Source organism: Staphylococcus warneri, from assembly GCF_900636385.1.
Classification (GTDB): domain Bacteria; phylum Bacillota; class Bacilli; order Staphylococcales; family Staphylococcaceae; genus Staphylococcus; species Staphylococcus warneri.
Genome location: NZ_LR134269.1, coordinates 2249184 through 2306854, shown reverse-complemented (window position 1 = coordinate 2306854; position 57671 = coordinate 2249184). Strand labels below are relative to the sequence as shown.

Annotated in this window: 44 protein-coding genes, 1 tRNA gene, 3 rRNA genes, 1 other RNA gene and 3 pseudogenes (2 of these 52 cut by a window edge); 42 read left to right on the top strand and 10 right to left on the bottom strand. The window is 35.1% G+C overall.

Annotated features, from left to right (window positions below; genetic code table 11):
* The 3 genes from EL082_RS11275 to EL082_RS11265 all read left to right on the top strand — a co-directional run.
* Positions 1-539: the 3' portion of an alpha/beta hydrolase gene (locus tag EL082_RS11275; protein WP_049416739.1), read on the top strand. The gene continues 193 nt to the left of window position 1, outside the view; only the last 539 of its 732 coding nucleotides appear in the window; the start codon falls outside the window, past its left edge; it ends in the stop codon at positions 537-539.
* 27 nt (positions 540-566) lie between these two features.
* Positions 567-815, top strand: a complete 249-nt coding sequence (locus EL082_RS11270; protein ID WP_049416719.1) for a hypothetical protein — start codon at positions 567-569, stop codon at positions 813-815.
* Between the two features lie 178 nt (positions 816-993).
* Complete coding sequence (locus tag EL082_RS11265; protein WP_049416720.1) at positions 994-2322, top strand: sodium-dependent transporter; 1329 nt, start codon at positions 994-996, stop codon at positions 2320-2322.
* 76 nt (positions 2323-2398) lie between these two features.
* Here EL082_RS11265 and EL082_RS11260 read toward each other — a convergent pair whose 3' ends face one another.
* The 3 genes from EL082_RS11260 to EL082_RS11250 all read right to left on the bottom strand — a co-directional run bounded on the left by EL082_RS11260 (position 2399) and on the right by EL082_RS11250 (position 4746).
* Positions 2399-3016, bottom strand: coding sequence for a LysE/ArgO family amino acid transporter (locus tag EL082_RS11260; protein WP_049416722.1), 618 nt, complete (start codon positions 3014-3016; stop codon positions 2399-2401).
* A gap of 174 nt (positions 3017-3190) precedes the next feature.
* A complete protein-coding gene (gene hchA / locus EL082_RS11255; RefSeq protein WP_002466449.1) occupies positions 3191-4069 on the bottom strand; it encodes a glyoxalase III HchA in 879 nt (292 codons plus the stop codon).
* A 146-nt stretch (positions 4070-4215) separates the two neighbouring features.
* On the bottom strand, positions 4216-4746 hold the full coding sequence (locus EL082_RS11250) for a pentapeptide repeat-containing protein (RefSeq protein ID WP_002466428.1): 531 nt from the start codon (positions 4744-4746) through the stop codon (positions 4216-4218).
* A 266-nt stretch (positions 4747-5012) separates the two neighbouring features.
* Here EL082_RS11250 and EL082_RS11245 point away from each other — a divergent pair, with 266 nt between their 5' ends.
* From EL082_RS11245 to EL082_RS11205, 10 genes and pseudogenes are all read left to right on the top strand, one after another.
* A complete protein-coding gene (locus EL082_RS11245) occupies positions 5013-5921 on the top strand; it encodes a PLP-dependent cysteine synthase family protein (RefSeq protein WP_049416724.1) in 909 nt (302 codons plus the stop codon).
* Positions 5914-7059 carry a bifunctional cystathionine gamma-lyase/homocysteine desulfhydrase gene (locus EL082_RS11240; RefSeq protein ID WP_049416726.1) on the top strand — a complete coding sequence of 382 codons (1146 nt, stop codon included), beginning with the start codon at positions 5914-5916 and terminating at the stop codon, positions 7057-7059. Before EL082_RS11245 ends, EL082_RS11240 begins: the two co-directional genes overlap by 8 nt.
* 162 nt (positions 7060-7221) lie before the next feature.
* Positions 7222-7686, top strand: a complete 465-nt coding sequence (locus tag EL082_RS11235) for a MarR family winged helix-turn-helix transcriptional regulator (protein WP_049416728.1) — start codon at positions 7222-7224, stop codon at positions 7684-7686.
* Positions 7687-7710: 24 nt separating this feature from the next.
* A pseudogene (locus EL082_RS11230) lies at positions 7711-8049 on the top strand (VOC family protein); the annotation flags it as partial.
* Positions 8050-8319: 270 nt separating this feature from the next.
* Positions 8320-9387: a Leu/Phe/Val dehydrogenase gene (locus EL082_RS11225; RefSeq protein ID WP_049416731.1), complete on the top strand. Its 1068-nt coding sequence runs from the start codon at positions 8320-8322 to the stop codon at positions 9385-9387.
* Between the two features lie 514 nt (positions 9388-9901).
* Positions 9902-10774 carry a YSIRK-type signal peptide-containing protein gene (locus tag EL082_RS11220; protein ID WP_103286124.1) on the top strand — a complete coding sequence of 291 codons (873 nt, stop codon included), beginning with the start codon at positions 9902-9904 and terminating at the stop codon, positions 10772-10774.
* A gap of 30 nt (positions 10775-10804) precedes the next feature.
* The gene (locus EL082_RS11215; RefSeq protein WP_103286125.1) at positions 10805-12028 is read left to right on the top strand and encodes a hypothetical protein; all 1224 of its coding nucleotides are present in this window, start codon (positions 10805-10807) and stop codon (positions 12026-12028) included.
* 211 nt (positions 12029-12239) lie between these two features.
* On the top strand, positions 12240-16109 hold the full coding sequence (locus EL082_RS11210) for an Ig-like domain-containing protein (protein WP_103286126.1): 3870 nt from the start codon (positions 12240-12242) through the stop codon (positions 16107-16109).
* A gap of 15 nt (positions 16110-16124) precedes the next feature.
* A pseudogene (locus EL082_RS12130) lies at positions 16125-16868 on the top strand (Ig-like domain-containing protein); the annotation flags it as partial.
* A 3-nt stretch (positions 16869-16871) separates the two neighbouring features.
* A complete protein-coding gene (locus EL082_RS11205) occupies positions 16872-18452 on the top strand; it encodes an Ig-like domain-containing protein (RefSeq protein WP_268561210.1) in 1581 nt (526 codons plus the stop codon).
* A 114-nt stretch (positions 18453-18566) separates the two neighbouring features.
* Here EL082_RS11205 and EL082_RS11200 read toward each other — a convergent pair whose 3' ends face one another.
* Complete coding sequence (locus EL082_RS11200; protein ID WP_002466883.1) at positions 18567-18926, bottom strand: DUF1304 domain-containing protein; 360 nt, start codon at positions 18924-18926, stop codon at positions 18567-18569.
* Positions 18927-19065: 139 nt separating this feature from the next.
* The gene (locus EL082_RS11195; protein WP_002450876.1) at positions 19066-19266 is read right to left on the bottom strand and encodes a cold-shock protein; all 201 of its coding nucleotides are present in this window, start codon (positions 19264-19266) and stop codon (positions 19066-19068) included.
* 715 nt (positions 19267-19981) lie between these two features.
* Between EL082_RS11195 and EL082_RS11190 the strand changes: the two genes are divergently transcribed.
* Both EL082_RS11190 and EL082_RS11185 read left to right on the top strand, forming a co-directional pair.
* Positions 19982-20980, top strand: a complete 999-nt coding sequence (locus EL082_RS11190; RefSeq protein ID WP_002466875.1) for a LysM peptidoglycan-binding domain-containing protein — start codon at positions 19982-19984, stop codon at positions 20978-20980.
* Between the two features lie 152 nt (positions 20981-21132).
* Entirely contained in the window at positions 21133-22062 is a 930-nt protein-coding gene (locus EL082_RS11185; protein WP_049415104.1) for an NAD-dependent epimerase/dehydratase family protein, read from the top strand.
* A 46-nt stretch (positions 22063-22108) separates the two neighbouring features.
* On the opposite strand, the pseudogene EL082_RS11180 reads toward EL082_RS11185, so the two are convergent.
* Together EL082_RS11180 and EL082_RS11175 are read right to left on the bottom strand one after the other, a co-directional pair.
* Positions 22109-23606: pseudogene (locus EL082_RS11180) on the bottom strand (glycosyltransferase).
* Positions 23607-23897: 291 nt separating this feature from the next.
* Complete coding sequence (locus EL082_RS11175) at positions 23898-24167, bottom strand: hypothetical protein (RefSeq protein ID WP_002451933.1); 270 nt, start codon at positions 24165-24167, stop codon at positions 23898-23900.
* Positions 24168-24360: 193 nt separating this feature from the next.
* Here EL082_RS11175 and EL082_RS11170 point away from each other — a divergent pair, with 193 nt between their 5' ends.
* Positions 24361-24744, top strand: coding sequence for an NUDIX domain-containing protein (locus EL082_RS11170; protein WP_049415099.1), 384 nt, complete (start codon positions 24361-24363; stop codon positions 24742-24744).
* Between the two features lie 14 nt (positions 24745-24758).
* Positions 24759-25223, top strand: coding sequence for a GNAT family N-acetyltransferase (locus EL082_RS11165; RefSeq protein ID WP_049415097.1), 465 nt, complete (start codon positions 24759-24761; stop codon positions 25221-25223).
* Between the two features lie 50 nt (positions 25224-25273).
* On the opposite strand, the gene EL082_RS11160 is transcribed toward EL082_RS11165, so the two are convergent.
* The 3 genes from EL082_RS11160 to gltC all read right to left on the bottom strand — a co-directional run bounded on the left by EL082_RS11160 (position 25274) and on the right by gltC (position 28163).
* Positions 25274-26038: a YibE/F family protein gene (locus EL082_RS11160; RefSeq protein WP_049415094.1), complete on the bottom strand. Its 765-nt coding sequence runs from the start codon at positions 26036-26038 to the stop codon at positions 25274-25276.
* Positions 26035-27147 carry a YibE/F family protein gene (locus tag EL082_RS11155; RefSeq protein WP_049415091.1) on the bottom strand — a complete coding sequence of 371 codons (1113 nt, stop codon included), beginning with the start codon at positions 27145-27147 and terminating at the stop codon, positions 26035-26037. The genes EL082_RS11160 and EL082_RS11155 overlap by 4 nt, the downstream gene beginning before the upstream one ends.
* Positions 27148-27287: 140 nt before the next feature.
* Positions 27288-28163, bottom strand: a complete 876-nt coding sequence (gltC, locus tag EL082_RS11150; protein WP_019235840.1) for a glutamate biosynthesis transcriptional regulator GltC — start codon at positions 28161-28163, stop codon at positions 27288-27290.
* A 199-nt stretch (positions 28164-28362) separates the two neighbouring features.
* On the opposite strand from gltC, the gene gltB reads away from it, so the two are divergent.
* From gltB to metG, 25 genes are all read left to right on the top strand, one after another.
* Positions 28363-32859, top strand: coding sequence for a glutamate synthase large subunit (gene gltB / locus EL082_RS11145; RefSeq protein ID WP_103286320.1), 4497 nt, complete (start codon positions 28363-28365; stop codon positions 32857-32859).
* 15 nt (positions 32860-32874) lie between these two features.
* Positions 32875-34338, top strand: coding sequence for a glutamate synthase subunit beta (locus EL082_RS11140; RefSeq protein WP_103286321.1), 1464 nt, complete (start codon positions 32875-32877; stop codon positions 34336-34338).
* Positions 34339-34390: 52 nt separating this feature from the next.
* Positions 34391-34483: transfer RNA gene (locus tag EL082_RS11135), tRNA-Ser, on the top strand.
* 294 nt (positions 34484-34777) lie between these two features.
* The gene (treP, locus tag EL082_RS11130) at positions 34778-36214 is read left to right on the top strand and encodes a PTS system trehalose-specific EIIBC component (RefSeq protein ID WP_002466879.1); all 1437 of its coding nucleotides are present in this window, start codon (positions 34778-34780) and stop codon (positions 36212-36214) included.
* A 75-nt stretch (positions 36215-36289) separates the two neighbouring features.
* Positions 36290-37927: an alpha,alpha-phosphotrehalase gene (gene treC / locus EL082_RS11125; protein WP_049415554.1), complete on the top strand. Its 1638-nt coding sequence runs from the start codon at positions 36290-36292 to the stop codon at positions 37925-37927.
* A 25-nt stretch (positions 37928-37952) separates the two neighbouring features.
* A complete protein-coding gene (treR, locus tag EL082_RS11120; protein WP_015365368.1) occupies positions 37953-38687 on the top strand; it encodes a trehalose operon repressor in 735 nt (244 codons plus the stop codon).
* Positions 38688-38778: 91 nt separating this feature from the next.
* An RNA gene (gene ffs, locus EL082_RS11115) (signal recognition particle sRNA large type) lies at positions 38779-39048 on the top strand.
* 155 nt (positions 39049-39203) lie between these two features.
* Positions 39204-39734 (top strand): GNAT family N-acetyltransferase, encoded by a 531-nt coding sequence (locus EL082_RS11110; protein ID WP_002466880.1) that lies wholly within the window; start codon positions 39204-39206, stop codon positions 39732-39734.
* 70 nt (positions 39735-39804) lie between these two features.
* Positions 39805-41505, top strand: coding sequence for a DNA polymerase III subunit gamma/tau (dnaX, locus tag EL082_RS11105; protein WP_049415550.1), 1701 nt, complete (start codon positions 39805-39807; stop codon positions 41503-41505).
* Positions 41506-41594: 89 nt separating this feature from the next.
* A complete protein-coding gene (locus tag EL082_RS11100) occupies positions 41595-41912 on the top strand; it encodes a YbaB/EbfC family nucleoid-associated protein (RefSeq protein WP_103286319.1) in 318 nt (105 codons plus the stop codon).
* 4 nt (positions 41913-41916) lie between these two features.
* Positions 41917-42513: a recombination mediator RecR gene (gene recR, locus EL082_RS11095; protein WP_002466890.1), complete on the top strand. Its 597-nt coding sequence runs from the start codon at positions 41917-41919 to the stop codon at positions 42511-42513.
* Positions 42514-42986: 473 nt separating this feature from the next.
* Positions 42987-44539 (top strand): 16S ribosomal RNA (locus EL082_RS11090).
* Positions 44540-44916: 377 nt separating this feature from the next.
* Positions 44917-47838, top strand: a 23S ribosomal RNA gene (locus EL082_RS11085).
* A 70-nt stretch (positions 47839-47908) separates the two neighbouring features.
* Positions 47909-48030 (top strand): 5S ribosomal RNA (gene rrf, locus EL082_RS11080).
* Together the 16S, 23S and 5S rRNA genes form the textbook arrangement of a ribosomal RNA operon.
* 459 nt (positions 48031-48489) lie before the next feature.
* A complete protein-coding gene (locus EL082_RS11075) occupies positions 48490-49017 on the top strand; it encodes a GNAT family N-acetyltransferase (protein WP_002465699.1) in 528 nt (175 codons plus the stop codon).
* Positions 49018-49061: 44 nt separating this feature from the next.
* Entirely contained in the window at positions 49062-50399 is a 1338-nt protein-coding gene (locus EL082_RS11070) for an Orn/Lys/Arg family decarboxylase (protein ID WP_049416100.1), read from the top strand.
* 2 nt (positions 50400-50401) lie between these two features.
* The gene (gene tmk, locus EL082_RS11065; protein WP_002465698.1) at positions 50402-51013 is read left to right on the top strand and encodes a dTMP kinase; all 612 of its coding nucleotides are present in this window, start codon (positions 50402-50404) and stop codon (positions 51011-51013) included.
* A 34-nt stretch (positions 51014-51047) separates the two neighbouring features.
* Positions 51048-51377 carry a cyclic-di-AMP receptor gene (locus tag EL082_RS11060; RefSeq protein WP_002451717.1) on the top strand — a complete coding sequence of 110 codons (330 nt, stop codon included), beginning with the start codon at positions 51048-51050 and terminating at the stop codon, positions 51375-51377.
* A gap of 125 nt (positions 51378-51502) precedes the next feature.
* The gene (locus tag EL082_RS11055) at positions 51503-52429 is read left to right on the top strand and encodes a DNA polymerase III subunit (RefSeq protein ID WP_049416097.1); all 927 of its coding nucleotides are present in this window, start codon (positions 51503-51505) and stop codon (positions 52427-52429) included.
* Entirely contained in the window at positions 52430-53233 is an 804-nt protein-coding gene (locus tag EL082_RS11050) for a PSP1 domain-containing protein (protein ID WP_002465695.1), read from the top strand.
* Between the two features lie 16 nt (positions 53234-53249).
* The gene (yabA, locus tag EL082_RS11045) at positions 53250-53597 is read left to right on the top strand and encodes a DNA replication initiation control protein YabA (RefSeq protein WP_002465715.1); all 348 of its coding nucleotides are present in this window, start codon (positions 53250-53252) and stop codon (positions 53595-53597) included.
* Positions 53598-53693: 96 nt separating this feature from the next.
* Complete coding sequence (locus EL082_RS11040) at positions 53694-54419, top strand: tRNA1(Val) (adenine(37)-N6)-methyltransferase (RefSeq protein ID WP_049416094.1); 726 nt, start codon at positions 53694-53696, stop codon at positions 54417-54419.
* Complete coding sequence (locus EL082_RS11035; RefSeq protein WP_002465713.1) at positions 54412-54660, top strand: GIY-YIG nuclease family protein; 249 nt, start codon at positions 54412-54414, stop codon at positions 54658-54660. The genes EL082_RS11040 and EL082_RS11035 overlap by 8 nt, the downstream gene beginning before the upstream one ends.
* Before the next feature lies 1 nt (position 54661).
* Positions 54662-55501, top strand: coding sequence for a 16S rRNA (cytidine(1402)-2'-O)-methyltransferase (gene rsmI, locus EL082_RS11030; RefSeq protein WP_002465700.1), 840 nt, complete (start codon positions 54662-54664; stop codon positions 55499-55501).
* A 228-nt stretch (positions 55502-55729) separates the two neighbouring features.
* Positions 55730-57671 carry the 5' portion of a methionine--tRNA ligase gene (gene metG / locus EL082_RS11025; protein WP_002465697.1) on the top strand. The gene runs 29 nt beyond the window's last position, so the window shows 1942 of its 1971 coding nt (coding positions 1-1942); its start codon is at positions 55730-55732; its stop codon lies beyond the right edge, outside the window.

Below are 57671 nucleotides of genomic sequence, written 5' to 3'. Positions count from 1 at the left end.
ATGTTAACGATTGGTGGGCATGTGTGAAAGAAGCGTATCAGTTTTTAAAGGAAGAAGGGTACGAAGTCATTAATGCAGCCGGTGTATCGTTAGGTGGATTATTTACATTACGATTAGCTGAAAATGTTGAATTAAATCGTATCGTAGTGATGTCTGCACCTAGCGAGAAAACAGAAGCTGGTATTGCTTGGCGCTTAGAAAAATATGGCAAACGCATGAATCAGATAATGAGACTGTCTGAGGATGAGAGTGTTGAATCATTAGCCCAAATCAATCAATATCAAGATGAAATTAAAGTATTTCAAGGTGTTATTAATGATATTATGTCAAATTTACATGATATTAAATCGACTGCTAGAATTTTGTATGGTGGACAAGATGAAGCGGCTTATGAGGAAAGTGCGCACTATATTTTTAATCAAATTAGTAGCGATAATAAATCAATTCAAGATTTTCCACTAAATCAACATTTAATGACCCACGGTGAAGGAAGAGATGCATTAGAACAAGATATCGTTGAGTTTTTCACTCAAAAATAAATACTAGCAATAAGGTGGTGTTCAACTGTGACGAGAACATTTTTATTAACCTATATTACGATTTCGGGCCACAGATATACAGAATTTAAGACTTTTGATAAGGGCATCGATAAGGACAAATGTGTTAGAAGAATTATAGATGAGTTTGATGAATTACCTTATCTTTATCTAGAAAAAGGTGATTCAATACATTATATTAATGTCGATCATATTGAAAGTTTAGAAATTGAAGAAGTAAATGATGGCCAAAGGATTACTTATAGTAGCGAAGATTAAAATATAAAGAATAGTCATAACTGATGCTAATCAATGTATTAAATGAAAGGCAACGTTATGAACTATTCTTTTTTTATTATTCTGACAATTTGCATGAATATTGCACTTATCACTAACTAATGATAAAGTATTACTTAAGTACATAAACGCTTTAACGCATTAAAGGAAGTGAGTGAATATGAGTAAGCAATCAGAATGGAAAACCTCTACTGGGTTTATATTAGCAAGTGCCGGTTCCGCAATTGGATTAGGGGCAATGTGGAAATTTCCTTATATGTCTGGTATATATGGTGGTGGTGCTTTTTTATTAATGTTTTTAATTTTTACTATTTTTGTAGGGCTACCATTATTAATTATGGAATTTACAGTAGGAAAAATGGGGAGAACGTATACAACTCAAATCTATAGTAAACTCACAGGTAAAAAATGGCTCAATGTGATTGGGTGGAACGGGAATTTAGCAGTTTTTATATTATTTGGTTTCTATAGTGTCATTGGCGGATGGATTATTATTTACATGGGGAATGTTATTTGGCAAATATTAAGTTTGAATACTTCTCATCTGACACAACTCAATTTTGAAGCAATGATAAGTAATCCATGGCTTACTGTTTTAGGACAGGGTATTTTTATTTTCTTAACGATGATCATTGTTATGTTAGGTGTAGAAAAGGGTTTGGAAAAAGCATCCAAAATCATGATGCCACTGTTATTTATCTTTTTAATTATTGTAGTGGTGAAATCATTAACTTTAGATGGTTCGATAGAAGGTGTACGATACCTGTTACAACCTAGAGTGGAAGATATTTCTATGGAAGGTATCTTGTTTGCGTTAGGACAATCATTCTTTACATTATCTCTAGGAACAACTGGAATGATTACTTACGCAAGTTATGCACCAAAGACAATGACCATTAAATCATCAGCGATTTCCATTGTATTGATGAATATTTTAGTTTCAGTTTTAGCGGGATTAGCTATTTTTCCTGCATTGAAAACATTTGGTTATCAACCACAAGAAGGTCCAGGACTATTATTCAAAGTACTACCGCTTGTATTTGATAAAATGCACTTTGGTATTGCCTTTTATCTAATCTTTTTAATTTTATTCTTGTTTGCAGCGTTGACATCATCCATTTCATTGTTGGAATTAAACGTTTCTAATTTTACAAAAAATGATAATACAAAACGTCAACCAGTCGCATTGATTGCAAGTATACTTGTCTTTTTAATTAGCATTCCAGCTACACTATCATTTGGAAGTTTGAGTGGCGTTAAATTTGGCGCAGGAACAATATTCGATAATATGGATTTTGTTGTTTCGAATATATTAATGCCTCTAGGTGCACTTGGCACAACATTAGTTGTAGGGCAATTATTAGATAAAAAGTTACTACAAGAAAACTTTGGAAGAGACAAATTCAAATTATTTTTACCATGGTACTATTTAATTAAATTTGTAATGCCAGTAGTGATTATTTTAGTGTTTATTGTTCAATTATTTTAATCATTTACAATGATTCTAATGTAATTAAATGAAGCAGGGCTTATTGAAATTTAAATTTCGATAAGCCCTGTTTATATTAATTGGCCAAAATGTGCCAGATATTTTTGATAATAATACAACTTACGATGAGTACGATAACACTTGAAACTTTATTTAGAATAATAATATATTTACCTGTTTTATCGACTGAACCTAACATTTTACCGAGAATCGCTAATAAGATAAACCAAATCCAAGAGACTAAAATAGTAGCGCCAGCAAATAATATCTTTTCTGTGCCATGATACATAGAAGCACTTGTTCCAATGACACCAATTGTATCCATTATCGCATGAGGATTAAGTAATGATACGGATAACGTGAAGCCGATTTGTTTTTTGGGGCTCATGGGTTCCATATGTTCTAAATGACTAGGTTTTTCATTCCATAATGACCATGCCATATATAATAGAAAGGCGAGACCAATGATATAAATGACTAACTGTAAAATAGGTAGAGACATTAAGATTAAGGACACGCCTAAAATAGCTAACACAATTAAAGTAGTATCACATAAGCCAGCTGTGACAATCACTGGTAATGCTTTAGTTAATTTCTTTTGATTTGCACCTTGGTTAAATACAAATACATTTTGAGCACCTAAAGGTAGAATCAGACCTAGTGCTAATAAGAAATCGTGAATGATCGGTTGCATAAAAAATACCTCTCTCACTTTTGACTTGAAGTTATGTAAAAGAACAAATGTCAGAATATTTAAAAATATTATACAAAAACAATATATAAATTTCAACATTGAATGGTTTAGTCATAAAAAAGCCCTAGGTACATCATTACGAATGTATCTAGGGCATGAAAATAAATTAATTACTTATGATTGTTGGACGGCTTCTACTAATGCATCCGCTGCAAGAAGTCCAAGTTTATTAGAAGCGAGTGGGCTATCACCAGTTAATAATTTACGATCTTGGTGAGTTTGGCCACTCATTTCTTTATTTACAACATTAAGTCCTTGTTTAGTCAATAAGTCAGCGACTAACCATTTGAGTTTGCCAGGTAAATAACCGATATCGATATTTGCACCTTCATCTAATGCATCTGGGAAGACACATACAGAATACCCTTCAAATGGAGATTTATCTCTATTTAATCCAGCAGATAATAATGCTGCAGGGCCGTGACATAATGTGATAACAAATTTATCATAATCTAATGCCCAATCTAAAGCTTGTTGAACATCTTCACTTTCAGAAATACCAACAACAGCAGCATGTCCACCAGGGATGAAGAGTGAAATATAATCAGAATCAGGACCAAGTTCATTTTTGATAACTTCAGATAATACTTTAGGTTGTTTTAACTTTTCTTTTAGCTTGTTATATGTTTCTTGTACAGCTTCATCTTCCGTAGGCATTGCCCAGTGCTCTAGTTTGACAGGGTAACCAGTTAATGTAGCAACATCTACATCGAAGCCTGCTTCCATTAAATGATGTAACGGTAATAGCATTTCAACTGGATGATTTCCTGTTGAGAACATTTTACCGTTCTCTAATAATACATAACGTTCTTCAGCGGCAATCATTAATACTTTCCATTTGCCACCAGTATAAGCATTTTTATGATTAACACCATTAAAGTCTGTTTTAGGCGCAGTATATTGACTTAATGAATATGGGGAAGGGAAAAATGCATTATCCTCCGCTTTGTCAGGGGTTGGTGCTTTACTTAATTGACTAGAATCTTGAGTCATTTATATTCCTTCTTTCCTAAGTTTGTATGCTTATATCCATGAAAATAGCTTCTTAAACATTCAATAACGCATTAATCATACTGAATCATCAATAAAAAAGTGTACTTAGACATCATAGTTGAGTCAAAGTACACAGTTATAATGATTTATTGAATATTTTCGAAAACAACATTTTGTTTTTTTAATTCTTCTTCAATGTTTTTAGGCAGGCTACAATTTTTAAATGTTACATGATCAAAGACGCAATGTTTTAATTTGATATTTTCAAATGTTGAATTGCTAATTTCTGTCTTTTTAAAAACAACATTTTTAAATACAGTATCTGTGATTTTAACTTCACTAAAAGTATTTCCATCGAATACAACATCTTGGAATGTCGTATTATTGATCGTTGTTTCATCAAAAGTTGTATTTTCAAAAGAAATTTTTTTGAAGAGGTTTTTATAAAAATTCACTTGTTCAAAAATACAATCATTCATACTGCTATTAACCACTTTACTATTAGAAATAGCATTAATATTTTTGAAAATACCTTCATCAAAATTACAATTTTTAAAACGACCTTTATTAACTTCTAATTCATCGTACATAGAATTTCTAAAATTAGTTGCTGTATGGTTTAAGTTTTTATAGTTTTCTTTAGTAAATACAGATAATGATAAGTCTTTGTTTGACATCTTATTGCGAACTCCTTTACTTGTATTATCCATGAAAATGTATGAACAGTATTACCATTATCATAACAGAATAAAGTCGATGACACATTTGATTGAATTTGAAAATAGTGATGTAAAAAATATAAATATTTATAAACTATAAAATTGCAAATTTGAGCACAATCCTTTATAATTCATACCTGTTAAATAAGAATTAATCACTACATATAAGAAAGAAGGGAATGTTCAATTATCGAATGAATTAAGGATAATTGAATATATAAAATATGATTGCATATGACTTAATAGGAGAGACACCTCTCGTGTTGTTAGAAAGCTTTAGTGATGAAAATGTAAAAATTTATGCTAAACTCGAACAATTCAATCCAGGTGGAAGTGTCAAAGATCGACTTGGAAAGTATTTAGTTGAACAAGCAATTGAAGAGGGGCGTCTACATCGTGGTGATACTATTGTAGAAGCTACAGCTGGTAATACAGGGATTGGTTTAGCAATAGCTGCCAATCGTTATCAACTTAATTGCGTGATATTTGCACCAGAAGGCTTTTCCGAAGAAAAAATATCAATTATGCGTGCATTAGGTGCTGATGTTAAGAGAACTGTAAAAGCTGAAGGTATGATAGGTGCACAACAAGTTGCTCGACAATATGCTGAAGACACACAATCGATTTATATGAATCAATTTGAAACAGCACATAATCCAGGTGCTTATACAAATACATTAGGTAAAGAGTTAACAGATGAATTGAATCATATTGATTACTTTGTTGCTGGTGCTGGTTCAGGTGGTACATTTACAGGCGTTGCGAGACACTTACAGCCATTGGGTGTTAAAAATTATATCGTCGAACCGGAGGGATCGATATTAAATGGTGGTCCAAGTCATGCGCATGCCACAGAAGGTATTGGTTCTGAAAAATGGCCAGATTTTCTAGAGAAATCATTAGTAGAAGGCATTTTTACAATTAGTGATCAACATGCCTTTGACAATGTAAAAGCCATCGCGAAACAAGAGGGGTTATTAGTAGGTAGCTCATCCGGTGCTGCACTACAAGGTGCACTTGAATTAAAAAACCAAATAAATAAGGGTATTATCGTGACGATATTCCCAGATGGTAGCGACCGATACATGTCAAAACAAATATTTAATTATAAGGAGAATGAGAATAATGAATAAAAAAACACAAATGATACATGGTGGACATACAACAGATGATTATACAGGTGCTGTAACCACTCCAATTTACCAAACAAGTACTTATTTACAAGACGATATCGGAGATTTACGCCAAGGATATGAGTATTCACGTACTGCAAATCCAACACGTGCATCTTTAGAAGGTGTTATTGCAGACTTAGAACATGGTAAACATGGTTTCGCATTTGGTTCAGGCATGGCAGCTATTAGTGCAGTGATTATGTTATTAGATAAAGGAGACCACCTTATTTTAAATTCAGATGTATACGGTGGTACGTACCGCGCTTTAACAAAAGTATTTACACGCTTCGGATTAGACGTAGATTTTGTAGATACAACTAATATTGAAAATGTTGAGAAATATATTAAACCAGAAACAAAAATGTTATATATCGAAACGCCTTCTAATCCATTATTACGTGTGACCGATATTAAAGGTGCTGTAGAGATTGCTAAAAAGCATAACCTTATTTCTGTAGTAGATAATACATTTATGACACCTTATTACCAGAATCCATTAGATTTTGGTATTGATATAGTTTTACATTCTGCTACTAAATATATTGGTGGACATAGTGATGTAGTTGCGGGATTAGTAGTGACTGCAGATGATGAATTAGGAGAACGTATAGGCTTTATCTCTAATTCTACAGGTGGTGTGCTTGGACCACAAGATAGCTATTTATTAGTAAGAGGCATCAAGACGTTAGGCTTACGTATGGAACAAATTAATCGTAACGTAGAGGCAGTCATTGATATGTTACAGGCTCACGATAGCGTACAAAAAGTATTCCATCCAAGTATTAAAAGTCACTTAAACTATGATGTTCATGTTGCACAGGCAGATGGACATACAGGCGTTATTGCATTTGAAGTGAAAGACACAGAAGCTGCTAAACAAGTGATTCATGCTACGCAATACTTTACGTTAGCTGAAAGTTTAGGGGCAGTAGAAAGTTTAATCTCAGTTCCTGCATTAATGACACATGCATCTATTCCAGCAGATGTACGAGCTAAAGAAGGTATCACAGATGGATTAATACGTTTATCAATTGGTATTGAAGATACAGATGATTTAGTCAATGATTTAAAACAAGCACTTGATACATTAAACTAATGCTATCACTATTTTTTAAGGTCTAGGGAGTTGTCCCTAGACCTTTTTTTATGAACAACTACATTGATAAAGATAATTATCTTTCATTAGGATGTGAATTGTGTTAAAGTAGTTAGACAATCAAATATCTTGATTATCAAGATAAATTGAGGTGGTTTTAAAATGAATGATGATAACATTCTAAATGATGTTAGTCGTGAGGATATTGTGACTTCATTTAGAGATTTAGGACGGCGAGTTGTTTTATACCAACATAAAATTGCCGAACAATTAGATGTGTATAACCATGATTGGACTACGATTGATATGTTAAGTGAGACGGGGCCAATCACTGCTGGTGAATTAGGTAGAAGAGTTGGACTTACAACGGGAAGTGTTACAGCACTGGTCGATCGATTAGAAAGTGCAGGCTATGTTAAACGTGAGCGTCATCCTAAAGATCGTCGAAGTATTATGATTGTTCCACAATATGAAGATAAATCAGAAGTACAACATGCTTATGAAACATTGAATCAACATATGATTGAAATGACAAATCAATATACGGCAGAACAAATGGAAACCATTCAGTCGTTTCTAAAAGCAACAACAGCTATTTTAGATAATGAAATTGAAAGTAAGAAATAAAATAAAGAAAAAGAAGGTCTTATTATGAAAATTAATCATATTAATATAACGGTCAATGATGTAAAAACAACGCGAGCATTTTTTGAAAAGTATTTTGATTTAGTTTGTATTGGTAGCGCTGGCAATATGTTTGCAGCTATGAATGACGAAGATGGATTTCTATTCAATTTAATAGAAGGGGAAAATATTAACTACCCAGATACATTCCATATTGGTTTCCCGCAAGAAAGTAAAGAAGAAGTGGATCGTATACACCAAATTTTAAAAAATGACGGGTATGAAGTATGGGATCCTGAAATGGCACATGCAACATATACTTTTTACTTTAAGGCACCAGGTAATTTTACAGTAGAAGTTTATTGTGAAGTACAAGAAAAGACAGAAACATATGTACACTCATATTTCGAAGACTACAATAAATAGAATGTAAAATATTTGCATTTTGAAGATATAAAATAGATAGTAACTGAGACATGGTGAATTGTCTCAGTTTTTTTATGTAAAAATATAGACAGAAAATTTTCTTATAATTCATAATTTAGCTAATATTGTGCGTGTTTCAAATCGAGATTATTCCTATATTGTCAGGGTATGCGAATTATGTAGATGAATTTTAAGAGAGGAGTTATGTTAATGATTTTTGAAACTATGGAACAAGAAGATTATGAACAAATGGTATTTTGCCAAGATCAATCAACAGGTTTAAAGGCAATTATTTGTATTCATGATACAACGCTTGGACCAGCATTAGGTGGTTGTCGTGTGCGAAATGATTATGCATCAGAAGAAGAAGCAATTGAGGATGCGATGAATTTAGCACGTGGAATGACATATAAAAATGCTGCAGCTGGCTTAGACCTTGGTGGAGGTAAGACAGTAGTGATGGGCTCACCTAATAAAGAAGATGAAGAAGCATTCTATAGAGCATTAGGACGTTATGTTCATACATTAAATGGACGTTATTATACAGCTGAAGATGTGGGTACATCAGAACATGAAATGAACCTTATCCACAAAGAAACGCCTTATGTTTGTGGTACAAGTAAGTCATTTGGTTCAGCAGGTAATCCAAGTCCTATGACAGCTTATGGCATATATATTGCTATGAAGCGTACGGCTTTAGAACAATTTAACGGTGAATCTCTTGAAGGTAAGACCGTAGCAGTTCAAGGTGTGGGACATGTATCATATGAACTTTGTCGCCTATTACATGAAGATGGTGTTAAGTTGATTGTTACTGATATTAATAAAGATAATGCACAACGTGCAGTAGATGAGTTTAACGCGACATTTGTTGAACCAGATGACATCTTTTCAGTAGAAGCGGAAATCTTCGCGCCATGTGCACTCGGTGGTATATTAAATGACGATACAATTCCTCAATTAAAAGTCAAAGCGATTTGTGGTTCAGCAAACAACCAATTAAAAGATGAAAACAGACATAGTCAAATGCTAGAAGAAAAAGGTATATTATATGCACCAGATTATATTGTGAATAGCGGTGGCGTAATCAACACTGCGGATGAGTTGAATGGATATAATGAAACGCGTGCTAAGGAAAGTATTGAAGGTATAGATAAAATTGTGAAACATATCTTTGATATCGCCAAAGAACAACATAAAACCCCATTAGAAGCGTCACAACATTTTGCAGAAACTCGATTGAAACAAATGTCCCATATTCAAGATATTAGAAAATAAAATGACTGAAAATATTAATACAGAAACCCAGGATTAATGTCCTGGGTTTTTTTAATTGTGAGTCGATCAGTAAAGTGTACAAACAAAAAAATCATGGAATATTATATTAACGAATAATGATATTAAAAAATAAATATGAATATTCGGGTTTATCATTAATGAATTCGGTTAATAGAAATATACTAAAGCACAACTTTATTATTTTATACATGTAACATAATAAAATTAAATATTTTAAAATATGAATCGTTTATTAAATGAATAAGCAAATTGAGTTGAGATCCAAAGAATTTATCGGTATATATTTTATTTGCATCAATTTGATGGAATTTACAATTTTATTTAAGATGAATAATAAATATTTTTTCGTTTTTAAGAGAAAATAATTCTATTCGTCTTTGAATATAAAGTAAGGTTATATATGGTTTTGCAACATTTGTAAAATTTCAATCAATTAAGTATTATATGTATATACAATGTTAAAGTTGTGCAAAATATATGAGGTGATTCATGAATGAAGAATAAACAAGGCTTTTTACCAAACAAATTAAACAAATATGCAATCAGAAAATTTACGGTAGGTATTGCATCGTTATTAATAGGTGCGACATTAGTATTTGGCGTAGGAAATGTAGCGAGAGCAGATGAATTAGATAATGCATCGTCACAAAATAACGACGGAAACAAAGATAAAAGTGAACCTGTCGATATAACCGAACTGACTAATACTAACGAAACAGCTAGTACAGAGGATCAAGCAACTGACAAAGCAACTACAAATGCGTCAGAAGAAGCTAGTAATGCTGATCAAACGACAGCAACAACTCAAGATACTAGTCAAACAGAAAAATCTAATGCGGAAGAGACACAAAGTACCGAACAAGCAAACACAGAAAAAGCTTCTTCAAATCAAACAACAAAAGACTCCTCTAATATAGAACAAGACACAATTAATAAAACAAATGATAAACCATCAACAACTGATAAGACAGCAACGACTCAAGATAAACAAACAACTAATAATAAGACAGTCAATACTAAAGAGAATCAAACTAATTCAGTTTCTCAAGAAAAACAAACTTCAGATAAAACTTCTACAGATAAAACTCCAGTAAAAGCAACTTCTAACAAAACAACACCAACAACTGACAAAACTACTACGAAAAAAGTAACTGACAAAAAATCAGATAAAGAGACTGCTCAAAAAGCAACTGACAAAACATCGACAGACAAGGCGACAACAAAATCAACAGATAAAGCATCGGCTAATAAGAAAGCGATTTCTAACAAAAAGACGACGGCTCAACCAAAAGCAACAACTAAGAAATCAACTAAAGCTGAAACAACAGAACTATCTAAAAAATTAGCTCAATCTAAAAATAAATAACAGGCTGTTCAATCATTCTTAAATGATCAAGTGTCTAAAACAGTAGCGAAAGAAATTTTAAATAATACAGATGTTGATTTCAATAAAGCAACTGATGAAGAAATTAATCAAGCCGTTTTACAAGCAGCCTTAACTGAAATGGCAAACAAACAGAAGAGTACAGAAACATTAGCTACACCACCTAGAACTAGAACGTTTATGCGTGCAATGGCTACACCTAGAATGTTGGCAGCAGCTGTTACGAATACAGATCAAAATGTTCAAAAATCTTTAGCAACATCAGATAACTATACATTTGCGTCATTAGTTTTTGACCCGGAGGCTTTAGATTCAGATGCTGTTAAAAATAGTACATCAATTCCATTTAATATTGATGCTTATATGTCGGGTGCTAACTCAGGAACAAGATATAAAATCGACTTAAACTTAGACTCTAAAATTGCTGATCATGTAACGAAAATATCAGTTAACCCAGCTGGAAGTAATACGCCGGTTCAATTTACAAGATTAAAAAACGATGACGGTACACCTTCTAATATTTGGGAAGTCAATTATATTAGAGCTAGCGGTGGATTATTTGGTGGTGCAGAAATTTTAGCATCTAAAACTGCATCAGGCGGTAAAATTGAATTAGATGATACTGTAGGAAATATTTTAAATAATGCTGGAGATTTATCTAATAATAAATTAAATTATCAAATTTATGTTCGAGATTCTTCTAATAATACAATTATTCGTACGTCTGAAAGTAGTGGTTACTTCCTTACAGATGCTGATAAAGATTTAGTTTCTTTAAACAACAATAAATCAACAGCAAACGCAAATGATTTTAAAGCAAGTAGTGGTACAGCTAGTTTAGACACTAAAGTAGGCAATAATGGCGCAATTATCGTTGACCAACAAGTTATCAAAGATGGTATCTTCGGATATGGTGGCGCTCAAAATAAACAATGGAGTTATAATTACCAAATTGATAAAGATTTAATTCCATTTATTCAAAGTGTTGAATTAGATAAATATGATTATGATGGATTAAAAGGTTTTGATAAAACTTATAATGCTGCTAACAAAGTGGCAGATTTATCTATCGATGCCAACGGTAATGGTACGATTACAGCAAGTGATTTAAATAAATTAATCGAATTTAATAATGGTTTACCTGAAACAGTAGGTATGAGAATCGTTATTAAATTAAATCAAAGTCCAAATAATATTTTAACTAAAGATGCACAATATGATGCAAAGGTAATTTAATTAGTTCTACAACTGACCAAGTTGAAGACTTTACATTTGCTGGATACCTTACTGATAATGCTGGTAAATTAATAATACATTAGGTACATCTTCATTAGAATTACAAGACTATGATAAAGATGGCTTATTAGATCGATATGAAAGAGAAGTATCATTAACTGATCCAAATAATGCAGATACAGATGGCGATACTAAAAATGATGGAGACGAAGTGAAAACATATCATACGTCACCATTAGTAGGTCAGCCGAATGCTGCAGATATTACGATTAATGACACTAAAGTTAGTGGTTCAGTAACGTTAAAACCAAATGCAGGTACACAAACTGCCAAAGTTATTAATTCAACAGGTCAAGTTATTGGTACGTCTACTGTTAATAGTGATGGTACATTTACTGTAACGATTCCAAAATCAGCTGCTGGTCAATACACAATTGCTATTGATGCACCAAATTATGATAATGATGAAACAAATACATTTAATATTGTAGATAATACTATTGTTCCAGCACCATTAGTGGATCCTGTCGATGATAACGACACGACTATTGGCGTACATGGTACTGCTGGTTCAACAGTGACAGTAAAATATAGTAATAATAATGTCATTGGTACAGTTACATTAGGTGCAAACAGTACAACTGGTACGTTAACTTTATCAAAACCTTTAGCTGCAGGAACTCAATTAACATCAACTGCAACTAAAAATGGTAAAACAAGTGCGGTTTCACCAACAGTAACAGTGACAGATGCAACAGCACCAGATGCGCCAGTGATTAACCCGGTAACAAGTGATGATACAACGGTTACAGGTAAAGCAGAACCGAACTCAACAGTAACAGTGACATTCCCAGACGGTACTACGCAAGTTACAACTGCGGATGCATCAGGTAATTATACTGTTAATATTCCAGCTAATGAAGACTTTACTGGTGGAGAAACAATTAAAGCTTCAGCTAAAGATGCTGCAGGCAATAAATCAGTTGATTCAAACGTGACTGTGACAGATACAACAGCACCAAATCAACCAACAGTCAATCAAGTAACAAGTGAAGATAAAACAATCACAGGTAAAGCAGAACCAAACTCAACAGTAACAGTAACATTCCCAGATGGGACTAAAGTTCAAGCAATTACAGCAACAGATGGTAGTTATCGAGTGGCTGTACCTACCAATATTGATTTAGTAGGTGGCGAAACATTAGGCGTTACTTCAACTGATAAAGCTGGAAACACATCGACGGCTGCAAATACAACAGTTGTAGATGTTACAGCACCAAAAGAACCTGTAATTAATGATGTAACAAGTGAAGATAAAACAATTACTGGTACATCAGAACCAAACTCAACAGTAACAGTAACATTCCCAGATGGTACAAAAGCTTCAGCGACAGCAGATGCTTCGGGTAATTACACAATTGGTATTCCAGATTCTGAAGACTTAAAAGGTGATGAAGAATTAAGTGTAGTTGCAACAGATGCAGCAGGTAATGTGTCAGTCGATGCTGGTACAACAGTATTAGATAAAACACCACCTGAAGTACCAACCATCAACCCAGTAACAAGTGAAGACAAAACAATCACAGGTAAAGCAGAGCCAAATTCAACAGTAACAGTAACGTTCCCAGATGGTACAACAGCTAATGCGACAACAGATGGCGACGGTAATTATACAATTGATATCCCTGCCAATGAAGATTTAAGAGGTGGAGAAGCATTACCAGTGACATCAACAGATGGAGCAGGTAACCAATCTGGCGCAGCGACTACGACTGTAACAGATACAACGGGACCGACAGTACCAACAATTAATCCGGTAACAAGTGAAGATACAACAATTACAGGTCATGCGGAACCAGGATCAACAGTGACAGTAACATTCCCAGATGGAAATACAGCTACTGGTACAACGGATGCAGATGGCAATTATGTTATCAATATTCCTACAGATGAGGACTTAAAAGGTGGAGAAGAGTTACCAGTGACTTCTACAGATAAAGCTGGTAATAAATCTGATGTTGCGACAACTGAAGTAACAGATACAACATCACCAGAAGCACCAACAGTCAATCCAGTAACAAGTGAAGATACAACAATCACAGGTAAAGCAGAGCCAAACTCTACAGTAACAGTGACATTCCCGGATGGCACTACAGCAACAGGCAATACAGATGCAGATGGTAATTATGTGATTGATATTCCATCTAACGAAGATCTAAAAGGCGGCGAAACATTACCAGTTACATCTACAGATAAAGCTGGCAATACATCTCAACCTGCGTCAACAGTGGTAACAGATACAACAGCACCAACAGTACCATCAGTGAATCCAGTATCTAGTGAAGATAAAACAGTTACAGGTAAAGCAGAACCAGGTTCAACAGTAACAGTAACATTCCCAGATGGTACGACAGCTAGTGGTACGACAGACGCAGATGGAAACTATACAATAGACATTCCAGCGAATGAAGACTTAAAAGGCGGCGAAACATTACCAGTTACAGCGACAGACAAAGACGGTAATAAATCAGAAGAAGCAACAACAACAGTTTCTGACAAAACGGCACCAGAAGCGCCAACAGTCAATCCAGTAACAAGTGACGATACACAAATCACAGGTAAAGCGGAGCCAAACTCAACAGTAACGGTAACATTCCCGGATGGTCATACAGCTAGTGGCACAACAGATGCAGATGGAAACTATGTTATCAATATCCCTTCAAGCGAAGACTTAAAAGGCGGAGAAACATTACCAGTTACTGCAACAGACAAAGCTGGAAACACATCTGAACAAGCATCAACAGTGGTAACAGATACAACAGCACCAACAGTACCATCAGTGAATCCAGTGACAAGTGATGATACGCAAATTACAGGTAAAGCAGAGCCAGGATCAACAGTGACAGTGACATTCCCGGATGGTACGACAGCTACTGGAACGACGGACGCAGATGGAAACTACACAATAGATATTCCAGCGAATGAAGATCTAAAAGGTGGCGAAACATTACCAGTTACTGCAACAGATAAAGATGGTAATAAATCAGAGCCAGCAACAACAGTAGTAACGGATACAACAGCACCAACAGTACCATCAGTGAATCCAGTGACAAGCGATGATACACAAATTACAGGTAAAGCAGAGCCAGGATCAACAGTGACAGTAACATTCCCAGATGGAAATACAGCTAGTGGTACAACAGATGCAGATGGCAATTACGTGATTAATATTCCGAGTGGTGAAGACTTAAAAGGTGGAGAGACCCTACCGGTTACTGCGACAGATAAAGATGGCAATAAATCAGAGCCAGCAACAACAGTAGTAACAGATACAACAGCACCAACAGTACCGACTGTTAATCCGGTAACAAGCGATGATAAGACAATCACAGGTAAAGCGGAACCAGGCTCAACAGTGACAGTAACATTCCCAGACGGAAATACGGCTAGTGGTACAACAGATGAGGATGGAAATTACACAATTACTATCCCAACTAATGAAGACTTAAAAGGTGGAGAAGCATTACCAGTTACATCAACAGATAAAGCTGGCAACACATCAGCACCGGCAACAACAACAGTAACAGATACAACAGCACCAACAGCACCGTCTGTAAATCCAGTAACAAGTGATGATACGCAAATTACAGGTAAAGCAGAACCAGGCTCAACAGTAACAGTAACGTTCCCAGATGGTACAAAAGCTAGTGGTACAACAGATGCAGATGGCAATTATGTTATCGATATTCCAGCTAACGAAGATCTAAAAGGTGGAGAAACATTACCAGTAACAGCTACAGATAAAGCTGGAAACCAATCTGGAGAAACTACAACAACAGTAACAGATACAACAGCACCAACAGCACCGTCTGTAAACCCAGTAACAAGTGATGATAAGACAATCACAGGTAAAGCAGAACCAGGCTCAACAGTAACAGTAACGTTCCCAGATGGTACAACAACTACTGGTACAGCTGATCAAGATGGTAATTATGTGATTGACATTCCAGCTAACGAAGATCTAAAAGGTGGAGAAACATTACCAGTTACTGCAACAGACAAAGATGGTAATAAATCATAACCAGCACCAACGGTACCATCTGTAAACCCAGTAACAAGTGATGATACACAAATCACAGGTAAAGCAGAGCCAAACTCAACAGTGACAGTAACATTCCCAGATGGCACGAAAGCTAGTGGCACAACAGATGCAGATGGTAATTATGTGATTGACATCCCAGCAAACGAAGATCTAAAAGGTGGCGAAACATTACCTGTAACAGCTACAGATAAAGACGGTAATGAATCACAACCATCAACAACAGTAGTAACAGATACAACAGCACCAACAGTACCATCAGTTAATCCGGTAACAAGTGATGATAAGACAATTACAGGTAAAGCGGAACCAGGTTCAACGGTAACAGTGACGTTCCCAGATGGCACGAAAGCTAGTGGCACAACAGATGCGGACGGTAACTATGTGATTAATATTCCTGCTAACGAAGATCTAAAAGGTGGCGAAACATTACCAGTAACGTCTACTGATAAAGATGGAAATGAATCAGAACCAGCAACAACAGTAGTAACAGATACAACAGCACCATCTGTACCGACTGTTAATCCGGTAACAAGTGATGATACACAAATTACAGGTAAAGCAGAGCCAGGCTCAACAGTGACAGTAACATTCCCAGATGGCACAAAAGCAACTGGTAAAACAGATGCAGATGGCAATTATGTGATTAATATTCCTGCCAACGAAGATCTAAAAGGCGGAGAAACATTACCAGTAACAGCTACAGATAAAGACGGTAATGAATCACAACCGTCAACAACAGTAGTGACAGACACAACAGCACCATCTGTACCAACAGTGAACCCAGTGACAAGTGATGATACACAAATTACAGGTAAAGCGGAACCAGGTTCAACGGTAACAGTAACGTTCCCAGATGGCACAAAAGCAACTGGTACAACTGATGCAGATGGCAATTACGTGATTGATATCCCAGCTAATGAAGACCTAAAAGGTGGCGAAACATTACCAGTAACGTCTACTGATAAAGATGGTAATACGTCAGAACCAGCATCAACAGTAGTAACAGACACAACAGCACCATCTGTACCAACTGTTAATCCGGTAACAAGTGATGATACACAAATCACAGGTAAAGCAGAACCAGGCTCAACAGTAACGGTAACATTCCCAGATGGCACGAAAGCTAGTGGCACAACAGATGCAGATGGTAATTATGTGATTGACATTCCATCTAACGAAGACTTAAAAGGTGGAGAAACATTACCAGTAACGTCTACTGATAAAGATGGTAATCAATCAGAGCCAGCAAAAACCGTAGTGACAGACACAACAGCACCATCTGTACCTACAATCAATCCGGTAACAAGTGAAGATACACAAATTACAGGTAAAGCAGAGCCAGGTTCAACAGTGACAGTAACATTCCCAGATGGCACAACGGCAACAGGTAAAACAGATGAAAACGGTAACTATGTGATCGATATTCCATCTAACGAAGATCTAAAAGGCGGAGAAACATTACCAGTCACAGCGACTGACAAAGATGGCAATACGTCAGAACCAGCAACAACAGTAGTAACAGACACAACAGCACCAGAAGCGCCAACTGTTAATCCAGTTCATAAGGGAGATAAAACAATCACAGGTAAAGCGGAACCAGGCTCAACAGTGACAATAACATTCCCAGATGGTACAACAGCAACAGGTAAAACAGATGAAAACGGTAACTATGTGATTGACATCCCAGCTGGAGAAAATCTAAAAGGTGGAGATCATATTGGCGTTACAGCAACAGATGCTAATGGAAATACGTCTCCATCTACTGATGGAACAGTGATTGATGATGGTAAACCTGTAGATCCAAGTCAACCGACAGACCCAACAGACCCAGGTAAACCAACGGATCCAAGTCACCCAACAGACCCAACAGACCCAGGTAAACCAACGGATCCAAGTCACCCAACAGACCCAACGAATCCAGGTGAACCAACGGATCCAAGTCAACCGACAGAGCCAACAAATCCAGGTGAACCAACGGATCCAAGTCAACCGACAGAGCCAACAAATCCAGGTGAACCAACGGAACCAGGTCAACCGGCAGAGCCAACAAATCCAGGTGAACCAACGGAACCAGGTCAACCAACACAAGGTCATGTATCTGGAAATAATGTAACTTCAAATGATACTGTACAACAAAGTAACCATGAGACAGCATCAACAAATAAAGGTAACAATCATGAAAAAGATCAAAGTGAATTACCTGAAACTGGACAAGATGGTGTAAATAAAGGAACATTATTCGGTACATTATTAGCTGGATTAGGAACGTTATTCTTATTCTTCAAACGTCGTAGAGAAGATGAAGAGGAAGAGGAAAAATAAAGAGTAAGTCAAAAGAACAAATATAGATATAATAAAGGCCCATTCCAATATACTGGAATGGGTCATTTTTTATAAAAAAAACCGTTAAATCGAATATCGACTTAACGGAATGGATTAAAATAATAATGATAAAAGTGCAAGTATTGGTAAAAGCCCTTGTTTAATGATGATGGCTTTTTGACTTGTTAGCGCACCATATATAGCAACAATAATCATATATATAAGAAGACATGTAGTCATTTCTTTAGGATGATTACTCAAAAAATAGGCATAGAGAATGAAGATACCAAGTAAACCATTGTAAAGCCCTTGATTCTTCATTAAAGTATTTAGATTTTTATCTTTTAATGCAGAAGTGCTCATTTTAAAAGTTTGACTCGTTTTGTTAGATGTGGTTAGTAATGTTTGTAACACCATGATTAATAAGAATTCTATTGCCACAAGTATTATTAAAATAGAAGTGAGTATACTCAATTTAAATCATTCCTTTTTTCTTTATATTTATAATCAAATAGTAATGTAAATACATATTCATTACAATACAATATAATTAGATAAAAAAGTAATTTTAGGCATAAAAAAAGCAACCATGACGGTTGCTTTGAAAATGTTATTACATTTTTACGACATTAGCTGCTTGTTCTCCACGATCGCCTTCAACGATGTCGAATTCAACTTTTTGTCCTTCTTCTAATGATTTGTATCCTTCTTCAGCGATTGCTGAGAAATGTACGAATACGTCGCTTCCATCTTCTCTTTCGATGAAACCAAAACCTTTTTCTGAATTAAACCATTTAACTGTACCGTTATTCATATAGAATACCTCCGCGTGCTTTTGCACTAAATATTTGTAACAAATTTCATTAAATCAAAAGAGTATATTCTAAACAAATAAACTTCAATCAAATTCACGACCTTTTATTACGTTAGATTAACTATACACCCTAAAACACAATAAGTAAAGGAAGAATAATTATGATTAAGTAATTATTTATATAATACAATATTTAAAAATAGCTATAAAGACTGTTATGACAGAGTATTATAAAGTTTTAGCCATTCAATATTAGCATAAAATAAATTTTGGTTTTAGTAGTATTAACTTGATAAAACATAGGTGCTAAAAGATTTGGAATAGTCTATATGATTGCTAATCACACTTTAAACATTCATTTTATAAATTAGATTGCAATTATTATTGGTTTAATGAAGGTTCTAGGAATACTCCGGAATAATGTGTTGATCAAGCAAAATTAGGGTTGAGAGATAACAAGATTAGTACTTCTAAATAAAAATAGAAGCTAAAATTATTTATAAATTGATGTTTTTTGCAAATATTAAAAATGAAAAGAAAATATCACATATATATAGTAGAGATGGTTTATATGTATGAATCAATTCGATAAAAATATTATATTTGTAATCATAATGTCATGAAATACAAACACCATATACATATTAAGGGAGTATAATACATATTGTATAAAAAATCCGAGAAATAAATAGAGTATTTGAGGAGGAATAAGTAATTGAATAAAAAAATTATTGCTGCAATCGTTGGGACAAGTGCAGTGAGTGCTATTGCAGCAACACAAGCAGACGCAGCAACGACACACACAGTAAAAAGTGGCGAATCTCTTTGGTCTATATCTAGTAAATATGGAATATCTATTTCGAAATTAAAATCTTTGAATAATTTATCTTCTAATATAATATTTCCAAACCAAGTATTAAAGGTATCAGGTTCAACTAGTACTAGTAAACCAACTAGTTCATCATCTACAGGAACGAGTTCGTCTACATATACAGTAAAAGCAGGGGACTCAGTATCATCAATAGCTGCTAAATATGGCATGAGTTATCAAAAATTAATGAAATTAAATGGTTTAAATAGCTTTTTAATTCATCCAGGCCAAAAATTAAAAGTATCAGGTACAGTTAGTACTAGTAAACCAAGTAGTTCGGCATCAACTACAGGAAGCTCATCAACATATACTGTACAAGCGGGAGACTCTCTATCATCAATAGCTGCTAAATATGGTACAACTTATCAAAAAATTATGAGCCTAAATGGATTATCTAATTTCTTTATTTATCCAGGTCAAAAATTAAAGGTGTCAGGTACTGCTTCTACATCAAACAGTAGTTCAAATACAGCTAACTCAAGTAATAATGGTTACAATACACCAGTATTTAATCACCAAAACTTATATACATGGGGACAATGTACATATCATGTATTCAACCGTCGTGCTCAAATTGGAAAAGGCATTAGCACATATTGGTGGAATGCAAACAATTGGGATAACGCAGCAGCAGCAGATGGTTACACAATTGATGGTAAACCAACAGTAGGTTCAATCGCGCAAAGTGATTCAGGATACTATGGCCATGTCGCTTTTGTAGAGCGAGTTAATAGTGATGGTAGTATTTTAGTTTCAGAAATGAACTGGGCAGCGTCACCAGGTATTGTGACATATAGAACAATTCCTTCATATCAAGTGAATACATATAGATATATTCATTAATATCGTCTTATATGAACACAGAACTACTGATTAAGTTTAATTACTTTTTCGGTAGTTTTTTTATTGATCAAGCAATCATTATTATATTTTAGAAGATAATCACACAGTAATTACATGGTTTATACCGTGCAGGCACCTAGGAGGATAACAACATGAAAGCACTAATTACGGGTGGGGCGGGTTTTATCGGTTCACACATAGCACAAAAATGTATTCAAAATAATATTGAAGTACATGTAATTGATAATTTATCAACTGGTCGTATAGAAAATATAACATTTGTTAAAAAAGAGTATTTCTATCAAGAAGATATCAATAATTTGAAATTTGTCTCGGACTTAATTAAAAAAGAAAGATTTGATTATGTCATTCATTTAGCAGCTATGGTGAGCGTCGTGGAAACAGTTCAACAACCGGGACGATCTAACCAAGTGAATATCGATGCTACGTTGAATATTTTAGAAACACTCAGGTTACAGCATTCTAATATAAAAAAATTCTTGTTTGCATCATCTGCAGCCGTTTACGGACAATTAGAAGGATTGCCTAAAGCAATTCATTCACGTATTGATCCAAGGTCTCCATATGCAGTACAAAAATATGCTGGAGAAAGTTACGCTAAAATTTATCATCAATTGTACCATTTACCTACCGTTTCACTACGATTTTTCAATGTATATGGTCCAAGACAAAATCCATATTCTGATTATTCAGGGGTCATTTCAATTCTTAATCACAAATTTAATCATAAAGAAACATTCACATTTTATGGAGATGGTTTGCAAACGCGCGATTTTATATATATTGATGATTTAGTTGAAGCATGTTGGTTAGTATTGCACAATGACAACGTTAATGGCAATGTTTATAATTTAGGAACTGGGAAACAAACGACTTTAAAGCAGATGGTCAACATATTTGAACAGCATTTTAATTATAGTATTCCATACGTTTATGATGAGGAAAGAGTTGGAGATATTAAACATTCATATGCAGATATTTCACCAATTCAAAGTTTAGGATTTAGCCCTCAATATTCTGTTGAAAAAGGAATCCAATCTTATTTAGAATATCAATCATAAAATATCCTCCTTACTTTGTCTTAATAACAAAGTAAGGAGGATATTTTTAAATTGCCTTTAACTCTTCGAGTAATTGCTTATAATGTTTAACAGCTGTTGAGTAATATAGTTTTTCATTATTTTCAACATTAGTGAGAGGTTGTTCGATGATTTGAGTCATATAGTTGGCTAATTGATTAATATTATTTGCTTCAACTAAGTAACCATTTTTAGCATGATCGATAATTTCATTAGGGCCATACCTAACGTCATATGAAATAACAGGACATCCCATAGAAATACTTTCCATAATTGTGAGTCCAAAACCTTCATAGCTACTTGTTAATAATGATGCTTTTGATTTTTTAAATTCGGCTAATGGACTAGAAGTATATTTATGAATGCTAACTTGATTATTTAAATGATTTGCGTCGATAATGTCTTGTATCATAGCTTTTTGGTTATCTTCATCTCTGCCATATAATGCCAATTTTGTCTGATGACCACTTTTTAAAAATTCTATATACGCTTTTAATAGATGATCTAATTGTTTTTCTTTGCTGAATCTACCTATAAATACAAAACGATCTTCAACATTTTCATTATCAACAGATTTGTTGGTTTCAATAAAGTGAGGAATAACTGCAAATTGCTTATCTGGTATAGGATACATGTCTTGAATATCCACTTTTTGTTGTTGAGTTAAGACTATAAACTTTTCAACATGTTCTTTATGTTCAAATGCATATTTGAAAGATTTTTTTATTTGAGTCCCCGATAAATGAGAACTGTGCAATACTAGTATATTGCGAGTTTGATGTGATTGTGCCAGTAATGGATCGTCTAAGAGTCTTGCATCACTGAAAACAATGTCTCCATCTTTAAATTTATGTTCGAAATAGTATTGTGCGAATGCTTTATCATTGGAGAAAGTTTGATATACATTGCCATCTTTTAAAAGTTTAACTAAATTGACGCTATTTTTTTTGTTGTCTTTAAAATGACGTTCGCAGTACATTTCACCATTTGGATAATACATCATTTCTTGGCTTTTCTTTGTAGAATTTTCAAAATAATAAATAATTCTATGCAAATAGCCATATGAATTATATTCACTTCGTTTTGTCTTCAAACCAGTTTCAGGAGAAATGATATCTTCGTAATGTACGATTGAATTATTATTGAAATATTTTCTATAACGCACTAATTGATTATCTTGATAATAATGTATCTCGTGATTTTGAGTATTCTTTTTAGCTTTAAGCCCAGAAATACGTTTTGGTATTTTATTGTATTTTGGTTTATTAAAGACTTTTGTTTTGGGAACGTCATAAATTTTATAATTTGTTTAACCATTCATAAATATTTTCGAATTCTATGTTTTTAGTGACTTTATGATCTTCTAAAAATGTTTGATAAATATTTGGATAGTTTCTATTATAATTTGTCGTCAAAATTTTAGTGGGTATATTAAATTCTTCATCTATCAATTTAATTCTTCTTAATAAAGCTTGGGTTCTACCGCCATGTGAGGGAGGTAAGGTAGATGTAATCGTGTAAATCATTTGGTAAACTCCTTTCAGTAATACCGCATCGATTCGTTAATTTATACTTTGTGAAATATGAAACATAATAACTTTGAATTATTGTCATGTTAATGTCTATGAATAAGAATTACAAATATTTTGATATTTAAAATTTTGAAGAACGGAAGAGTTCATTTTTTAAAATAAAAACATTATATGAAATAATCAGTGATTTTTAGCATCGTAAGTTAAGGATAAAAGTAAAAAACAAAAGTCTGAATCCTCACATGAGAACTCAGACTAAAACTATCTTATCTATATATCATATTTTTAGTATTCATTTTTAACTTTTCTAAAGCTTGTAAATAAACGTGCTCCATTAATAGCGAATGATACTAATGCACCTAATTTACGGAATTTATAAGGAGATTTAATAGATACATAAAAATCTAATAATGTACCTAATGTACTTAGGCCCAATGATAGGTATACGAGTTGCTTATTTTTAGCATCATATTTAATACCATTATAGCCATCAACAATAAATCCTGCGATTCCGAATAAATTTGATAAGCGTGTTGCGCTTGATTTTTTTGCCATGATTTTACCTCCAATGCGTTTGGGTATTATTTTTATCCCAATTCAAACGTAGTTATTAATATTGATTACCCATATTTTATTGATTATACACTAAAATAGATAAAATAATGTGGATAAAGATTTTGCGGAATTATGATAACATAAAACTAAATATATTTTGATTATAGAAGTATCTGCCGAAAGGAGTTAAGTTATGATTAAATGTGTTTGCTTAGTAGAAGAAACAGAAGACCAAATATTACTTGTACAAGTACGTCATCGTGAAAAGTATTATTTCCCGGGTGGTAAAATTGATGAAGGAGAAACACAATTACAAGCTTTAAAAAGAGAGCTGAAAGAAGAATTAAAGTTAGAACTTTCAGATGAAGAATTGTCTTATATAGGTACAGTCGTTGGAAAAGCATATCCTCAAGAAAATATGTTAACAGAGTTAAATGGCTATCGAGCAACCGTACCAATTTATTGGGATAATATACATACGGATAATGAAATTACTGATATTAAATGGTTTGATAAAAATGATTCAGAACATATTGCACCTGCTGTCTTAACTTGGATAAAAGAAATATCAGGTTAATCAAAGGAGATAATATGGAAATTAAAATATATCACCCACAATTTTTGGAAGCTATTCAATCAATACAACTCTCTGAAGAAGATGCGCGCTTTACAAAAACACCGTTGGAAAACTTGGAATCCGCAAAAACGAATGAAAATAGACATCCAACATTAGTTATGGAAGGGGGAAAGTGTGTCGCGTTCTTCACTTTACATGAAGGAGATGGACCAGCACCATATTCTACTAATCCAAAAGCGATTTTCTTTAGATCATTTACTGTTGATGTACGATACAGGGGCAAAGGTGTAGGGAAACGTGTCATCCATCAACTGAGTACTTATATAAAGGATGCATATCCACATATTAATGAAATTCTATTGACTGTTAACATCGATAATCCAAGAGCTATCCATTTGTATGAACAAGCTGGATATCTCCATATAGGTAAGTCTACGATGATAGGGAAGCCTGTATATGTAATGTCATATCCATTATAAAAAGCAGCACGTAGGAAGTTGGTAGTATGTTTCCTATATGCTGCTTCATTTTATTTGAGAACAGTTGATTTTCTTTTGATTAAAAATGCAGTGACCCAAGCTGTTATTGGGATGCTAATAGCGACAGCAATACCTCCAAATAGAATTGAAATAAATTCTTGGGCAAAGATTTTCGAATTGATAATATGGCCAAATGAATAATTTAATTTGAAGAACCAAAAGAATAATGTCAATTGCCCACCGAAATAAGCTAGATATATAGTATTTGCAGATGTTGCAAGAATTTCTCTACCTACACGCATACCTGATTGAAATAATTGATGTTGACTTAAATTTGGGTTGGTATCATCTAATTCATACATTGGTGAACTGATGGTGATAGCTAAATCAATGACGGCAGCGATAACAGCAAGAACAATAGTAAATATCATGAATTGAACCATATCGATACCGATATTCATTGAGTATACATATGTTTCATCTTGTTGTTCTGTCGCGAAGCCTTGTAAATGACCTACGTTCACCGAAATATATATAGCTAGAATTAATATAAGTGTTGTTATAACTGTTCCTATAAATGCGGCTTGCGTTTTAACATCATAACCATTTAATACGAAAAGATTACAAGCTGCGACAACGATACAGAATATAATAGTTGTAATATATATCGGTACACCAAAAATAATCATTAAAATACTAATGACTAAAATGATGAAGTTTAAAAATAATGTCGCAAATGACACGAGCCCTTTTTTACCTCCAAAAATAATCATTAGCACTAGTAATATCATGCCTAATATTGTTATTGCACTCATCGATTTTCACCTCGCATTTTAAGCCATAATTCCATTAAACCGATAGTGATGGGGATAGTTAAAACAATTCCGATACCACCTATCAATGCTCGAGCAACTTCTAATGACCAATTCATGGAAATGGTATAAGTGATGGTGTTGGCATTTTTTAAATATATGAGAAACATAGGTAAGCTACCAGATAAATATGAGAATAATAAGATGTTTGTCATCGTCCCCATTATATCTTGGCCAATATGTCTACCTGCTAATGCCCATCTTCTCATGCTAATTTGAGGTGTTCGTTGCAATATTTCGTTCATCCCACTTGCAATAGTGATGGCTACATCCATAACAGCACCAAGTGACCCAATTAATACCGAAGCTAAAAACACATCTTTTGGGGGTAGGGTTAAAAAACTCATTGTTTCATATTTAATACCATTGCCATGAGTGAATCGTATAACTAACTCAGCGATACCTATACAAAGGAACGTACCAACAAGTGTAGATACAATGGTAATCAATGTTCTTATTCGCCAACCTGTAACAAGTAATAGAGTCAATGTCGTTGAAACAATCATTGCCATCACCATCAATGCAAATAAACTCGTATTTGTCATTTGATTATGAATATAAATAGCGCCTAAAACTGCGATTGAATTCAAGACGAGTGAAAGTATAGATTGTAAGCCTACTTGTCTACCAACAATTAATATCGTGATGAAGAAAACGCCTGTAATAAGAACGATTAAACCATCGCGTTTTTTCTCAATGATATCAGCGTCGCTTGGCTTTTTAGAAATATGTAATAGAACTTTATCGTTTTTAGTAAAACGTTCTGAATCAGCTTGTGATTTAACAAATTCGTTAGTAATTGTTGTTGATTTACCTTCAAATTTACCGTTTAAAATCTTCACGGTAAGTTGGTCTTTGTATTTGATATCCTTATTATGTTGATCGTCAGTTACATGTTGTGTGCTCAATCTTTGAACATCTGTTATTTTACCGATAGGCATTTGATAACATTTTTCATTAAAAAAAGTGAATATAAATAAACTTAAAAATATGAAGACAAATGCCATAAGGATCCAATAAAATTTATTTTTGAAAAAAGTATTGAATTGCATTCAATAAACCTCAATTCTTCTGTGAAATAATAGAATGATTATACGCTTATTTAATTTAGATTTCAAAAATAAACAGAAGTGGTCCTTTTGATTACCGTTATTCATATCATTGACCTAATTGTTTACCACTGAATTTATATTTAATGGTACGTAGATGTTTTATTAAACAATACTTGTATTGTATGTAAAGCAACAGGCAAATCAGGTTTATGATTTTCCTTTTTAGAAATTACACAAATTGTACGTTTTATATCAGTATGGCTAAGAGGTATTTTAATCCACTCATGTGAATGACTATCTAACGAAACGTTTTGAGGTGTAATCAAAACACCTCTTTCCTTTTTTAAAAGATATTGAGCCAATTGTTTATCTGATATCGTACGTATATCGGTAGGCAATTTTTCTTTAATTGAGTTTGGTAACACTGTTAGACAAAAGACATTTTGCAAATGCAGTTGAGATAAATGGGGTTGCAGTGTTAAGGCGATAGGGTCTCTCTTGTTCGTATATAAATGATAATGTTCCTCGAATAGGGTTGTCATATTTAATTCAGGGTGTTGTTTAATTTCATCAGTCAGTTCAATGATACCTATATCTATTTCTCCTTTAATTACATCATCTAATATTTCATTGTCTTGACTCAAATTAGGGACAACTTGACTCTCTGATTGTTCTTCGAAAATTTGAATGAGGCGGCCTAATTTATGAGAGGCTTCACTATCACTATAGGATAAAAAGATATTCTGATTACTTAATGTCTGTTGATGTTGAAATAATTGTACCGTTTGGTCTAATTGATCCAATATTTTAGTGGCTTCAGTTAATAGTTGTTTGCCTTCAGATGTTAATAAGATATTCCGACCTTGCCTTTTAAACAAGGTCACATTTAATTCCTTTTCTAATTGAGTCATTTGACGACTTATGGCGGATTGGGCAATATTTAATTCTAATGCAGCTTCAGAAATATGCTCTCGTTTTGCTACTTCTACAAAATATTTAAGTTGTTTAATCTCCATCATTTCAATCCTCACTTTTAGCTTACTCTATGTCTATCTAACATTACTTTTAACACTTATTATAACAGTTTATTCGTCAATTGTTCTAATTTTTAGATAAATATCATCTAATTTATATATTGAACAGATGAAACAATTACATTATATTAATGATTACTATATATTAATTGTCAGAAAATTCTAAAAGGGAGTGTGCATCATGTATAATGAGAAGCTAAAAAAGGGATTATACGATTATCGTGAGGAACATGATGCTTGTGGTATTGGTTTTTACGCTAATATGGATAACATTAGATCGCACGACGTCATTGAAAAATCATTAGAAATGTTATGTAGATTAGATCATAGAGGTGGTATCGGTGCTGATGGAATGACTGGTGATGGTGCAGGTATCATGACTGAAATTCCCTTTAAATTCTTTGAACAATTGCATGATTTACCACTACCTAATGAAGGTGAATATGCAGTAGGACTATTTTTCTCTAAAGAACGTGTGATTGGAAGTAAACATGAAGCGGTGTTGAATCAATATTTTGAAAGTGAAGGCCTTGGTGTCATAGGTTATCGTGATGTACCTGTTAATAAAGAGGCAGTAGCACAACATGTAGCTGATACTATGCCCTTTATTCAACAAGTGTTTATCGATATTCGTCAAGCTGAAAATATAAATAAACAACTTTATTTAGCTAGAAAACAAATAGAGTATTACGCTGAACGAAAAGGGATAGAATTATATTTTACAAGTTTATCTCACAAAACGATTGTCTATAAAGGATGGCTACGGTCTGATCAAATTAAAGGGTTATATTTAGATTTAACACACGAAGCCTATCAATCGAAACTTGGTCTAGTACATTCAAGATTTAGTACTAATACATTTCCAAGTTGGAAACGTGCACATCCTAATCGCCTACTTATGCATAATGGCGAGATTAATACAATTAAAGGTAATGTTAATTGGATGCGTGCACGTCAAAATAAATTAGTTCATACACTTTTTGGTGAAGATCAACATAAAATACATCGTATTGTCGATGAAGATGGTAGTGATTCATCTATCGTTGATAATGCGTTAGAGTTTTTATCTTTGGCAATGGAACCGGAGAAAGCTGCAATGCTATTAATACCAGAGCCATGGCTTTATAACAAATCGAATGACAAAGATGTACGTTCGTTTTATGAATTCTATAGTTACTTAATGGAACCTTGGGATGGGCCTACAATGATTTCATTTTGTAACGGGTATAAGATTGGTGCATTAACAGACCGTAATGGTTTACGTCCAGGTAGATATACTATTACGAAAGATAATTTTATCGTCTTCTCTTCTGAAGTTGGCGTAATAGATGTTGATGAATCAGAGGTTGCGTTTAAAGGGCAATTAAATCCTGGAAAATTATTATTAGTCGATTTTAATAAAAATAAAGTCGTTGAAAATAATGAATTGAAATATGAAATTGCTAGTGAACATCCATATGCAGAGTGGCTAAAAACAGAAAAATATGAAGCTAATATTGATAATGTGACATACTGCCCAAATGAATATGATGCTAAGACTCTATTTAAACTACAACGTCAATTTGCGTATACAAAAGAAGAAATGAATAAGTATATTGTTGACTTAGTATTGCAGAAGAAGGATCCTATTGGTGCTATGGGCTACGACGCGCCTATTGCAGTTTTAAATGATAGACCTGAAAGCTTATTTAATTATTTTAAGCAGTTATTTGCACAAGTTACTAATCCACCTATTGATGCTTACAGAGAAAAAATTGTCACAAGTGAAATGTCTTATTTAGGTGGCGAAGGTAATCTTTTGAAACCTGATAAAACAGTACTTCATCGTGTTCAACTTAAAAAACCTGTATTAACAGAAGCCCAATTAGAAGCTATTGATACAGAGATCTTTAAAACGACTTATGTTTCAACTATATATCATGATGATTTAGAAGCTAGCTTGAATCGTTTATCTGATAAAGTAATACAGCATGTCAAAGATGGTTCTGAAATTATTGTATTAGACGATAGCTTATTAGCGTCTGAATCTGGATTTGCCATGCCAATGCTATTGGCAATGAGTCATGTTCATCAATGTTTGATACGCGAAGGTTTGCGTATGGAAACAAGTTTAGTAGCAAAATCTGGCGAAACACGTGAAGTACATCACGTAGCATGTTTATTAGGTTATGGGGCAAATGCTATCGTGCCATATTTAGCTCAACGAACGGTTGAACAACTCACAAATAATGGCAAACTACATGGCACAGTAACATCTAATGTCGAAACATATACAAACGTGTTATCAGAAGGTGTTATTAAAGTAATGGCTAAAATGGGAATTTCAACAGTTCAAAGTTATCAAGGTGCACAAATATTTGAAGCTGTTGGGATATCACAAACTGTTATTGATCAGTATTTTTCAGGAACGCAATCTAAAATTTCTGGTATTAGCATTCAACAAATTGATGAGGAAAATAAAGCAAGACAAGAATCCCATTCAGATTATTTAGCGTCTGGTAGTACTTTCCAATGGAGACAACAAGGACAACATCATGCTTATAATCCTAAGACTATTTTCTTATTACAGCATGCTTGTCGCGATAATGACTATGAATTATTCAAACAATATTCCGATACGGTTAACCAACAGCGACAAGATTTTATTCGTCATTTATTAGAATTTAAGACTTGTAAACCTATTGATATATCAAAAGTTGAGCCTGCTTCTGAAATCGTTAAACGTTTTAACACAGGTGCAATGAGTTATGGATCTATATCAGCTGAAGCACACGAAACATTGGCGCAAGCAATGAACAGTCTAGGAGGTAAAAGTAATAGCGGTGAAGGAGGAGAAGATCCTTTGCGCTATCAACCTCAGAAAGATGGTAGTAATAAAATTAGTGCAATTAAACAAGTAGCCTCTGGAAGATTTGGTGTAACGAGTGACTATTTACAACATGCAAAAGAAATACAGATTAAAGTAGCGCAAGGTGCTAAACCTGGTGAGGGTGGTCAATTGCCGGGTTCTAAAGTATATCCGTGGATTGCCGAAACAAGAGGATCTACACCAGGTATCGGTCTCATTTCACCACCACCGCATCATGATATATATTCTATCGAAGACTTAGCACAATTGATTCATGATTTGAAAAATGCGAATAAAGAAGCAGATATTGCTGTTAAATTAGTGTCAAAAACAGGTGTGGGAACCATTGCATCAGGGGTAGCAAAAGCGTTTGCAGATAAAATCGTCATCAGTGGCTATGACGGTGGAACAGGTGCATCACCTAAAACTAGTATTCAACATGCGGGTGTGCCTTGGGAAATAGGTTTGGCAGAAACACATCAAGCGTTGAAATTAAATGATTTACGAAGTCGAGTAAAGTTAGAAACAGATGGTAAATTGCTCACTGGTAAAGATGTAGCGTACGCATGTGCGCTTGGAGCGGAAGAGTTTGGATTTGCAACAGCACCATTAGTGGTGTTGGGATGTGTCATGATGCGAGTTTGTCATAATGATACATGTCCAGTAGGTGTTGCAACTCAAAACAAAGATTTACGTGCTTTATTTAAAGGAAAAGCACAACATGTTGTACATTTTATGTATTTTATTGCAGAAGAATTACGTGAAATACTTGCCTCATTAGGATTGCGAACAGTTGAAGAATTAGTAGGACGAACAGACTTATTACAACGTTCCTCTCATATTAAGCCAGGAACAAAAGCAGCCTCTGTTGACATCGAACGATTAATCAACAAAGCGGATGGTCCTAATACTAAAGAAATAGAACAAAATCATCATTTAGATGAAGGTTTTGATTTGAATTATCTATATCCTGATGCCAAGCAAAGTATAGAGGCAGGTCATGTATTTTCAGGAAGTTATACCATTAAGAACGTTCAACGTGATGTTGGTGTGATTACTGGTAGTGCGATTGCTAAACAATATGGGGAAAAAGGGTTACCAGAAGATACCATTTATGTTCATACCGATGGACATGCTGGTCAAAGTTTGGCTGCTTTTGCGCCAAAAGGATTAACGATACATCATAATGGTGATGCGAATGACTATGTAGGTAAAGGTTTGTCAGGTGGTACAGTCATTGTGCAGTCGCCTAATACAACACGTGAAAATGAAATCATAGCAGGAAACGTATGCTTCTATGGTGCATCAAAAGGTAAAGCTTTTATTAATGGTAAAGCTGGAGAACGTTTCTGTATTAGAAATAGTGGTGCAGATGTGGTAGTTGAAGGTATTGGTGATCATGGACTTGAATATATGACAGGTGGTCATGTATTAATACTTGGCGATGTAGGAAAGAACTTCGGTCAAGGCATGAGTGGTGGCGTAAGTTATGTATTTCCAAGTGATATCAATCAATTTAAGACACAGCATGCACTTAATACTTTGGAATTTAGTGAAGTTATGTATGACGAAGAAAAGCAATTTATTAAAAAGATGCTTGAAAGTCATGTGAAATATACACATAGCTCAAAAACACAAAATATATTGCAACATTTTGATGAAATTGAAAATCTAGTTGTCAAAGTGATACCAAAAGATTATAAATTAATGATGCAAAAAATTGATATTCAATTACGTCAACACAATAAAAAAGACGACGCTATGTTAGCGGCATTTTATGATAATAGTTCAAGTGTTGATGAGACATTAAAACCAGCAGTGGTTTATTAAGAAAGAGGGATTATCATGGGCGAATTTAAAGGGTTTATGAAATATGAAAAGCAAGCATTATCAGAATTGTCTTTGATTGATCGTCTTTCAAATCATCACGCATTTCAACAACGTTTTACTAAGGAAGATGCATCTACTCAAGGGGCGAGATGTATGGACTGTGGTACACCTTTTTGTCAAAGTGGATTATCCTATGGTTTTGAAACGATAGGATGCCCCATAGGTAACTATATTCCGGAATGGAACGATTTAGTTTATCGAGGCGATTTTAAAGCAGCCTACGAGAGACTGAGTGAAACAAACAATTTTCCGGAATTTACGGGACGTGTATGTCCAGCACCATGTGAACAATCATGTGTAATGAAAATTAATCGAAATTCTGTAGCTATTAAAGGCATTGAGCGTACAATTATTGATGAAGCATATGAAAATGGATGGGTTAAGCCAAAATATCCTGAAGCGGATAAAGGGAAAAGCGTTGCCATCGTAGGAAGTGGGCCAGCTGGGTTGACAGCAGCTGATGAACTTAATCATAGAGGCTATAAAGTCACGGTATATGAACGAGCTAAAGAACCTGGTGGATTATTGATGTATGGTATTCCTAACATGAAATTAGATAAAGATGTGGTAAGACGTCGTATTAAATTAATGAAAGAAGCTGGTGTTCAGTTTAAAACTGGTATTGAAATTGGCGCCGATATTAGTCGTGAAGACTTAGAAGCAACATATGATGCTATTATTTTATGTACCGGTTCACAAAATGCTAGAGACTTACCATTAGAGGGACGTATGGGTTATGGCATTCATTTTGCAATGGATTATTTAACCGAGCAAACACGGTTTCTAACTGGTGAAATTGACGAAGTAACAATCACAGCTAAAGATAAGAATGTCATTATTATTGGTGCAGGTGATACTGGTGCAGATTGCGTAGCAACAGCATTGCGTGAAAATTGTAAATCCGTTGTGCAGTTCAATAAGTTTACGAAACTTCCTGAAGAAATCACTTTTGAAACCAATACGTCATGGCCACTTGCCTTACCAGTATTCAAAATGGACTATGCACATAAAGAATGTGAAGTGAAATTTGGCAAAGAGCCACGTGCATACGGTGTTCAAACAATGAGATATGATGTGGACGATTCTGGAAAAGTGAGGGGCCTGTATACACAAATATTAAGAGAGACTGAAGACGGTACGGTGATGGAAGATGGACCAGAGCGATTTTGGCTAGCGGATTTAGTTATACTTTCCATTGGCTTTGTAGGAACTGAAATCACCATTCCGCAATCATTTGGTATTAAAACCGAACGAAATAAAATTGTGGCAAATGACAAAGACTTTAGAACGAGTCATTCGAAGATTTTTGCTGCTGGAGATGCACGCAGAGGACCTAGTCTTGTTGTATGGGCTATTAAAGAAGGAAGAGCCGTAGCTGACGCAGTTGAAACGTATTTAAACCAAGAAATTCTAGTGTAAAAAAGAATTGACTTTTAATGAACACTATTATATGATAATTATTGTGTTCAATGGAGGAATACCCAAGTCCGGCTGAAGGGATCGGTCTTGAAAACCGACAGGGCCTTAACGGGCCGCGGGGGTTCGAATCCCTCTTCCTCCGCCATTAGAATTTTAAATCCAAGACTAATAGATATAAAAGGCAAGTATTCATTGTATAATGAGTATTTGCCTTTTTTATTTGCTTTTGAAAATCCCTTTCTTTATATAGCTGCCTTAAGACGGAGTTGAATACTGTAATATTGATAGTTCTATAAGCGTAATGAAGTGATAGTTCCAAACTGAAAAGTGACTCATTTGTGTCTTTTAACTGAAATATTATATCAATTTACTTGAAAGCCTTTACATAACTTGTCTAGACAAGTTATACTCTGAGTAAGAAAACAAAGGAGTGAAGGCTATGGCTGTAAAAAAACAAGATGTAAAAGCCATTGTAGATGCAATTGGAGGAAAAGAGAACCTTGATACGGCAACACACTGTGTAACAAGACTACGGTTAGTATTAAAAGATGATAATAAAGTAGACAAAGATGCGCTAAGCGATAATCCATTAGTAAAAGGACAATTTAAAGCAGATCATCAGTATCAAATTGTTATTGGTCCGGGAACGGTAGATGAAGTTTATAAACAATTTGTAGCAGAGACAGGAGCAGAAGAAGCTTCTAAAGACGACGCTAAACAAGCTGCAGCTAAAAAAGGTAATCCAATTCAAAGATTGATTAAATTATTGGGGGATATATTTATACCAATCTTACCAGCAATTGTAACAGCTGGGTTATTAATGGGGATTAATAACATTTTAACCATGGAAGGTCTATTTGGACCTAAAAAATTAATAGAAATGTACCCACAAATTGCGGATATTTCAAATATTATTAATGTCATCGCAAGTACCGCTTTCATTTTCTTACCTGCATTAATTGGTTGGAGTAGTATGCGTGTATTTGGAGGAAGTCCAATTTTAGGATTGGTTTTAGGGCTTATCTTGATGCATCCGCAACTTGTCTCACAATATGATATAGGTAAAGGCCATATACCAACTTGGAATATATTCGGCTTAGAAATTAAGCAACTTAATTATCAAGGACAAGTTTTACCAGTCCTATTAGCAACATATGTATTAGCGCAATTAGAGAAAGCACTAAACAAAGTTGTACATGATTCTATTAAGATGCTCGTCGTTGGTCCAGTAGCATTATTGATTACTGGTTTCCTAGCGTTTATAGTTATAGGACCTATTGCTTTAATATTAGGTACAGGCATTACAAATGGTGTGACTTATGTATTTGAACATGCAGGATGGTTAGGTGGCGCGTTATATGGCTTATTATATGCACCACTGGTAATTACAGGTTTACATCATATGTTCTTAGCTGTTGATTTCCAATTAATGGGTAGTAGTTTAGGCGGCACATATTTATGGCCAATTCTAGCGATTTCAAATATTTGTCAAGGTTCAGCGGCATTTGGTGCATGGATTGTCTATAAACGTAAGAAAATGGTTAAAGAAGAAGGCCTAGCATTTACTTCAGGTATTTCAGGTGTGTTAGGTGTAACTGAACCAGCTTTATTCGGTGTGAACTTGCCATTGAAATATCCATTTGTTGCAGCTATTCTGACTTCAAGTGTACTAGGTGCTTTCATCGGTGCTCACAAAGTATTAGGTAGTGTTGGTGTAGGTGGTTGGCCTGCATTTATCTCAATCAAAAGTGAATTTTGGTGGATTTATCTTCCAGCTACATTAATAGCGACAGTTGTCCCAGCTGTATTAACAATAGTATTTTCAAGATTTAGTAATCAAAAAGCTAAAAAGATGGTCGACACATCTAATTCATAAAAAAAGTAAAGCGTTCAAGTTGATAAACCTCTGAGCGCTTTTTATTTTCATACAATACATAAAGGTGGTTTAACAATGAGTGAACAAGACTGGAGAAAATCAGTTGTTTATCAAATATATCCCAAATCATTTAATGATACGACGGGTAATGGTGAGGGCGATTTAAGAGGTATTATTGAGAAATTAGATTATTTGCAATTTTTAGGTGTAGATTATATATGGTTAACGCCTATTTATGAATCACCTATGAACGATAATGGTTATGACATTAGTGATTATCTAACTATTAATGAACGATTTGGTACTTTAGAAGATTTTAAAATTTTAGTGAAAGAAGCACACCAACGAGATATTAAAGTAATGATGGATATTGTGATTAACCATACATCAACAGAACATCAATGGTTTAAGGAAGCCATTCAATCTAAAGATAGTCCTTACCGAGATTATTATTTCTTTAGACATTCTGAAGATGGGCCACCCACAAATTGGGAATCCAAATTCGGAGGAAATGCATGGCAATATGATGAAAAAAGTGATGAATATTATTTGCACTTATTTGATGTTACTCAAGCAGATTTGAATTGGGATAATCCAGACGTTAGACAAGCCTTATATCAGATTGTCAATTATTGGATTGATTTAGGTGTGGACGGTTTCCGTTTTGATGTAATTAATCTTATTTCCAAAGGTGAATTTAGGGACTCTGATAAAATCGGAAAAGAGTTTTATACGGATGGACCAAAAGTGCATGAGTATCTACATGAATTGAACCAACATACGTTTGGTGATAAGCATATGATGACTGTCGGTGAAATGTCATCTACTACCATTGATCACTGTATTAAATATTCTAATCCAGAAAGAAACGAATTGAGCAGCGTATTTAATTTCCATCACTTAAAGGTAGATTATCCTAACGGTGAAAAATGGGCTAAAGGTAGTATGGATTTCCAACAGCTAAAAAAAATATTGATGGATTGGCAATTAGGTATATATGAAGGTGGTGGCTGGAATGCGATATTCTGGTGTAATCACGATCAACCACGTGTAGTTTCACGATTCGGGGATGATAGTACTGAATCTTTACGTCAAGCAAGTGCTAAAACATTAGCCATTGCGCTACACATGTTACAAGGAACGCCATATATCTATCAAGGGGAAGAAATTGGTATGACTAACCCTCATTTCAATTCAATAGATGCATATAGAGATGTAGAATCATTAAATGCTTATGATTATTTGAAAAATCAAGGATATGAAGAACAAGAAATTTTAGAAATATTAGATCAAAAATCACGTGATAATTCCCGTACACCAATGCAATGGAATGCATCGGATCATGCAGGTTTTACAACTGGTGAACCTTGGATTAATATTCCTCAAAACTATCAACATATTAATGTGGAACAAGCAATGAAAGATTCTGAGTCTATTTTACACACATATAAAACATTGATTTCGTTAAGACATCATCACGATATAATAACTTATGGTAATATTGAACCAATGTATATGGAACACGAACAATTATTTGTATATCGTCGTCATTATCACAACCAAACTTGGCTGGTTATAGCTAATTTTTCTAAAGAACCTGTAATGCTACCTGAAGATTTAAATGTCTCAGGTGATGTGATTATTCAAAATGGTACATTAGAACAACGTCAAATATCAGGGTTTGGTGCAATGGTGGTTGAAACGGCGAAGTAATTTTAAGTAAAAAGAGGATATCAACATGGCTCAAAAGAAATTCATTTCCATTTATGAACAGTTAAAAAATCAAATTTTATCAGAACAATACCAATATGGTGATCAAATACCGTCAGAGAATGAATTGGTATCTACTTATGGAACATCTAGAGAAACGGTTCGTAAAGCACTTGAGTTGTTAGCGAATGATGGCATGATTCAAAAGATTAGAGGAAAAGGGTCTGTTGTTATATACCAAGGTATCACTGAATTTCCGTTTTCAGAGTTGATTAGTTTCAAAGAGGTACAAAATCAATTAGGTTTGAAACACCAAACCGAACTTATTGTTAATGAAGAAGTTAGAGCGGGCGATTATGAAAGAGTGAGGTTAGCATTAGGATTAAAAGCTGAAGAAAGATTGATTCATGTTATTCGTACGCGTTCTATTAAAGGCAAGGTGAAAATCTTAGATGAAGATTTTTTCTTGAAATCTGTGGTTAAATCTATTACTGCTAGCGTTGCCAAGAAGTCTATATATGACTATTTAGAAAATGATTTAGCATTAGATATTAGTTATTCAAGTAAATCTATTACCTTTGAACCATTTTCAAAATTAGACTATGAGATGTTTGGTGATATAAACCCTCCTTATACAGCGACAGTGCGAAGTACAGTATATTTAAAGGATACGACACAGTTTCAGTATAATATATCTAAACATCTTGCGACTGAATTTAAATTTAAAGAGTTTTCAAGACGTCGCGAAAATTTATTACAATAAAGTTGAAGTGGAACGAATTTATGATAGATATTTATAGTTGTAAGATTTTAAGCTTGCAAACATAATAGGAATTATAGTATTATAAATCTTACCGTGCTAGGTGGGGAGGTAGCGGTTCCCTGTACTCGAAATCCGCTTTATGCGAGACTTAATTCCTTTGTTGAGGGCGTATTTTTGTGAAGTCTGCCCGAAGCACGTAGTGTTTGAAGATTTCGGTCCTATGCAATATGAACCCATGAATCATGTCAGGTCCTGACGGAAGCAGCATTAAGTGGACTCTCATATGTGCCGTAGGGTAGCCGAGATTTAGCTAACGACTTCGGTAACGTTTGTGATATACGTTCGATACAAAGGTGCACGGTTTTTAAATTGATAAATAATATCGAATATAGATTTGAGCGACTTATGTGATGAGTCGCTCTCTTTTTTATATAAATAGATAAATGTGACATAATTTGATAAAATTATAACGATAAAACAAACGAAATAGCTAATGACGTATATGGTGGTGTAAAGATGCAAATCTATTTGAGTACCTTAACAGAAGTGGACTATGAAGAATCATTAAATAGTATTGAAGCAAATTACGATGAACAACCGGAAGCAAGTTGGCAGGAAAAAGCGCTTGTTAAAACACTTAGAAAGTCAGATGACTATAATTATGAGCTAGAGGTTATAGCGAAGAACGAGCAAAATGAAGTGATTGGACATATCATGCTTGTCGAAGTCAGTGTCATTTCAGAAGAGAAAACATATACCGCTTTGACAGTTGCTTCATTATCAGTAAAAAAGGAATTAAGAAATCAAGGATTAGGTAAAGCACTAGTTCAAGCTGTTGAAGAACGTGCGAAATCAGAAGGGTATACTACAATTGTAGTTGATCGAGAAACATCGTACTTTACTCAATTAGGATATCAATTAGCAAATGAATATGATTTATATTCTGAAGATGAAGATGTCACACAGCCTTTATTAGTGAAGTTTCTATGGGATAATTTAACAGACCAACCAATTGGACAAGTAAAATATCCAAGTATTATGCGTTAAAGAATTTTTATTGATGAACATGCTAGCACAAATGATATAATAGAGAGTAATTGCAAACGGAGGTGCTAAGGTGAATTATCAAGCGTTATATCGTATGTATCGTCCTCAAAGTTTTGATGATGTCGTTGGACAAGAACATGTAACTAAAACTTTGCGAAATGCGATATCTAAAGGGAAACAATCCCATGCCTATATATTTAGTGGCCCTAGAGGAACAGGAAAAACAAGTATTGCTAAGGTGTTTGCTAAAGCTATTAATTGTACAAATAGTACAGATGGAGAACCATGTAACGAGTGTGCGATTTGTAAAGGTATCACTCAAGGTACTAATTCTGATGTGATTGAAATAGATGCTGCGAGTAACAATGGTGTTGACGAGATCAGAAATATTAGAGATAAAGTTAAATACGCACCAAGTGAATCTGAATACAAGGTTTATATTATTGATGAAGTGCACATGTTAACGACAGGTGCTTTTAACGCGTTATTAAAAACATTAGAAGAACCACCTGCACACGCAATTTTTATATTAGCTACGACTGAACCGCACAAAATTCCACCAACTATTATTTCAAGAGCGCAAAGATTTGATTTTAAAGCTATCAGTTTAGAACAAATTGTCGAACGTTTGAAATACGTAGCTGATTCACAGTCATTACCTTACGATGATGAGGCACTAGAATTTATTGCTAAGGCCTCAGAAGGTGGTATGCGAGATGCGCTAAGTATTATGGACCAAGCTATTGCTTTTGGAGATGAACATTTAACATTGCAAGATGCGTTAAATGTTACGGGTAGCGTAGATGAAGCATCTTTAAATGAATTATTTAAAGATGTAGTTAAAGGTGATGTCAAGGCATCATTTACGAGATATCATCAATTTGTTACTGAAGGGAAAGAAGTCAATCGTTTAATAAATGATATGATTTATTTCGTCAGAGATACAATTATGAATAAAACATCTAATCAAGACGTTGAATATGACGCACTTCTTCATTTTGACTTGGACACCTTATATCGCATGATCGATATTATCAATGATACTTTAGTATCTATACGTTTTAGTGTGAATCAAAGTGTTCATTTCGAAGTGTTGTTGGTAAAATTAGCTGAAATGATTAAAGCTAAACCAGAAACAGTGCAAAATGTTGCTACGACCCAAGTTGCTACAGAACCTAACAATGATGTTTTATTACAACGTATGGAACAATTAGAGAAGGAATTGAAAGTATTAAAATCTCAAGGTATAGCTACATCAGGACAAACGCAATCACCGAAAAAACCAATTAGAAGTCAACAACGCTCAAAAAATGCATTTTCTATGCAACAAATTGCTAAAGTGCTAGATAAAGCCAATAAAGATGATATCAAACTACTCAAAGATCATTGGCAAGAGGTCATTGATCATGCTAAAAACAATGATAAAAAGTCTTTAGTAAGTTTACTTCAAAATTCAGAACCAGTAGCGGCAAGCGAAGATCATGTGTTAGTGAAATTTGAAGAAGAGATACACTGCGAAATCGTTAATAAAGACGATGAAAAGCGTAATAATATAGAAAGTGTAGTTTGCAATATCGTTAATAAAACAGTCAAAGTAGTAGGTGTTCCTTCAGATCAATGGTTACGTGTAAGAGCAGAATATCTTCAAAACAGAAAACATGATCAACATAATGAAGCGGAAAAAATAGAAACTGAGCCAGAACAAGAAGATGTGGCACAAAAGGCAAAAGATTTATTCGGAGAAGAAACAGTACATATGATAGATGATTAGCTACACATGACAAGGCTAATATTCGTATGTATAATATAAACAAAGTTAGTATTTAAAGAATTCTAGGAATTACAAGGAGGAAATAGATTATGCGCGGTGGCGGAAATATGCAACAAATGATGAAACAAATGCAAAAAATGCAAAAGAAAATGGAACAAGAACAGGAAAAATTAAAAGAAGAACGTGTAGAAGGTACAGCTGGTGGCAGTATGGTTACTGTAACTGTTACTGGACATAAAGAAGTCGTAGATGTACAAATCAAAGAAGATGCAGTAGATCCAGATGACGTTGAAATGTTACAAGACTTAGTATTAGCAGCTACTAATGAAGCGATGAACAAAGCTGACAAGTTAACACAAGAACGCTTAGGTAAACATACTCAAGGCTTAAATATCCCTGGAATGTGATAACATGCATTATCCAGAACCTATATCCAAACTTATAGATAGTTTTATGAAATTGCCAGGCATTGGTCCTAAGACCGCTCAACGTCTGGCATTTCACACATTAGATATGAAAGAAGATGACGTCGTTCAATTTGCGAAAGCACTCGTAGATGTAAAGCGTGAACTTACCTATTGTAGTGTGTGCGGACATATAACTGAAAAAGACCCTTGTTATATTTGCGAAGATAAACAAAGAGATCGCTCGGTCATTTGCGTCGTTGAAGATGATAAAGATGTTATTGCAATGGAAAAAATGAGAGAGTTTAAAGGTTTATACCATGTTCTACATGGCTCAATATCACCTATGGATGGTATAGGCCCTGAGGACATTAATATACCAGCATTAGTTGAACGCTTGAAAAATGATGAAGTTAAAGAGTTAATACTCGCAATGAACCCAAATCTTGAAGGTGAATCAACAGCAATGTATATTTCTCGTCTCGTCAAACCAATAGGCATTAAAGTCACTCGTTTAGCACAAGGATTATCTGTTGGTGGAGATTTAGAATATGCAGATGAAGTAACGTTATCCAAAGCGATTGCAGGTAGAACCGAAATGTAGCAATTAGCACTGATACATAATGTGTCAGTGTTTTTTAATTTTCTTTAATAAACTATTAAAAAGTTAAAGTTTGGTTATAGGCGGGTTGAAGAAGTATATTACGATGAGAATCAAAGATTTTTTTATTTCAAAACCGAACTTTTATAACAGTCTTTATTACATCATACGAAATTAGTGATAACAAGAGGTTTAGGCAGTTAAGAAAGTGTAAATTTTACTGTTGTTAAAAGTTTTGAATGTCTGTATAGTATATATTTGTTGAGCGAAACAAAGCGAAAACAACACAAATCACTTCAAAAATTATTTATAAAAAGTTATTGACTTTCGAGTTGATAAGGCGTATAATTAATTCTTGTCGGTAAAAGAAATGAACATTGAAAACTGAATGACAATATGTCAACGTTAATTCCAATAATGTAACGAAAGTTACAACAATTAATTTAGTTTTATGAGCTAATCAAACATCATAATTTTTTATGGAGAGTTTGATCCTGGCTCAGGATGAACGCTGGCGGCGTGCCTAATACATGCAAGTCGAGCGAACAGATAAGGAGCTTGCTCCTTTGACGTTAGCGGCGGACGGGTGAGTAACACGTGGATAACCTACCTATAAGACTGGGATAACTTCGGGAAACCGGAGCTAATACCGGATAACATATTGAACCGCATGGTTCAATAGTGAAAGGCGGCTTTGCTGTCACTTATAGATGGATCCGCGCCGTATTAGCTAGTTGGTAAGGTAACGGCTTACCAAGGCAACGATACGTAGCCGACCTGAGAGGGTGATCGGCCACACTGGAACTGAGACACGGTCCAGACTCCTACGGGAGGCAGCAGTAGGGAATCTTCCGCAATGGGCGAAAGCCTGACGGAGCAACGCCGCGTGAGTGATGAAGGTCTTCGGATCGTAAAACTCTGTTATCAGGGAAGAACAAATGTGTAAGTAACTGTGCACATCTTGACGGTACCTGATCAGAAAGCCACGGCTAACTACGTGCCAGCAGCCGCGGTAATACGTAGGTGGCAAGCGTTATCCGGAATTATTGGGCGTAAAGCGCGCGTAGGCGGTTTTTTAAGTCTGATGTGAAAGCCCACGGCTCAACCGTGGAGGGTCATTGGAAACTGGAAAACTTGAGTGCAGAAGAGGAAAGTGGAATTCCATGTGTAGCGGTGAAATGCGCAGAGATATGGAGGAACACCAGTGGCGAAGGCGACTTTCTGGTCTGTAACTGACGCTGATGTGCGAAAGCGTGGGGATCAAACAGGATTAGATACCCTGGTAGTCCACGCCGTAAACGATGAGTGCTAAGTGTTAGGGGGTTTCCGCCCCTTAGTGCTGCAGCTAACGCATTAAGCACTCCGCCTGGGGAGTACGACCGCAAGGTTGAAACTCAAAGGAATTGACGGGGACCCGCACAAGCGGTGGAGCATGTGGTTTAATTCGAAGCAACGCGAAGAACCTTACCAAATCTTGACATCCTTTGACCGCTCTAGAGATAGAGTCTTCCCCTTCGGGGGACAAAGTGACAGGTGGTGCATGGTTGTCGTCAGCTCGTGTCGTGAGATGTTGGGTTAAGTCCCGCAACGAGCGCAACCCTTAAGCTTAGTTGCCATCATTAAGTTGGGCACTCTAAGTTGACTGCCGGTGACAAACCGGAGGAAGGTGGGGATGACGTCAAATCATCATGCCCCTTATGATTTGGGCTACACACGTGCTACAATGGACAATACAAAGGGCAGCTAAACCGCGAGGTCAAGCAAATCCCATAAAGTTGTTCTCAGTTCGGATTGTAGTCTGCAACTCGACTACATGAAGCTGGAATCGCTAGTAATCGTAGATCAGCATGCTACGGTGAATACGTTCCCGGGTCTTGTACACACCGCCCGTCACACCACGAGAGTTTGTAACACCCGAAGCCGGTGGAGTAACCATTTATGGAGCTAACCGTCGAAGGTGGGACAAATGATTGGGGTGAAGTCGTAACAAGGTAGCCGTATCGGAAGGTGCGGCTGGATCACCTCCTTTCTAAGGATATATTCGGAACATCTTCGTAGAAGATGAGGAATAACATTGACATATTGTATTCAGTTTTGAATGTTTATATAACATTCACATATCTTCTTTTTCAAAGAAAGCGATTCGTAGACAATGCGTTGAGTTACTTTAATTGGAGTTTACTAGAGTAAATGAGTATTTAAAGTAATGATAACAAAACAGTATGCAAACGCTTGACTGGAAATAGAACTTGTACATTGAAAACTAGATAAGTAAGTAAAATAGATTTTACCAAGCAAAACCGAGTGAATTAGAGTTTTAAAGCTTGAATTCATAAGAAATAATCGCTAGTGTTCGAAAGAACACTCACAAGATTAATAACGCGTTTCCTGTAGGATGGAAACATAGATTAAGTTATTAAGGGCGCACGGTGGATGCCTTGGCACTAGAAGCCGATGAAGGACGTTACTAACGACGATATGCTTTGGAGAGCTGTAAGTAAGCGTTGATCCAGAGATTTCCGAATGGGGAAACCCAGCATGAGTTATGTCATGTTATCGATATGTGAATACATAGCATATCAGAAGGCAGACCCGGAGAACTGAAACATCTTAGTACCCGGAGGAAGAGAAAGAAAAATCGATTCCCTGAGTAGCGGCGAGCGAAACGGGAAGAGCCCAAACCAACAAGCTTGCTTGTTGGGGTTGTAGGACACTCTATACGGAGTTACAAAAGTATATATTAGACGAATCATCTGGAAAGTTGAATCAAAGAAGGTAATAATCCTGTAGTCGAAAATATATACTCTCTTGAGTGGATCCTGAGTACGACGGAGCACGTGAAATTCCGTCGGAATCTGGGAGGACCATCTCCTAAGGCTAAATACTCTCTAGTGACCGATAGTGAACCAGTACCGTGAGGGAAAGGTGAAAAGTACCCCGGAAGGGGAGTGAAAGAGAACTTGAAACCGTGTGCTTACAAGTAGTCAGAGCCCGTTAATGGGTGATGGCGTGCCTTTTGTAGAATGAACCGGCGAGTTACGATTTGATGCAAGGTTAAGCAGCTAATGTGGAGCCGTAGCGAAAGCGAGTCTGAATAGGGCGTTTAGTATTTGGTCGTAGACCCGAAACCAGGTGATCTACCCTTGGTCAGGTTGAAGTTCAGGTAACACTGAATGGAGGACCGAACCGACTTACGTTGAAAAGTGAGCGGATGAACTGAGGGTAGCGGAGAAATTCCAATCGAACTTGGAGATAGCTGGTTCTCTCCGAAATAGCTTTAGGGCTAGCCTCAAGTGATGATTATTGGAGGTAGAGCACTGTTTGGACGAGGGGCCCTTCTCGGGTTACCGAATTCAGACAAACTCCGAATGCCAATCAATTTAACTTGGGAGTCAGAACATGGGTGATAAGGTCCGTGTTCGAAAGGGAAACAGCCCAGACCACCAGCTAAGGTCCCAAAATATATGTTAAGTGGAAAAGGATGTGGCGTTGCCCAGACAACTAGGATGTTGGCTTAGAAGCAGCCATCATTTAAAGAGTGCGTAATAGCTCACTAGTCGAGTGACACTGCGCCGAAAATGTACCGGGGCTAAACATATTACCGAAGCTGTGGATTGTCCGTAGGACAATGGTAGGAGAGCGTTCTAAGGGCGTCGAAGCATGATCGCAAGGACATGTGGAGCGCTTAGAAGTGAGAATGCCGGTGTGAGTAGCGAAAGACGGGTGAGAATCCCGTCCACCGATTGACTAAGGTTTCCAGAGGAAGGCTCGTCCGCTCTGGGTTAGTCGGGTCCTAAGCTGAGGCCGACAGGCGTAGGCGATGGATAACAGGTTGATATTCCTGTACCACCTAGTATCGTTTTAATCGATGGGGGGACGCAGTAGGATAGGCGAAGCGTGCTATTGGATTGCACGTCCAAGCAGTAAGACTGAGTGTTAGGCAAATCCGGCACTCATAAGGTCAAGCTGTGATGGGGAGAGGAAATTGTTTCCTCGAGTCGTTGATTTCACACTGCCAAGAAAAGCCTCTAGATAGATAACAGGTGCCCGTACCGCAAACCGACACAGGTAGTCAAGATGAGAATTCTAAGGTGAGCGAGCGAACTCTCGTTAAGGAACTCGGCAAAATGACCCCGTAACTTCGGGAGAAGGGGTGCTCTTTAGGGTTAACGCCCAGAAGAGCCGCAGTGAATAGGCCCAAGCGACTGTTTATCAAAAACACAGGTCTCTGCTAAACCGTAAGGTGATGTATAGGGGCTGACGCCTGCCCGGTGCTGGAAGGTTAAGAGGAGTAGTTAGCTTCTGCGAAGCTACGAATCGAAGCCCCAGTAAACGGCGGCCGTAACTATAACGGTCCTAAGGTAGCGAAATTCCTTGTCGGGTAAGTTCCGACCCGCACGAAAGGCGTAACGATTTGGGCACTGTCTCAACGAGAGACTCGGTGAAATCATAGTACCTGTGAAGATGCAGGTTACCCGCGACAGGACGGAAAGACCCCGTGGAGCTTTACTGTAGCCTGATATTGAAATTCGGCACAGCTTGTACAGGATAGGTAGGAGCCTTTGAAACGTGAGCGCTAGCTTACGTGGAGGCATTGGTGGGATACTACCCTAGCTGTGTTGGCTTTCTAACCCGCACCACTTATCGTGGTGGGAGACAGTGTCAGGTGGGCAGTTTGACTGGGGCGGTCGCCTCCTAAAAGGTAACGGAGGCGCTCAAAGGTTCCCTCAGAATGGTTGGAAATCATTCATAGAGTGTAAAGGCATAAGGGAGCTTGACTGCGAGACTTACAAGTCGAGCAGGGTCGAAAGACGGACTTAGTGATCCGGTGGTTCCGCATGGAAGGGCCATCGCTCAACGGATAAAAGCTACCCCGGGGATAACAGGCTTATCTCCCCCAAGAGTTCACATCGACGGGGAGGTTTGGCACCTCGATGTCGGCTCATCGCATCCTGGGGCTGTAGTCGGTCCCAAGGGTTGGGCTGTTCGCCCATTAAAGCGGTACGCGAGCTGGGTTCAGAACGTCGTGAGACAGTTCGGTCCCTATCCGTCGTGGGCGTAGGAAATTTGAGAGGAGCTGTCCTTAGTACGAGAGGACCGGGATGGACATACCTCTGGTGTACCAGTTGTCGTGCCAACGGCATAGCTGGGTAGCTATGTATGGACGGGATAAGTGCTGAAAGCATCTAAGCATGAAGCCCCCCTCAAGATGAGATTTCCCAACTTCGGTTATAAGATCCCTCAAAGATGATGAGGTTAATAGGTTCGAGGTGGAAGCGTGGTGACACGTGGAGCTGACGAATACTAATCGATCGAAGACTTAATCAAAATTTATGTTTTGCGACGCAAAATCATTTTACTTACTATCTAGTTTTGAATGTATAATACATTCCATTTGTCTGGTGACAATGGCAAGGAGGTCACACCTGTTCCCATGCCGAACACAGAAGTTAAGCTCCTTAGCGCCGAAGGTAGCAGACTAACGTTCTAAAGCAAAACAGTGATTGAAAATCACATGTTTTACTTACTTAATAGCATGAGCTATTAAGATCAATAGCCCATGCCAGGCAAATAATAGGATGCGATGAGCCGCATTGAGACCGCAAGGTCTCTTTTTTTTATGTTTAAAATAAGAAAGTCAACGCAGAGTAAATGCGTTTAGACGATGAATTGAAGAATGAGTGCAACGAGCTTAGTCGAGCTAAGTGAGTAAGGGAGAGATGAAAATGAAGAAGTATAAGCGTATTTCTCTCAAGTTGAAAAAGGTCCTTAGCGCCGAAGGTGGCAGACTAACGTTCTAAAGCAAAACAGTGAGGTATTTTTAAATTTTTGAATAGTGGTAAATACCCCAAGGCCTTAATGGCCTCTTTTTTTTATGTCTAACACTTAACTTAATAATTAAATTTAATGTGAAAAGCTTGAAATGATTTACATTTAAAACAAAATTCAATACTATCGTATTTAAAGGAGTGCTTTAAAATGATCATTAGAGCTTTAGAAAAAACAGATTTACAATATTTACATAATTTGAATAATGAATATTCAATTATGTCTTATTGGTTTGAAGAGCCTTATCAATCATTAAGTGAATTAGAATCGTTATACCAAAAGCATATTTTAGATGAATCAGAAAGACGATTTGTTATTGAAGAGGATCAACAATCCATTGGTGTTGTTGAGTTATTAGAAATTAATTTTATACATAGAACTTGTGAAGTGTTGATTATAGTTGACCCGCAATTTGCGAATAGAGGTTATGCGAAAAAAGCGTTTAAGATGGCAGTAGATTATGCGTTTTTAGTGCTTAACATGCATAAAGTATATTTATATGTAGATGTAAATAATGAGAAGGCAGTACATATTTATAAAAGTAATAACTTTGAAATTGAAGGAAAATTAAAAGAACACTTCTATACAAGAGGAGAATATAGAGACTGCTATGTCATGGGACTATTAAAACGAAATTGGGTTAATCAACAAGATGATGATTTATCTCATATAAGATAGTCTAGGTTAGATAAGACGATTATAATAGTGAAGAGAGTGATGATTTGAATTTACCAATATCAAAAAAATTACATGAATTAATATCACAACAAAGTATTTCCATGCATGTGCCTGGTCATAAAAATATGACTATAGGTCAGTTGGAATCATTGGATTTGAAAATGGATATGACAGAAATCACTGGATTGGACGATTTACATCATCCAGAAGATATCATTTTAGAAAGTATGTCAAACTTTAATAAACATAGAGATTACGATGCTTATCTATTAGTCAATGGTACTACTTCTGGTATTTTATCTGTAATCCAAGCCTTGGCATATGAATCTGGAAACTATTTCATACCTAGAAATGTACATAAATCAGTTTTTCACGGATTGGAATTAGCGAATCAAAAAGCGACTTTAACAAACATGAAGGTAAGTTCAACATCCTATCATTATATAGCTCCTAACTTTAAAGGATTAGATTTGAGTCAACATAAATTAGCGATTATGACTTATCCCAATTATTATGGAGAAACTTACTCAATTCAAACTGATATAGACTTATTGCATTCTAATAATGTTCCAGTACTCGTTGATGAGGCACATGGTGCACATTTCGGTTTAGATGGATTTCCTGATTCTACATTAAATTATGGTGCTGATTATGTAGTTCAGTCTTATCATAAAACATTACCTGCACTTACAATGGGGTCAGTGTTATTTATACATAAAGATGCCCCTTATAAAGAAAGCATCAAACAATATTTATCTTATTTTCAAACGTCTAGCCCATCATATTTAGTCATGGCAAGTTTGGAGTTAGCACAAACATTTTATCAAAATTATGATAGTGACTTATTTTTTGAGAAAAGACATATACTCTCGAATGTTTTAAAACGTAAAAGTTTTGTTGTTAAAGAGGTTGATGACCCATTAAAAATGTTGATTTCTTACCCAGGTTATTCGGGGTATGAAATTCAAAAATGGTTTGAGAAGGAACATATATTTGTAGAGTTAGCAGACGAATATCAAATCTTATTTGTATTACCGTTATGGCATAAAGATGATAAATATCCTTTTGAGATATTAATAGATAAAATTAAAAGTATGGTCTTACCGAAAGAAAAGAAAGATGTGTTGATATACCCACAGCTTATGACAGAAAGTGGTACATTTTTACCTATGATATATAACAAAGTTAAATGGATTGATATTAGTCATTCAGAAGGAAAATTGTTAGCTCAACACGTTATACCTTATCCACCAGGTGTACCGATTCTGTTTAAAGGAGAAAAAATCACTTTAAATATGATAAAATTAATAAATCAATATCAACATTCAAATATGAAAGTTGAAGGAATAAAGAATAATCAAATATTAATTAAGGATGAATAAAAATGTCAGCATTTATAACATTTGAAGGGCCAGAAGGTTCAGGGAAAACAACGGTTTTAAAAGCAGTGGCTGAAAAGTTAGCTCAGCACTATGATGTTATATCGACCCGTGAACCTGGTGGTGTTCCAACAGGCGAAGAGATAAGAAAAGTCGTACTAGAAGGCAATCAAATGGATATTAGGACTGAAGCAATGCTATTTGCGGCATCGAGACGAGAACATTTAGTAGAAAAAGTAATACCTGCTTTGAGAAACAACCAAATTGTTCTTTGTGATAGATATATTGATAGTTCGTTAGCATATCAAGGGTACGCGAGAGGTATCGGAATTGAAGAAGTGAAAGCTTTAAACGAATTTGCAATTAATGGACTATATCCAGATTTAACGATTTATTTAGATGTTTCTGCTGAAGTAGGACGTGAGAGAATCCTCAGTAATCAAAGAGATCAGAATCGCTTAGATCAAGAGGATATTGATTTTCATGAAAAAGTCATTGAGGGATATCATCAAGTGATACATAATGAACCAGAACGTTTTGTTCAGATAGATGCAGATCAATCAATTGAAGAAGTTGTGTTAGCTACATATCAATCTATCATCAAATATTTAAAATAAATGTGATATAATAGACGAAAGAGGTGTTATAGAAATGAAGATGATTATAGCAATCGTCCAAGACCAAGACAGCCAAGAACTTTCAGACCAACTTGTCAAAAATGATTTTAGAGCAACAAAATTAGCAACAACAGGTGGTTTCTTAAAAGCCGGTAATACAACGTTCTTATGTGGTGTTAATGATGACCGTGTAGACGATTTATTATCAGTTATAAACAATACTTGTGGTAATAGAGAACAACTTGTGTCTCCTATTACACCAATGGGTGGTAGTGCAGATTCTTACATACCATATCCAGTTGAAGTGGAAGTTGGCGGCGCAACGGTATTCGTAATGCCTATTGAAGCTTTCCATCAATTTTAAATATAACTAATGTTTATTGCACGAGACATTCGTTTATTGATGAATTGTAATATACAGTATTTAACAATTTGAGACTGCTCTTTTAGCAGTCTTTTTATATAAGTAGATATAGGAGAGATATCCAGATGGATGAACAACAACAATTAGCTAATGCTTATGCGTCTAATAAATTGTCACATGCTTATCTTTTTGAGGGTGATGATGCACAATCAATGCAAAAGGTCGCTATTAATTTTGCTAAACTCATCTTATGTAACAATGATGAACAATGTGAAGCTAAAGTAAATACGTTGAATCATCCTGATTTTATGTATGTCTCTAGTGAAGAAAGTACAATAAAAAAAGAAAAGGTTGAACAACTCGTTCATCATATGAATCAACTACCGATAGAAGGTAATTATAAGGTATATATTGTAGAAGATTTTGAAAAATTAACTGTTCAAGGTGAAAATAGTATATTAAAATTCTTAGAGGAACCACCTCAAAATACGATAGCAATTTTATTATCAACTAAACCAGAACAGATTTTAGACACCATACATTCAAGATGTCAACATGTCTATTTTAAACCTATTGATAAAGGTCAGTTCATCAATCATTTAGTTGATGAGTCTTTGACACGTCCTGTAGCGGAAATGCTAAGTACATATACAACGCAAGTAGAGACTGCATTATCATTAAATGAAGAATATGACCTTACTAGTTTGAGAAAGACAATTATAAGATGGTGTGAGTTGTTATTGACAAATCGTTCGATGGCATTAATTGGGATTATCGATTTGTTAAAACAGGCGAAAAATCGTAAATTACAGTTGTTAACATTATCGGCCGTGAATGGATTTTTTGAGGATATCATGCACGCAAAAGTAGAAGAAAATAGTGAATATATATATAGTGATTTGAGTGTTGAGATAGAAAAGTATGCAAAGCATTTAACATATAACCAACTTATATTGATGTATGATCAATTGACAGAGGCACATAAAAAGTTAAATCAAAATGTAAACCCAACACTTGTATTCGAACAAATAGTGATTAAAGGTGTGAGATAGATGCCAGATGTAATAGGTGTCCAGTTTCAAAAAGCTGGAAAGTTAGAATATTATGCACCTAAAGATTTACAAATTGAAATGGACGATTGGGTAGTAGTGGAATCTAAGCGAGGCATAGAAATAGGATTAGTAAAAATGCCTACGAGAGCTGTAGATGATGGTGATGTTTCTCTTCCATTAAAAGAAGTAATGAGAATAGCGACACAACAAGATATTGATACCTACAATAATAATGCAATGGATGCTGAGAAGGCACTTGCACTATGTAAAGAGGTAGTAGCACAACAGGAATTGGATATGAGATTAGTTAATTGTGAATATACATTAGACAAATCAAAAGTCATTTTCAATTTTACTGCTGACGATCGTATTGACTTTAGAAAGTTAGTAAAAGTATTAGCACAAAACTTGAAAACAAGAATAGAATTAAGACAGATCGGTGTGCGAGACGAAGCTAAATTATTAGGTGGTATAGGGCCATGTGGACGCTCTTTATGCTGTTCAACTTTTTTAGGCGATTTCGAACCTGTGTCTATTAAAATGGCTAAAGACCAAAACTTGTCACTCAACCCTGCTAAAATTTCGGGCGCATGTGGGCGCTTAATGTGTTGCTTAAAATATGAAAACGATTATTATGAAGAAGCACGTGCTCAATTACCAGACGTAGGTGACTCAATTGAAACGCCTGATGGTAATGGCCAAGTAGTTGGATTAAATATCTTAGATATATCTATGCAAGTTAAAATAGACGGTATGGAACAACCATTAGAATATAAAATGGAAGAAATTGAAGCATTTAATTAAGGAGGTTTAACCACCTTTGAATCGTAATGAGTTATTTGAAAAATTAATGCGCTTAGAAACTAACATGAACCAGCTTAATCAAGATATGTTAGATTTAAAAGATTTAGCTGTAGCATTGGTTGAAGAAAATGTAGCGCTTCAAGTAGAAAATGATAATTTAAAACAATTAATGGATAAGAGCGAAAGTTCAAATTCTGAAACTGTAAACCCACACCATATGAAACATGTGAAGAAGCCACTGCCTAGTAAAGATAACTTAGCAATGTTATATAAAGAAGGATTTCATATTTGCAAAGGTGAGTTATTTGGCAAACATAGACAAGGTGAAGATTGTTTACTTTGTTTAAATGTATTAAGTGATTGAACTATGTTGATATAAGAAAGATGATAGGGATGTGTTATGAGTAGACGATGATAGAGACTACGTTATAACAGCGTCCCTTTTTTAGGAGAAAGATAAATGTTAAAAGATAATGAGAGGTTAGACTTACTAATCAAAGAAGATTTGAAGATTATTCAAAATGATGATGTATTTTCATTCTCAACTGACGCTTTGTTATTAGGGGATTTTACCGAAATTAGAAAGAAAGACAAAATTATCGATATATGTTCTGGTAACGGCGTTATACCATTGATACTTTCCCATAAAGGGAGCCAAACTATTGAAGGTATCGAAATTCAACAACAACTTGTGGATATGGCACAGAGAAGTTTTAAGTATAATCAATTAGATGACCGATTACTCATGCATCATATGGATGTCAAAAATGTATATCATTATTTCAAACCCTCACAATATACGATTGTTACATGTAACCCGCCATATTTTAAAGATAATCAGTTGCATCAACATCAAAAAGAAGCACATAAAATTGCTAGACATGAAATCTTATGTAAATTAGAAGATTGCTTAATGGCTGCTAGGCACTTATTAAAGCAAGGTGGAAGATTATATATGGTGCATAGAGCTGAAAGAATGATGGATGTACTAACTGAAATGAGACGTGTTAATATTGAACCGAAGCGACTAACGTTTGTTTATAGTAAGCATGATAGAGATGCACAAACGATTTTAATAGAAGGCAGAAAGTCAGGAAATCAAGGCTTAGATATTACAAAGCCATTTTATATTTATCAAGAAGATGGCACGTACTCAAAAGAAATGAAGGGTATATATTATGGATAAACATTTTGTGTATATCGTAAAATGTAAAGATGGAAGTCTTTATACAGGTTATGCCAAAGATATAAAAGCACGTGTGGCGAAACATAATGAAGGAAAAGGTGCTAAATATACAAAAATAAGACGTCCGGTAGAGTTAGTTTATCAAGAAACGTATTCTACTAAGTCAGAAGCATTGAAACGAGAGTATGAAATTAAGACCTTTACACGGCAAAAGAAATTAAAATTAATTAAAGAGGGATAGTATGACTACATTATTTTTAGTAGGAACACCGATCGGCAATTTAGCTGATATTACATATCGTGCTATAGATACACTTCAACAAGTAGATCTAATCGCATGTGAAGATACACGTGTTACACGTAAATTATGTAATCATTATGATATTAAGACGCCACTTAAATCCTATCACGAGCACAATAAAGACCAACAGACAGACTATATGATTGAACAGTTATTGTCTGGTATAGATATTGCATTGGTTTCGGATGCAGGTTTACCATTGATTAGTGATCCAGGATATGAATTAGTAGTAGAGGCACGTCAACATGATATCAAAGTTGAAACAATACCAGGACCTAATGCAGGTTTGACCGCTTTAATGGCAAGTGGATTACCTTCATATACGTATACATTTTTAGGATTTTTACCTAGAAAAGATAAAGAAAAACAAAATGTGTTGTCAGAACGAATGTTCCAAAGTAGTACACTTATTATATATGAGTCGCCTCATAGAGTGACCGATACGCTAAAAGTGATTGATAAAATAGATTCACAAAGAAGAGTATCATTGGGACGAGAATTAACAAAGAAATTCGAACAAATTGTAACTGCAGATGTAAATACATTATTAACTATGTTGCAAAATAGTGAGATTCCATTAAAGGGAGAATTTGTCATATTAATTGAAGGCGCTGAAGCTGAAATTTCTACAACATGGTTTGATGATATGTCAATTGAAGAACATGTCGACTATTATATCAAAGAAAAAAATATCAAACCGAAAGCAGCGATTAAAATGGTTGCAGAAGATCGCCAAAGCAGAACTAGTGAAATATATAATATTTATCATCAAGTGGATTAAAGTTGCATAAATTTAAAACTTGAACAATGTTATGTGCATCAAGTGAATTAATGCAGACTTTCAACCCCATAACGTCTTAAATTATGGTATTGTAGTAAAGATAATATTACAAGCAACTAATAGTAATAATGTATTGTAATAAGTAAGGTACAGTAAGAACGGTACACAATTGAAAAGCAAAATAAATTTAGATATCATTTAACATGTAAGAAATGAGGAGGACCTTTGATGGCTAAAGATACATTTTATATAACAACCCCAATTTATTATCCAAGTGGTAACTTGCATATTGGGCATGCATACTCAACTGTAGCAGGTGATGTGATTGCTAGATATAAACGAATGCAAGGATATGACGTTCGTTATTTAACAGGTACAGACGAGCATGGTCAAAAAATTCAAGAAAAAGCACAAAAAGCTGGTAAAACTGAATTAGAATATTTAGATGAGATGATTGCTGGAATTAAAAGTTTATGGGATAAATTAGAAATCTCAAATGATGATTTCATTCGAACTACTGAAGAACGACATAAGCAAGTCGTTGAAAAAGTATTCGAACGTTTATTAAAACAGGGTGACATTTATCTTGGCGAATATGAGGGATGGTACTCAGTACCAGACGAAACGTATTACACAGAGTCACAATTAGTTGAGCCTATTTATGAAAATGGCAAGATTGTTGGAGGGAAAAGTCCTGATTCAGGCCATGAAGTAGAATTAGTAAAAGAAGAAAGTTATTTCTTTAATATTAAAAAATATACTGATCGCTTACTTGAATTCTATGATCAAAATCCAGACTTTATTCAACCACCTTCAAGAAAAAATGAAATGATTAACAACTTTATTAAACCAGGTTTAGAAGATTTAGCTGTTTCACGTACGTCATTTAACTGGGGCGTTAGTGTGCCTTCCAATCCTAAACATGTTGTTTATGTATGGATAGACGCGTTAGTAAATTATATTTCTTCTCTAGGTTATTTATCAGATGACGAAACGTTATTTAACAAATATTGGCCAGCAGATATCCACTTGATGGCCAAAGAAATCGTACGATTCCATTCAATTATTTGGCCAATTTTATTAATGGCATTAGATTTACCATTACCTAAGAAAGTCTTTGCACATGGTTGGATACTAATGAAAGACGGTAAAATGAGTAAATCGAAAGGCAATGTTGTTGACCCTAATGTATTAATTGATCGTTATGGCTTAGATGCTACACGTTATTATTTAATGCGAGAATTACCATTTGGTTCAGACGGTGTGTTTACACCAGAAGCGTTTGTTGAACGTACTAACTATGATTTAGCTAATGATTTAGGTAACTTAGTGAATCGTACCATTTCAATGATTAATAAATATTTCCAAGGTGAACTTCCTGCATATCAAGGTCCTAAACATGAATTAGACGAAGACATGGAAGCTATGGCTTTAGATACAGTTAAAGAGTTCCATGAAAATATGGAGAGTTTACAATTCTCTGTAGCTTTATCGACAGTTTGGAAATTTATTAGCCGTACTAATAAATATATTGATGAAACAACACCATGGGTTTTAGCGAAAGATGAAAGTCAAAAAGATATGTTGGGCAATGTGATGGCACATCTCGTTGAAAACATTCGCTTTGCAACTGTATTATTACGACCATTTATTACACATGCACCAAAAGAAATATTTAAACAATTAAATATTAATAATCCAGAATTAATGGAATTCTCAAGTTTAGAGACTTATGGTGCCTTAACAGAACCAATTACTGTAATAGCTAAACCAACACCAATATTCCCTAGATTGGATACTGAAGCGGAAATTGCTTATATTAAAGAATCAATGCAACCACCAAAATCTGAGGGAAAAGAAGACGTTCCAAGTAAAGACATCATTGATATTAAAGACTTTGATAAAGTGGAAATTAAAGCTGCAACAGTAATTGATGCTGAAAATGTTAAGAAATCAGATAAACTATTAAAAATTCAAGTAGATTTAGACAATGAACAACGACAAATAGTTTCTGGTATTGCGAAATTCTATCGTCCTGAAGATATCATTGGTAAAAAAGTTGCTGTAGTAACTAACTTAAAACCTGCGAAACTAATGGGACAAAAATCTGAAGGTATGATTTTATCAGCTGAAAAAGATGGTGTGTTAACGTTGATTAGCTTGCCAAATG

Bases quoted from the DNA above. Each gene is read 5' to 3' on its own strand.
- EL082_RS11265 (WP_049416720.1), top strand. From the start codon at position 994: ATGAGTAAGCAATCAGAATGGAAAACCTCTACTGGGTTTATATTAGCA.
- EL082_RS11260 (WP_049416722.1), bottom strand. From the start codon at position 3,016: ATGCAACCGATCATTCACGATTTCTTATTAGCACTAGGTCTGATTCTA.
- hchA (WP_002466449.1), bottom strand. From the start codon at position 4,069: ATGACTCAAGATTCTAGTCAATTAAGTAAAGCACCAACCCCTGACAAA.
- EL082_RS11250 (WP_002466428.1), bottom strand. From the start codon at position 4,746: ATGTCAAACAAAGACTTATCATTATCTGTATTTACTAAAGAAAACTAT.
- EL082_RS11245 (WP_049416724.1), top strand. From the start codon at position 5,013: ATGATTGCATATGACTTAATAGGAGAGACACCTCTCGTGTTGTTAGAA.
- EL082_RS11240 (WP_049416726.1), top strand. From the start codon at position 5,914: ATGAATAAAAAAACACAAATGATACATGGTGGACATACAACAGATGAT.
- EL082_RS11235 (WP_049416728.1), top strand. From the start codon at position 7,222: ATGAATGATGATAACATTCTAAATGATGTTAGTCGTGAGGATATTGTG.
- EL082_RS11225 (WP_049416731.1), top strand. From the start codon at position 8,320: ATGATTTTTGAAACTATGGAACAAGAAGATTATGAACAAATGGTATTT.
- EL082_RS11220 (WP_103286124.1), top strand. From the start codon at position 9,902: ATGAAGAATAAACAAGGCTTTTTACCAAACAAATTAAACAAATATGCA.
- EL082_RS11195 (WP_002450876.1), bottom strand. From the start codon at position 19,266: ATGAATAACGGTACAGTTAAATGGTTTAATTCAGAAAAAGGTTTTGGT.
- EL082_RS11185 (WP_049415104.1), top strand. From the start codon at position 21,133: ATGAAAGCACTAATTACGGGTGGGGCGGGTTTTATCGGTTCACACATA.
- EL082_RS11175 (WP_002451933.1), bottom strand. From the start codon at position 24,167: ATGGCAAAAAAATCAAGCGCAACACGCTTATCAAATTTATTCGGAATC.
- EL082_RS11170 (WP_049415099.1), top strand. From the start codon at position 24,361: ATGATTAAATGTGTTTGCTTAGTAGAAGAAACAGAAGACCAAATATTA.
- EL082_RS11165 (WP_049415097.1), top strand. From the start codon at position 24,759: ATGGAAATTAAAATATATCACCCACAATTTTTGGAAGCTATTCAATCA.
- EL082_RS11160 (WP_049415094.1), bottom strand. From the start codon at position 26,038: ATGAGTGCAATAACAATATTAGGCATGATATTACTAGTGCTAATGATT.
- EL082_RS11155 (WP_049415091.1), bottom strand. From the start codon at position 27,147: ATGCAATTCAATACTTTTTTCAAAAATAAATTTTATTGGATCCTTATG.
- gltC (WP_019235840.1), bottom strand. From the start codon at position 28,163: ATGGAGATTAAACAACTTAAATATTTTGTAGAAGTAGCAAAACGAGAG.
- gltB (WP_103286320.1), top strand. From the start codon at position 28,363: ATGTATAATGAGAAGCTAAAAAAGGGATTATACGATTATCGTGAGGAA.
- EL082_RS11140 (WP_103286321.1), top strand. From the start codon at position 32,875: ATGGGCGAATTTAAAGGGTTTATGAAATATGAAAAGCAAGCATTATCA.
- treP (WP_002466879.1), top strand. From the start codon at position 34,778: ATGGCTGTAAAAAAACAAGATGTAAAAGCCATTGTAGATGCAATTGGA.
- treC (WP_049415554.1), top strand. From the start codon at position 36,290: ATGAGTGAACAAGACTGGAGAAAATCAGTTGTTTATCAAATATATCCC.
- treR (WP_015365368.1), top strand. From the start codon at position 37,953: ATGGCTCAAAAGAAATTCATTTCCATTTATGAACAGTTAAAAAATCAA.
- EL082_RS11110 (WP_002466880.1), top strand. From the start codon at position 39,204: ATGCAAATCTATTTGAGTACCTTAACAGAAGTGGACTATGAAGAATCA.
- EL082_RS11100 (WP_103286319.1), top strand. From the start codon at position 41,595: ATGCGCGGTGGCGGAAATATGCAACAAATGATGAAACAAATGCAAAAA.
- recR (WP_002466890.1), top strand. From the start codon at position 41,917: ATGCATTATCCAGAACCTATATCCAAACTTATAGATAGTTTTATGAAA.
- EL082_RS11075 (WP_002465699.1), top strand. From the start codon at position 48,490: ATGATCATTAGAGCTTTAGAAAAAACAGATTTACAATATTTACATAAT.
- tmk (WP_002465698.1), top strand. From the start codon at position 50,402: ATGTCAGCATTTATAACATTTGAAGGGCCAGAAGGTTCAGGGAAAACA.
- EL082_RS11060 (WP_002451717.1), top strand. From the start codon at position 51,048: ATGAAGATGATTATAGCAATCGTCCAAGACCAAGACAGCCAAGAACTT.
- EL082_RS11055 (WP_049416097.1), top strand. From the start codon at position 51,503: ATGGATGAACAACAACAATTAGCTAATGCTTATGCGTCTAATAAATTG.
- EL082_RS11050 (WP_002465695.1), top strand. From the start codon at position 52,430: ATGCCAGATGTAATAGGTGTCCAGTTTCAAAAAGCTGGAAAGTTAGAA.
- EL082_RS11040 (WP_049416094.1), top strand. From the start codon at position 53,694: ATGTTAAAAGATAATGAGAGGTTAGACTTACTAATCAAAGAAGATTTG.
- EL082_RS11035 (WP_002465713.1), top strand. From the start codon at position 54,412: ATGGATAAACATTTTGTGTATATCGTAAAATGTAAAGATGGAAGTCTT.
- rsmI (WP_002465700.1), top strand. From the start codon at position 54,662: ATGACTACATTATTTTTAGTAGGAACACCGATCGGCAATTTAGCTGAT.